70 protein-coding genes are annotated in these 45,143 nt (G+C 67.9%); 2 read left to right on the top strand and 68 right to left on the bottom strand.

Features of this window, described 5'->3' with window-relative positions; genetic code table 11:
* Positions 1 to 153: 153 nt before the first annotated feature.
* From VIU94_RS42460 to VIU94_RS42305, 32 genes are all read right to left on the bottom strand, one after another.
* Entirely contained in the window at positions 154 to 699 is a 546-nt protein-coding gene (locus VIU94_RS42460) for a hypothetical protein (RefSeq protein ID WP_331920677.1), read from the bottom strand.
* Positions 700 to 956: 257 nt separating this feature from the next.
* Positions 957 to 1,805 (bottom strand): N-acetylmuramoyl-L-alanine amidase, encoded by an 849-nt coding sequence (locus VIU94_RS42455; RefSeq protein WP_331920675.1) that lies wholly within the window; start codon positions 1,803 to 1,805, stop codon positions 957 to 959.
* An 11-nt stretch (positions 1,806 to 1,816) separates the two neighbouring features.
* Entirely contained in the window at positions 1,817 to 2,455 is a 639-nt protein-coding gene (locus VIU94_RS42450) for a collagen-like domain-containing protein (RefSeq protein ID WP_331920673.1), read from the bottom strand.
* Between the two features lie 2 nt (positions 2,456 to 2,457).
* Positions 2,458 to 2,778: a hypothetical protein gene (locus VIU94_RS42445; RefSeq protein ID WP_331920671.1), complete on the bottom strand. Its 321-nt coding sequence runs from the start codon at positions 2,776 to 2,778 to the stop codon at positions 2,458 to 2,460.
* A gap of 85 nt (positions 2,779 to 2,863) precedes the next feature.
* On the bottom strand, positions 2,864 to 3,361 hold the full coding sequence (locus VIU94_RS42440; RefSeq protein ID WP_331920669.1) for a C1q-like domain-containing protein: 498 nt from the start codon (positions 3,359 to 3,361) through the stop codon (positions 2,864 to 2,866).
* A 50-nt stretch (positions 3,362 to 3,411) separates the two neighbouring features.
* Positions 3,412 to 3,948 (bottom strand): hypothetical protein, encoded by a 537-nt coding sequence (locus VIU94_RS42435; RefSeq protein ID WP_331920667.1) that lies wholly within the window; start codon positions 3,946 to 3,948, stop codon positions 3,412 to 3,414.
* Positions 3,949 to 4,488, bottom strand: coding sequence for a hypothetical protein (locus VIU94_RS42430; protein WP_331920665.1), 540 nt, complete (start codon positions 4,486 to 4,488; stop codon positions 3,949 to 3,951).
* 8 nt (positions 4,489 to 4,496) lie between these two features.
* Positions 4,497 to 6,344: a hypothetical protein gene (locus VIU94_RS42425; protein WP_331920663.1), complete on the bottom strand. Its 1,848-nt coding sequence runs from the start codon at positions 6,342 to 6,344 to the stop codon at positions 4,497 to 4,499.
* Positions 6,345 to 6,370: 26 nt separating this feature from the next.
* Positions 6,371 to 9,880, bottom strand: coding sequence for a coiled-coil domain-containing protein (locus VIU94_RS42420; RefSeq protein ID WP_331920661.1), 3,510 nt, complete (start codon positions 9,878 to 9,880; stop codon positions 6,371 to 6,373).
* The gene (locus VIU94_RS42415; RefSeq protein ID WP_331920659.1) at positions 9,867 to 10,202 is read right to left on the bottom strand and encodes a hypothetical protein; all 336 of its coding nucleotides are present in this window, start codon (positions 10,200 to 10,202) and stop codon (positions 9,867 to 9,869) included. Before VIU94_RS42415 ends, VIU94_RS42420 begins: the two co-directional genes overlap by 14 nt.
* Positions 10,181 to 10,678: a hypothetical protein gene (locus VIU94_RS42410; RefSeq protein WP_331920658.1), complete on the bottom strand. Its 498-nt coding sequence runs from the start codon at positions 10,676 to 10,678 to the stop codon at positions 10,181 to 10,183. Before VIU94_RS42410 ends, VIU94_RS42415 begins: the two co-directional genes overlap by 22 nt.
* The gene (locus tag VIU94_RS42405) at positions 10,675 to 11,103 is read right to left on the bottom strand and encodes a phage tail tube protein (RefSeq protein ID WP_331920656.1); all 429 of its coding nucleotides are present in this window, start codon (positions 11,101 to 11,103) and stop codon (positions 10,675 to 10,677) included. The genes VIU94_RS42410 and VIU94_RS42405 overlap by 4 nt, the downstream gene beginning before the upstream one ends.
* Positions 11,104 to 11,159: 56 nt before the next feature.
* On the bottom strand, positions 11,160 to 11,474 hold the full coding sequence (locus tag VIU94_RS42400) for a hypothetical protein (protein ID WP_331920654.1): 315 nt from the start codon (positions 11,472 to 11,474) through the stop codon (positions 11,160 to 11,162).
* Between the two features lie 8 nt (positions 11,475 to 11,482).
* A complete protein-coding gene (locus VIU94_RS42395) occupies positions 11,483 to 11,986 on the bottom strand; it encodes a hypothetical protein (RefSeq protein ID WP_331920652.1) in 504 nt (167 codons plus the stop codon).
* A 16-nt stretch (positions 11,987 to 12,002) separates the two neighbouring features.
* Positions 12,003 to 12,434 carry a hypothetical protein gene (locus VIU94_RS42390; protein ID WP_331920650.1) on the bottom strand — a complete coding sequence of 144 codons (432 nt, stop codon included), beginning with the start codon at positions 12,432 to 12,434 and terminating at the stop codon, positions 12,003 to 12,005.
* Positions 12,434 to 12,895 carry a hypothetical protein gene (locus tag VIU94_RS42385; protein WP_331920648.1) on the bottom strand — a complete coding sequence of 154 codons (462 nt, stop codon included), beginning with the start codon at positions 12,893 to 12,895 and terminating at the stop codon, positions 12,434 to 12,436. Before VIU94_RS42385 ends, VIU94_RS42390 begins: the two co-directional genes overlap by 1 nt.
* A gap of 77 nt (positions 12,896 to 12,972) precedes the next feature.
* A complete protein-coding gene (locus tag VIU94_RS42380; RefSeq protein ID WP_331920646.1) occupies positions 12,973 to 13,815 on the bottom strand; it encodes a hypothetical protein in 843 nt (280 codons plus the stop codon).
* A 1,081-nt stretch (positions 13,816 to 14,896) separates the two neighbouring features.
* Complete coding sequence (locus VIU94_RS42375) at positions 14,897 to 15,217, bottom strand: hypothetical protein (protein WP_331920644.1); 321 nt, start codon at positions 15,215 to 15,217, stop codon at positions 14,897 to 14,899.
* 2 nt (positions 15,218 to 15,219) lie between these two features.
* A complete protein-coding gene (locus VIU94_RS42370) occupies positions 15,220 to 15,687 on the bottom strand; it encodes a hypothetical protein (protein WP_331920642.1) in 468 nt (155 codons plus the stop codon).
* Between the two features lie 13 nt (positions 15,688 to 15,700).
* Positions 15,701 to 16,375: a hypothetical protein gene (locus VIU94_RS42365; RefSeq protein WP_331920640.1), complete on the bottom strand. Its 675-nt coding sequence runs from the start codon at positions 16,373 to 16,375 to the stop codon at positions 15,701 to 15,703.
* 56 nt (positions 16,376 to 16,431) lie between these two features.
* A complete protein-coding gene (locus VIU94_RS42360; RefSeq protein WP_331920638.1) occupies positions 16,432 to 17,322 on the bottom strand; it encodes an NAD-dependent epimerase/dehydratase family protein in 891 nt (296 codons plus the stop codon).
* Positions 17,319 to 17,774 carry a class I SAM-dependent methyltransferase gene (locus VIU94_RS42355; RefSeq protein ID WP_331920636.1) on the bottom strand — a complete coding sequence of 152 codons (456 nt, stop codon included), beginning with the start codon at positions 17,772 to 17,774 and terminating at the stop codon, positions 17,319 to 17,321. The genes VIU94_RS42360 and VIU94_RS42355 overlap by 4 nt, the downstream gene beginning before the upstream one ends.
* Before the next feature lie 98 nt (positions 17,775 to 17,872).
* Entirely contained in the window at positions 17,873 to 18,556 is a 684-nt protein-coding gene (locus VIU94_RS42350) for a hypothetical protein (protein WP_331920634.1), read from the bottom strand.
* Between the two features lie 17 nt (positions 18,557 to 18,573).
* Positions 18,574 to 19,341 carry a hypothetical protein gene (locus tag VIU94_RS42345; RefSeq protein WP_331920632.1) on the bottom strand — a complete coding sequence of 256 codons (768 nt, stop codon included), beginning with the start codon at positions 19,339 to 19,341 and terminating at the stop codon, positions 18,574 to 18,576.
* Positions 19,338 to 19,592, bottom strand: coding sequence for a hypothetical protein (locus VIU94_RS42340; protein ID WP_331920630.1), 255 nt, complete (start codon positions 19,590 to 19,592; stop codon positions 19,338 to 19,340). Before VIU94_RS42340 ends, VIU94_RS42345 begins: the two co-directional genes overlap by 4 nt.
* Before the next feature lie 75 nt (positions 19,593 to 19,667).
* Positions 19,668 to 21,131 carry a phage major capsid protein gene (locus VIU94_RS42335; protein ID WP_331920628.1) on the bottom strand — a complete coding sequence of 488 codons (1,464 nt, stop codon included), beginning with the start codon at positions 21,129 to 21,131 and terminating at the stop codon, positions 19,668 to 19,670.
* On the bottom strand, positions 21,131 to 21,988 hold the full coding sequence (locus VIU94_RS42330; protein ID WP_331920626.1) for an HK97 family phage prohead protease: 858 nt from the start codon (positions 21,986 to 21,988) through the stop codon (positions 21,131 to 21,133). Before VIU94_RS42330 ends, VIU94_RS42335 begins: the two co-directional genes overlap by 1 nt.
* A gap of 38 nt (positions 21,989 to 22,026) precedes the next feature.
* Positions 22,027 to 23,457, bottom strand: coding sequence for a phage portal protein (locus VIU94_RS42325; protein WP_331920624.1), 1,431 nt, complete (start codon positions 23,455 to 23,457; stop codon positions 22,027 to 22,029).
* Positions 23,457 to 23,684, bottom strand: coding sequence for a hypothetical protein (locus VIU94_RS42320; protein ID WP_331920622.1), 228 nt, complete (start codon positions 23,682 to 23,684; stop codon positions 23,457 to 23,459). Before VIU94_RS42320 ends, VIU94_RS42325 begins: the two co-directional genes overlap by 1 nt.
* Positions 23,681 to 23,908: a hypothetical protein gene (locus VIU94_RS42315; protein WP_331920620.1), complete on the bottom strand. Its 228-nt coding sequence runs from the start codon at positions 23,906 to 23,908 to the stop codon at positions 23,681 to 23,683. The genes VIU94_RS42320 and VIU94_RS42315 overlap by 4 nt, the downstream gene beginning before the upstream one ends.
* A gap of 8 nt (positions 23,909 to 23,916) precedes the next feature.
* Entirely contained in the window at positions 23,917 to 25,428 is a 1,512-nt protein-coding gene (locus VIU94_RS42310) for a terminase large subunit domain-containing protein (protein ID WP_331920618.1), read from the bottom strand.
* On the bottom strand, positions 25,425 to 25,673 hold the full coding sequence (locus tag VIU94_RS42305; RefSeq protein ID WP_331920616.1) for a hypothetical protein: 249 nt from the start codon (positions 25,671 to 25,673) through the stop codon (positions 25,425 to 25,427). Before VIU94_RS42305 ends, VIU94_RS42310 begins: the two co-directional genes overlap by 4 nt.
* A gap of 1,163 nt (positions 25,674 to 26,836) precedes the next feature.
* Here VIU94_RS42305 and VIU94_RS42300 point away from each other — a divergent pair.
* Positions 26,837 to 27,331 carry a hypothetical protein gene (locus VIU94_RS42300; RefSeq protein WP_331920614.1) on the top strand — a complete coding sequence of 165 codons (495 nt, stop codon included), beginning with the start codon at positions 26,837 to 26,839 and terminating at the stop codon, positions 27,329 to 27,331.
* Here VIU94_RS42300 and VIU94_RS42295 read toward each other — a convergent pair.
* From VIU94_RS42295 to VIU94_RS42175, 25 genes are all read right to left on the bottom strand, one after another.
* Positions 27,322 to 27,561, bottom strand: a complete 240-nt coding sequence (locus VIU94_RS42295) for a hypothetical protein (protein ID WP_331920612.1) — start codon at positions 27,559 to 27,561, stop codon at positions 27,322 to 27,324. The genes VIU94_RS42300 and VIU94_RS42295 overlap by 10 nt on opposite strands.
* 369 nt (positions 27,562 to 27,930) lie before the next feature.
* A complete protein-coding gene (locus tag VIU94_RS42290) occupies positions 27,931 to 28,455 on the bottom strand; it encodes a hypothetical protein (RefSeq protein WP_331920610.1) in 525 nt (174 codons plus the stop codon).
* Between the two features lie 81 nt (positions 28,456 to 28,536).
* A complete protein-coding gene (locus tag VIU94_RS42285) occupies positions 28,537 to 28,698 on the bottom strand; it encodes a hypothetical protein (protein ID WP_331920608.1) in 162 nt (53 codons plus the stop codon).
* A 29-nt stretch (positions 28,699 to 28,727) separates the two neighbouring features.
* On the bottom strand, positions 28,728 to 29,429 hold the full coding sequence (locus VIU94_RS42280; RefSeq protein WP_331920606.1) for a hypothetical protein: 702 nt from the start codon (positions 29,427 to 29,429) through the stop codon (positions 28,728 to 28,730).
* A gap of 154 nt (positions 29,430 to 29,583) precedes the next feature.
* Entirely contained in the window at positions 29,584 to 29,820 is a 237-nt protein-coding gene (locus VIU94_RS42275) for a hypothetical protein (protein ID WP_331920604.1), read from the bottom strand.
* Entirely contained in the window at positions 29,817 to 30,014 is a 198-nt protein-coding gene (locus tag VIU94_RS42270; protein ID WP_331920602.1) for a hypothetical protein, read from the bottom strand. Before VIU94_RS42270 ends, VIU94_RS42275 begins: the two co-directional genes overlap by 4 nt.
* Positions 30,011 to 30,178 carry a hypothetical protein gene (locus tag VIU94_RS42265; protein WP_331920600.1) on the bottom strand — a complete coding sequence of 56 codons (168 nt, stop codon included), beginning with the start codon at positions 30,176 to 30,178 and terminating at the stop codon, positions 30,011 to 30,013. Before VIU94_RS42265 ends, VIU94_RS42270 begins: the two co-directional genes overlap by 4 nt.
* On the bottom strand, positions 30,171 to 30,641 hold the full coding sequence (locus VIU94_RS42260) for a hypothetical protein (protein ID WP_331920598.1): 471 nt from the start codon (positions 30,639 to 30,641) through the stop codon (positions 30,171 to 30,173). Before VIU94_RS42260 ends, VIU94_RS42265 begins: the two co-directional genes overlap by 8 nt.
* Entirely contained in the window at positions 30,641 to 30,970 is a 330-nt protein-coding gene (locus tag VIU94_RS42255; RefSeq protein WP_331920596.1) for a hypothetical protein, read from the bottom strand. Before VIU94_RS42255 ends, VIU94_RS42260 begins: the two co-directional genes overlap by 1 nt.
* Complete coding sequence (locus VIU94_RS42250) at positions 30,967 to 31,269, bottom strand: hypothetical protein (protein ID WP_331920594.1); 303 nt, start codon at positions 31,267 to 31,269, stop codon at positions 30,967 to 30,969. The genes VIU94_RS42255 and VIU94_RS42250 overlap by 4 nt, the downstream gene beginning before the upstream one ends.
* Before the next feature lie 74 nt (positions 31,270 to 31,343).
* Positions 31,344 to 31,583, bottom strand: a complete 240-nt coding sequence (locus tag VIU94_RS42245) for a hypothetical protein (RefSeq protein WP_331920592.1) — start codon at positions 31,581 to 31,583, stop codon at positions 31,344 to 31,346.
* A gap of 3 nt (positions 31,584 to 31,586) precedes the next feature.
* Positions 31,587 to 31,892, bottom strand: coding sequence for a hypothetical protein (locus VIU94_RS42240; protein WP_331920590.1), 306 nt, complete (start codon positions 31,890 to 31,892; stop codon positions 31,587 to 31,589).
* Positions 31,893 to 31,997: 105 nt separating this feature from the next.
* The gene (locus VIU94_RS42235) at positions 31,998 to 32,321 is read right to left on the bottom strand and encodes a helix-turn-helix domain-containing protein (RefSeq protein ID WP_331920588.1); all 324 of its coding nucleotides are present in this window, start codon (positions 32,319 to 32,321) and stop codon (positions 31,998 to 32,000) included.
* On the bottom strand, positions 32,318 to 32,632 hold the full coding sequence (locus VIU94_RS42230; RefSeq protein ID WP_331920586.1) for a hypothetical protein: 315 nt from the start codon (positions 32,630 to 32,632) through the stop codon (positions 32,318 to 32,320). The genes VIU94_RS42235 and VIU94_RS42230 overlap by 4 nt, the downstream gene beginning before the upstream one ends.
* Positions 32,633 to 32,753: 121 nt before the next feature.
* Complete coding sequence (locus VIU94_RS42225; protein ID WP_331920584.1) at positions 32,754 to 33,260, bottom strand: DUF397 domain-containing protein; 507 nt, start codon at positions 33,258 to 33,260, stop codon at positions 32,754 to 32,756.
* Positions 33,257 to 33,514, bottom strand: coding sequence for a hypothetical protein (locus tag VIU94_RS42220; RefSeq protein ID WP_331920582.1), 258 nt, complete (start codon positions 33,512 to 33,514; stop codon positions 33,257 to 33,259). Before VIU94_RS42220 ends, VIU94_RS42225 begins: the two co-directional genes overlap by 4 nt.
* Positions 33,511 to 33,996 carry a hypothetical protein gene (locus VIU94_RS42215; RefSeq protein ID WP_331920580.1) on the bottom strand — a complete coding sequence of 162 codons (486 nt, stop codon included), beginning with the start codon at positions 33,994 to 33,996 and terminating at the stop codon, positions 33,511 to 33,513. Before VIU94_RS42215 ends, VIU94_RS42220 begins: the two co-directional genes overlap by 4 nt.
* Complete coding sequence (locus VIU94_RS42210; RefSeq protein WP_331920578.1) at positions 33,993 to 34,265, bottom strand: hypothetical protein; 273 nt, start codon at positions 34,263 to 34,265, stop codon at positions 33,993 to 33,995. The genes VIU94_RS42215 and VIU94_RS42210 overlap by 4 nt, the downstream gene beginning before the upstream one ends.
* Positions 34,258 to 35,220 carry a helix-turn-helix domain-containing protein gene (locus tag VIU94_RS42205; RefSeq protein ID WP_331920576.1) on the bottom strand — a complete coding sequence of 321 codons (963 nt, stop codon included), beginning with the start codon at positions 35,218 to 35,220 and terminating at the stop codon, positions 34,258 to 34,260. The genes VIU94_RS42210 and VIU94_RS42205 overlap by 8 nt, the downstream gene beginning before the upstream one ends.
* Entirely contained in the window at positions 35,213 to 35,431 is a 219-nt protein-coding gene (locus VIU94_RS42200; RefSeq protein WP_331920574.1) for a helix-turn-helix domain-containing protein, read from the bottom strand. Before VIU94_RS42200 ends, VIU94_RS42205 begins: the two co-directional genes overlap by 8 nt.
* Positions 35,432 to 35,469: 38 nt before the next feature.
* A complete protein-coding gene (locus VIU94_RS42195; protein WP_331920572.1) occupies positions 35,470 to 35,607 on the bottom strand; it encodes a hypothetical protein in 138 nt (45 codons plus the stop codon).
* A gap of 31 nt (positions 35,608 to 35,638) precedes the next feature.
* Complete coding sequence (locus VIU94_RS42190) at positions 35,639 to 36,046, bottom strand: single-stranded DNA-binding protein (RefSeq protein WP_331920570.1); 408 nt, start codon at positions 36,044 to 36,046, stop codon at positions 35,639 to 35,641.
* 3 nt (positions 36,047 to 36,049) lie between these two features.
* Positions 36,050 to 37,735: an AAA family ATPase gene (locus tag VIU94_RS42185; RefSeq protein ID WP_331920568.1), complete on the bottom strand. Its 1,686-nt coding sequence runs from the start codon at positions 37,733 to 37,735 to the stop codon at positions 36,050 to 36,052.
* The gene (locus VIU94_RS42180) at positions 37,648 to 38,661 is read right to left on the bottom strand and encodes an LvrA C-terminal domain-related protein (RefSeq protein WP_331920566.1); all 1,014 of its coding nucleotides are present in this window, start codon (positions 38,659 to 38,661) and stop codon (positions 37,648 to 37,650) included. The genes VIU94_RS42185 and VIU94_RS42180 overlap by 88 nt, the downstream gene beginning before the upstream one ends.
* On the bottom strand, positions 38,661 to 39,278 hold the full coding sequence (locus tag VIU94_RS42175; RefSeq protein ID WP_331920564.1) for a PDDEXK family nuclease: 618 nt from the start codon (positions 39,276 to 39,278) through the stop codon (positions 38,661 to 38,663). Before VIU94_RS42175 ends, VIU94_RS42180 begins: the two co-directional genes overlap by 1 nt.
* 142 nt (positions 39,279 to 39,420) lie before the next feature.
* Between VIU94_RS42175 and VIU94_RS42170 the strand changes: the two genes are divergently transcribed.
* Positions 39,421 to 39,702: a hypothetical protein gene (locus VIU94_RS42170; protein WP_331920562.1), complete on the top strand. Its 282-nt coding sequence runs from the start codon at positions 39,421 to 39,423 to the stop codon at positions 39,700 to 39,702.
* Between the two features lie 23 nt (positions 39,703 to 39,725).
* Here VIU94_RS42170 and VIU94_RS42165 read toward each other — a convergent pair whose 3' ends face one another.
* The 11 genes from VIU94_RS42165 to VIU94_RS42115 form a co-directional block, all read right to left on the bottom strand.
* A complete protein-coding gene (locus tag VIU94_RS42165) occupies positions 39,726 to 39,956 on the bottom strand; it encodes a helix-turn-helix domain-containing protein (RefSeq protein WP_331920560.1) in 231 nt (76 codons plus the stop codon).
* Positions 39,953 to 40,312, bottom strand: coding sequence for a hypothetical protein (locus tag VIU94_RS42160; RefSeq protein WP_331920558.1), 360 nt, complete (start codon positions 40,310 to 40,312; stop codon positions 39,953 to 39,955). The genes VIU94_RS42165 and VIU94_RS42160 overlap by 4 nt, the downstream gene beginning before the upstream one ends.
* A complete protein-coding gene (locus VIU94_RS42155; protein ID WP_331920556.1) occupies positions 40,312 to 40,761 on the bottom strand; it encodes a WhiB family transcriptional regulator in 450 nt (149 codons plus the stop codon). The genes VIU94_RS42160 and VIU94_RS42155 overlap by 1 nt, the downstream gene beginning before the upstream one ends.
* Complete coding sequence (locus VIU94_RS42150; RefSeq protein WP_331920554.1) at positions 40,754 to 41,092, bottom strand: hypothetical protein; 339 nt, start codon at positions 41,090 to 41,092, stop codon at positions 40,754 to 40,756. The genes VIU94_RS42155 and VIU94_RS42150 overlap by 8 nt, the downstream gene beginning before the upstream one ends.
* Positions 41,082 to 41,513 (bottom strand): winged helix-turn-helix domain-containing protein, encoded by a 432-nt coding sequence (locus VIU94_RS42145; RefSeq protein ID WP_331920552.1) that lies wholly within the window; start codon positions 41,511 to 41,513, stop codon positions 41,082 to 41,084. Before VIU94_RS42145 ends, VIU94_RS42150 begins: the two co-directional genes overlap by 11 nt.
* Positions 41,506 to 42,636 carry a hypothetical protein gene (locus tag VIU94_RS42140; protein ID WP_331920550.1) on the bottom strand — a complete coding sequence of 377 codons (1,131 nt, stop codon included), beginning with the start codon at positions 42,634 to 42,636 and terminating at the stop codon, positions 41,506 to 41,508. The genes VIU94_RS42145 and VIU94_RS42140 overlap by 8 nt, the downstream gene beginning before the upstream one ends.
* Positions 42,633 to 43,289, bottom strand: a complete 657-nt coding sequence (locus tag VIU94_RS42135; protein WP_331920548.1) for a hypothetical protein — start codon at positions 43,287 to 43,289, stop codon at positions 42,633 to 42,635. Before VIU94_RS42135 ends, VIU94_RS42140 begins: the two co-directional genes overlap by 4 nt.
* Complete coding sequence (locus VIU94_RS42130; RefSeq protein WP_331920546.1) at positions 43,282 to 43,725, bottom strand: hypothetical protein; 444 nt, start codon at positions 43,723 to 43,725, stop codon at positions 43,282 to 43,284. The genes VIU94_RS42135 and VIU94_RS42130 overlap by 8 nt, the downstream gene beginning before the upstream one ends.
* A 184-nt stretch (positions 43,726 to 43,909) precedes the next feature.
* On the bottom strand, positions 43,910 to 44,338 hold the full coding sequence (locus VIU94_RS42125; protein WP_331920544.1) for an XF1762 family protein: 429 nt from the start codon (positions 44,336 to 44,338) through the stop codon (positions 43,910 to 43,912).
* Between the two features lie 38 nt (positions 44,339 to 44,376).
* Positions 44,377 to 44,535 (bottom strand): hypothetical protein, encoded by a 159-nt coding sequence (locus tag VIU94_RS42120; protein ID WP_331920542.1) that lies wholly within the window; start codon positions 44,533 to 44,535, stop codon positions 44,377 to 44,379.
* Positions 44,535 to 45,143: DNA cytosine methyltransferase (locus VIU94_RS42115; RefSeq protein ID WP_331920540.1), on the bottom strand; the 609-nt coding region annotated here is incomplete at its 5' end. The genes VIU94_RS42115 and VIU94_RS42120, both read right to left, overlap by 1 nt.

Genomic DNA, 45,143 nt, shown 5'->3' with positions numbered 1-45,143 from the left:
CAGCGCCATCACGCCGTTCGCGATCGTCATCGTGTAATCGGCAGCGTCACCCGTGATCACGCCGAACGCGACCACCACAGCCAGCAGCGACTGAAGGCCGTACAGGATGGCCGCAGGGTCACGGCCGAACAGCTTGAACTGCATGAGAGCCTCCTACGGCTTGACCGTGTAGCCGTTGTCGAAGTCGTAGGCGAACGACTCCGAGTCGGATCCCTTGGTGATCCACGCTGTGTCGCCGCCGTTGCCCCAGATGTGGCCGTGATAGCCGCAGAGGCTGTTCATGAACAGCGCGTGGACGTTGCCGCCAGCCGACACCGCGGCGACGCCCCGGCCGCTGTAGACGCGCACCGTGTGGCCTGCGGCCAGCATGACGCTGCCGTCCGCGCCCGTGGTGACGCCGGGAAGGGCGGTCACCTTGAGGGTGTTGCAGCCGCGGTCGTTGTCGTCGACGTGGCTCTTGGCCCACTGGTCAGCGACGACCAAGCCCGCGACGTTGACGTCCACGGCCGGGCTGCTGACGTTCTTGACGTCGACGAACTCCTGGTTCCGGTTGTAGATCGTGTCGCTGCCGTAGGCGTTGTAGCCGACCTGCGTGATAGCCAGGCCCGGCACGTCCGCAGAAGCGGTGGCCGAGGCTGGAGCGCCGGTCAGGCCCGCGGCGGCGATGACGGCGGCGAATAGGACAGCGCTCTTGCGCATGAGGGATGCTCCTCGAATGGGGGAAATGCGAAGAGCGCGCCGCATCTGGCAGCGCGCCCGAGGAAGGCCAGGTCAGGGCCTAAAGAATCGGCGCGATAAAATCACGCGGATTGTTAAGGATCTGAACGGCGTTCAGTTCGCCTCGTCTACGAGGCCAGAGATACGCCCGTCGTCGGGCTGGTGCTCCTCCGCGGGCTCGGGATGCCGCGGCAGGAACGTCTGGTGCGGCCAGTAGCGCAGCCACAGGCCGTCGCCCATCAGGCCACGCGCAGCACGGCGCCCCAGGTCTTGGGCCCGCACACGCCGTCCTGGTCGAGTTTCTTCAGCCCCTGGAAGTGCTTCACGTCAGCGGTGAGGGCGGCATCGAATGCCGTCTCCTCCAGCCAGGCGCGCAGCCCCGCCGCGGCGTACCGGTCCTCGCTCACAGTGCCGCGTGCGAACAGGTTCGCCCGGAGCGTCTTGACGTCGTAGTTGTCGGCCCCGGCCTTCAGGGTGGGCAGCTGCTTCACGATCTCCTCCGTCCAATCCGCTTCCGGCTCCGGCCTGGGCAGCGCCGACTCCCGGTTGACCAGGTGCATGAACTCGTCCCACGGGAAGTGCTGGCCGGGATCGCTGTGGTCGGTCTGGTGGAAGGCGTTGCTGACGTCGACGTGGCCGCACACGCCCTCGGCGCCAGCCTTGACCTGGGCGACCGTCAGCTTGCGCATCGGCAGCCCGTAGCGGACGCACAGGTCTCTCGTCCTGGCCGCAGCTTCCTCGACCGCCGGCCACACCTCGGGCGACAGCCACTGGGCGCGCGTGTACGAGGCTTCTCCGCAGATCTCGATGCCGATCGAGTGCGGGTTCGGGGGCGCGTGCCAGGCTGTCACGCTTTCGGCGACGCAGTGTTCCTCGTGCCGGCTGGAGTCGTAGATGTAGTGCGCCGACCCGCCCGACGACTTCATCTGGAAGTACTTCGCTGTCCCCGACGCGGCGCCCTTCTTGCTCGCGACCGGATAGCCGACACCCGGGCAGGTGGCGTGGATGACCACCCGCCGGACCGGCAAGTTCCCGGCGCCAGAGTTGTGCACGGCACGCCGGCTGATCGGCGGTTCTCCCGGCTTCATTGAGGGTCCTCCTATGTCGCCTTGCACGTGTAGCTGGTGGATCCGGCCTCGTCAGGCGTGCACTGGTAGGTGACGCCGAGGTAGGTGAACGTCCAGCTGGCCGGGGCGGGTCCGGTCTCCCCGCGGGGGCCAGGCTCGCCTTGCTTGCCCTCGGGGCCGGCGCTGCCGTCTTTCCCGTCCTTGCCGTCGGCTCCCGCATCCCCCTTGACTCCTGGAGGGCCGGTGACCGTTGCTCCGGGATCGCCCTTTAGGCCGGGAACACCTTGTAGCCCGACCGCGCCATCTTTGCCCGGCTTCCCATCTCGGCCAGCAGGCCCAGGCGGACCGCTCGGGCCGGGCAGACCGCGAGGCCCGACCACCGTCTGGCCGGCAGGACCGGTCGGCCCTCGCTCCCCTTGACGGCCAGCAGAGGGCGACACGAGCGGCACCCCGCCGAGCCGCTGCACCTGGTCGTACAGCACGGCGTTGTCGCGCTCCGCGTCCCGCACCTGGTCGCGGACCGAGGCGACCTGCACCATCAGGGCGGCGACCAGGCCGGCGAACACGACGGCGACCGCCATCGGGAGGATCCACATCCGCCGCGGAGCCGACTCCGCCACACTGTCGTCCGGCTCGAACACGGGGTTGACGCTGTCGTCGTGGCGGCCCATCGTCACGTTCCTTTGCCGGTCAACCAGAGCTGGATGAGCAGGATGACCAGCGGCGACACGAACGCAGTGAATACCGCCAAGCCGATCAGCCGGCGGTCGGCGGAGCGCTGGTTTTTCTCGGCGTCGCGGGCCGCGTTCAGCGCGGCGATCTCGCGTTCGTGCTCGTCGAACTGCCTCTGCACGGCCTGCTGGTATGCCTGGAACAAGTCGACGGGCACGAGCTTGTCGAGGCGGGCGTTGAGGCTGTTGAACCCGGTTTCGACGGACCGCCGCAGCGCCTCCATGGAGCGGTGAAGCTCCCACGGCGTGGGTTCATCGGCCACATCGCTCCTCGTCATGTTGAGGGGTGTGCCGCCCAGCCCGTGCACCCTCTGACGGGGTGGGCGGCACGTCAGGGGGCCTGATCTTCTAGAGCGTGCTCAGCCAGCGCGCGGAGACTTGGCATCCGTACTGGTTCTGCGAAGGCTCGTAGCCGACGATCTGATGGCTTGGATTATCCCAATTAACGCAGTGAAACATCACATAATCAGATGCGTTGAGGCCCACGACGCTTGACCCGGCGTACGACTCATCAGACTGCTGCACTTGAACGTTAGATATCTCCAGCTTATCTATCAAGGCGGCGTTTGCGTTGTACTGCCTCAACTCAAGCTTTCGCAGGCCGCCGCCAGAAGGCGTTAGAATGTAGAACTGGAGTTGCCAGCTAAACACATAGTAGCCAGGCGTCTTGCAGGTGAATCTATTTCCGTCTACACCGAACATGCCGTCATTGTCATACACCACCGTATCCCACGAGGCGACCACGGTAGCCTGTCCTGGCACCGTTTGCGCACTCCCGTCCTTTCGGACGATACACATGGGCGGCCTGAGAAAATAGCCGAGGACGTCGCGCATCTCGACATTCATTTCGGCAGCAGACCAAAGACCGGCCGACCACGTCTTTGGCGAGGGAAGAGTCACAGGTTGGACACCCACTCAATCTCAAACCGCGAGTCTTGATTAGAAACTGAAACGTCTAGCGATCCGCCCGTGTTCTGGTACCCCCAAACCTCGACGTAGTCCCCAGCTTGCAGGCCGAGCACAACGGACGTGCTCATGCAGATCTGCGCGCCACCAATCCCCCGCACGAACGTGTAGATCATCCCGTAGCGGGATGTCGTGACACCATTCTTTGCAAAGAAGATCTGCCGATACCCGTTACTATTGGTGCCCCAAACGACGACCGCAGAGAGCTGGTAGTAGCCAGCAGTCGCTACGGTGTACCGAGACGGGTTGGTGACGTTGCTGTGGCCGCCATCCGTATCGAGGTCCTCGCCGTTCCAGAAGATCGGAGTGTTCGTGTTGCTGGACACGGCCTGGTTGCTGGTGATGCGCCGGAGTACCGCATGGGGGCGGTTCTTCATGAAGTTTATGGCGTCTCGAATGCGGGCATTGAGAATCGCTGAAGTCGGATTGACGCCAACGTCCCACGACGACAGAGGGGGCGCGGCCATCTATGCTGACACCCATTCGACTTGCAGCCTAGTTGTATACCATGGCTGACCGGACGCCACATTGCCGTTATTGCCGCTGCCGCTCAACATAATGACCGTGGCTTCGATGTAGTCATTGACGGCAAGCTGCACATAGCCTTCCGTAAGGAGCGGGGCGAGGCTACCGAATCCCAGGCTTGGGATCTGTGTGGCTCTGCTCTGCTGCGTAGTGCCGTTCTTGCGGATTGTCAGGTCTGCCCACGTAAAACTAAAGGGAATGAGAAATGCGGTGCAGCGCACGTTGTACCATCCAGCCGTCTGCGCGGTGTACCTGGAGTTGTTGGTTACGTTGCTGTGCCCGCCGTCGCTGTCCTTCAGTTCGACGTCCCACGTAATCGCCGTAAGGGAGCTTACGTTTATCGACTGGTCGGCAGACTTGGCCAGCAGGCAGAACGGCTTGGCCTTGAAGTAGTTCCAGCTATCGCGGATGTCGGTATTCAGCTTCGCCGCTGTGACCTGCTCAGACGACGTCCACGTCCTGGGGTTGGGTACGGTGGCCATTGATCCCCCTAGAACGCCATCGGAACGCCATTGCCCAACAGCCCGTTGACGGCGTCGTCCAAGGTGAAGAACGCGCCGAACGCACGAGCTGACTGGAGCTGGAACGTGGTGATCCACCTCTCGGTGGTCACCTCGTGGGAGATGCCGCGGATGAACGCGTCACGCGTGATCGTGCCGCCGCCCGGCGGCCGCCGAACGATCTGAATCCGGTCGCCGATCTCCCGCGCCAGCACGGCAGGGAAGAGCACGCTCGGGTTAGCGTGGCAGTGGATGCGCAGCTCGTCGAACCGAGTCTCGGGATCTTTCGACAGGTATACGACCCACTGGGCCCAACTCAGCGCCTCGCCGTCCGTCTGAAGTTGCAGGTTCGAGCCACTGAACGTTCTGGTCAGGTATTCGAGCTGGCTCGCGCTGTCGCCGGTCGTCTGCTGAACGCCGCCCTCGCGCTGGGCAATGACCTCGTTATAGAGGGTGGCGTCGTCGGTGTTCAGCTTCGTCTCGAACGGTGCGATCGACGTGCTCGGGTTGCCGAACGTCGCCTGCACCGTCGTGCTGCGGCTGTCGGTGAAGATCGCGCGCCGATTGCGGAAAACGAGGCGGCCCTGGCCGTCGATGTACAGCTCCCCCACTTCGGAGTCCGTGACGCTCTGCAGCTCCGAAAGGGCGTCACCTTCGAGCGTCGTCGCCTGCATCGGGCTGTTGCCGGTAGCAATTGACCGGTCCGCGGCCGACCATCCCGCCGAGTCGAGGATCCGGGTGACGCGCGCCCCCGAGTCCTCACCCTCGCCGTACGTCTGCGGCACCTGCTGGCCGTTGACGGTGATCAGGGTGGGCGCACGCTTTTTGTTGGCCAACACCTTGAAGCCATCGGTCGCGACAACGGTCACCTCGGAGTAGACGTTGGCGACCCAGTCCACGTCCCATTGATCAACGAACCCGCGGAACAGGTGGTAGGTCACGCCCGCCCAGGTGCAGCGGATGCGGATCGGCCGCATCGGGGTGACCCGGCTGACGCCGCCGGTCACGTACGGGCCCGACGTGTTGGTCGGATCGAAGCGCCTATCGCTGTTGTTCAGGTGGACGGTGGCGGTGGCTGCCTCGTAGTGGATGATCGGACTCTGGACGCGCCCCGAGCCTCGCTTGGTGGTGATGCCGCGCTTGGCGTACGGCGTCAGGTCCGTCCACGTGCCCGCTGGCCCGATCTTCGCGGCGGCGAGGGCAGCGCCGTCCATGTACCAGTAGCCGCCGGCGTCTCGCTGCAGGTGGAACTCCACGTTCGTCGGCTTCGGCCCGTTCGGCCAGGCCAGCGTGCTGGAGATGGCGTAGTCAGTATGCGTGGAACTGTTCGGGTCGGTGTACAGCCAGACCTCTCCGGTGCCATTCCCGGACCCGTTGATCGTGTAGCGGAGCTCAACCCGCACCCACTGGCCGGTCGGCACCGGCGTGGTGAGCTGTGCGGCCAGCGTGGTGCTGAAACCGAGATACAGCCGCAAGATCCTGTCGTTAAAGAGCCACAGCGCCGAGATCACGCCAGAGGACGGGCCGAGCGCGACGAAGACGCGCTGCGAGCCGCTGGTCGCCGACACCAGGTACATGTAGAGCCGGACACAGAACACGTCGCCCGCCTGGGCGACGCTCGACCAGTCCATGTGGGTGTCCACGCCGGAGCTGGGGTTGAATGCTGCCAGGCCGCTGCCGTATGCCTGCGCGTTCGTGAACTGCGGCGAGCCCGCGATGCTGTTGAACGCATTGCCGCTGCTCCCGCCGGAGTTGGCAGTGGAGATCGTCACGCCGTTCGTGCCGCCGTCGAAGGTGTTGGTGCGGACGACGCCGGACAACGCGGTGTTGTCGAACATCGACTCAACCGTGATAAATGGCAGGGTCACTTGCGCCACCCCGGCCCGGAACGCCGCTCGTACTCCTGGATCGCCTTCACCGTCGCCGCCCCCGCCGCGGCCATGTCGGCGCCTGGCGCGACCTGGACGGTGATGCTGTAGCTGTTGCTGCCCTGCCCGATCACCATCGTCGGCAGACCGCCAGCCCCGGCCGGGGGTCGCTTGGTGAAGGCGCCACCGAACCGGTTGGCCACCTCCGACAGGATGTCCTCCGAGCGCCCCCGCTTGGAGGCCGCGAGCGGGATGTAGGCTTCGCCGCCCGTCTCCGGCTCGGCCCACAGTCGCATCGTGCCGGGGCGGGCGATCTGCGCGACGTGGTGCTCGCCACCGCCCGCGAACGCCGCGATCCCGCCCATCGCGTAAGTCAGGATGCCGCCGTCCGCCTGCTGGCTGATCTTCGCGGCGAATTCTTGCACTTCGGTTCTGATGGTCACCACGCGGTCGCCCTGGATGCCCTCATTGATCGCGACGCCGATCCGGCGGGCCGCCTCGGCAACCCCCACACGGCCGCTGTCCATCGCTTCGCGTACCCGGTCGGCGACGTTCTTGCCATGCGTGCGGGCGATTTCGGCCAGCGCCGGGCCGGCGTCCTGCAGATTCTTGGCGAACGTGTCACCAGCGGACTTTCCTGACCGGCCGTACAAGCTGATGAACTTGGACAGCTCCGCGTCGCTCATCGACGCCGCCGACGCCACGAGTCCGGCCGCCCCAGGGCCAAGCTTGGCCAGCTCGTCGAGCATCTCCGGCGGCACCCGCCCGGCCAAGGTGACCAGGTTCGCGCGCCACGTCTCCTGGTCGCGGACCTGCTTCTCCAGCTCCGCGAGCAGTTGCTCACTGGTGAGCTTGGAGTCGCCGCGCAGCTTCGCCCATGACTCCAGTACCGAGTCGGTGGCGGACCGGTTGTCGGCAGCGGCCTCGCGGCGGGCGTCACGGACCGCCTTCTCGGCGTCCATGATTTCCCGGGATGCGTCCCGCACGGCGCGGGCGGCCTCGGCCTGGGCGTCGGCGACCGAACGGGCCGACTCCTTCGCGACCTGCGCGGCGTCGGCCTGGGCGCGGGCCACGTCCTTCTGTGCGTCCCGCACAGCGCGGGCGCTCTCGACCCGGGTCTTGTCCAGCTCCGATTCGGCGTCGGCCAGCTGCCGGGCGGCGTCCGCCTGCTGCCGCGAGGCCTCCGTCTGCGCGTCCGCCAGGGCGCGCTCGGCGTCGGCGACCGAGCGTGCGGACTCCTGGCGTGTGCGTGCCGCCTCCGCCGCTGCCTCCGACTCCGCCCGCCGGGCATCCTCGATCCGGCCGAGCGCATCCACCACCTCGGTCGAGCCGTCGATCCCAGCCCGCTGCGCGTCGGCCAGGTCGCCGCGTAGCTCGGCGTTGCGCCGCCGGACCTCCTCCAGCCGCTGCAGCGCCTGCCGCAGAGCCAGGTCCGCCTCGCGCCGGTCCAAGTCCGACGACTTGGGGTCGGAGTTGACCTCATTCAGCCGCTCGCGGGCCCGATCGATGGCGAGCTGGGCGCCCTCCTCGTCGAGGGCCGCGCCGGACTCGGCGGCAATCAGGTCTTCGAGCCGTTCCTGCGCCCGCTCGCGGGCGGCTGTCAGGTCCTCAACCGCGTCCTGCGTACGCCGGTGGGCATCGGCCACGCGCCGGTCGGCGTCCACCTGCCGCGCCGCCGCATCAGCCTGCGCGTCGGCCAGGCGCCGGGCAGCATCCTCGATCCGGCGGCCGGACTCCTCCGCGACCTGCGCCATCCGCTCGCGCGCATCCTCCACACGCCGCTGGGCGTCGGCCTCCCGCTGCGCGCCCTCCTCGACCGCCGCGGTGAGTGCCTCCTCGGCGTTGCGCACCCGCTCCTTAGCCGCCTCGACCGCCTCGGCCGCCTGCCGGTGCGCGTCCGCCACGCGCCGTTTGGCGGCCTTCACCCGCTCGGCGCTCTGCTCCTGGACGTCGGCCAGCTCCCGCTCGGCCCGCGCGATCCGCTCCGCGCCGGCGCGCTGCACCTCGGCCGCGCGCGCCTGCGCCTGCGCCAGCTCATCCTGGGCCGAGACGCGGCTGCGGGCGGAATCCAGCAGGGAGCCCAACTTGGCGAACTCGGTGTAAGCGCTGGCCCAGGCCTCGCGCATCTTCACGCTGGCCTCGTCAGTGGCCGTACCGATCGCCTTGACGTCGCCGGTCGTCTTCTGCACGGCCTGGCCCATGTTGAGGCTCTCGCGCCCGGCCTTGCCCGCCTCGACCGTGAAATGGCCGAAGACGCCGGCCGCGGGGTTGATCACGGCCGTCATCGCCTGGATCGCCGTCGCATTCTCCTGCGCCCACTTCACGAACCTGGTGAGCGCCGCGACCGCGTTGCCCGCCCATTCGGCGATCTTGGCCAGGTTGGTCGCGAAATCCGCCAAGATCTGCGGGTTCTCTTTCACCGCCTCGGTGATCGCGGTGATCGCGGCCGCCAGGTGACGCATGATCTCCGGCATCCGCGGCCCAAGCTCGGCCAGCACGGCGGAGAACGCCTCCTCGATCGCGGAGATGGCCGGCGTCAGCTCCTCAAGGCTGGCGCCGGCCTGGTCGACGAAATCCGAAACGTCGGGAGCCAGCTTGGCCAAGTTGTCGCGGATCACCGGCGAGATCTTGAGCAGCTCCCGCTCGGCGACTTGCGCGATCCGGGTCCAGACAGCCTCGAACGGCTGCCCGATCTTGGCGGCCTCCTGCTTGGCGGCTTCTCGCAGCTGGCCGATCGCATCCTGCGCGGCATCTGAGCCCTGCGCCGCCGCCAGGCCGAGCCCGGCCAGCGCGCCGCCAAGCCCCACCGTGAGCGCGCTGGAAGCCAGCGCCGCGGCGGCAGGCAGCGCGCCGATCGCGGCGGCCACCGCCGCCCCGGCCATCGGACCCGAACCGCGGATCGCGGTGAGCGCCGTCTGGATCAGGCCGATCGCCGCCGCGGCCGCCGACGCGCCGTCCACGTCGACCTTAACGTTCACCCGCCGGTCGAGGTCGCGCGCCTCCCGCTCGACCTTGTCCAGGTCGCGGATGGCCCGCTCGACGTTGGCGCCCACGAAGATCTCGGGGTTCATCGCGGCCAGCTGCGTGAGCTCGCGGCGGAGCTTCTCGGCCTCGTCCGCCGCCTGGCGGGCGTCGAGGTCGATCCCGATCCGCTTCCCGGACAGGTCCTGCAGTCGCCTGGAGAGGCCCGCCACCTGGCGCTCGGCATCGCTCGTGTCCGCCGTGATCTCAATCTTCGGCAGCCGCTTGGTCGCGTCCTCCAGCAGCTTGCGGGTCTTGATCGAAGTGCGGCCGACGTCGTCGAGCTCCCGCTGGAACCGGTCGGCCTGGGCGGCACTCTGCGTCATCGCCGCACCCTGCTGGCGCGCCTGCTTCTCCAGCTGCTCCAGCTCGCGAGAGAACTTCCGGGTCGCGTCCTCCGCCTGCTTCAGGCCCTTGGCCGCGTCCGAGGTGCCGCGGTCGTCCCACTTCGACTTCAGGGCGATGATCAGGTCACGAGTCGGCACGATGGAGCACCTCCTCGTTGCGGATCATCACGATGTGGACCCCGCGGCCGTCCTCGGCCGTCCTCGTCTCTTCAGCCGCCTCGCGCACCTCACAGCCGCGACACCGGCGCTTCTCCGCCACGTACGCCCAGCGGTGGCCGCCGCGGGACTCGTCCCACTCCTCCTCGCGGGTGCCGCACGTCCCGCACTCCTGGCGCTTCCAGATCCAGTGCCAGATCGCCTTGTCCCGGTCGTCCTGATCCCAGGCCAGGAAGGCGGAGTGCGGGATGCGGTACTCGGCGCAGACGTCCAGCTCCAGGGCTAGGGTTCGATCTGCGCCCAACCTTTTGGGAGCGACTCGTCCGGCGTCCGAGCGTTGACCCGGATCGCCGTGTTGCACAGCTGGAGCTGTTCCGGTCCCGACAGAACGTTCTTGAAGATGTGCTCCCAGTCAGCCTCGCTCCGGCCGCTTTCGTCACACGCCAGCAGGCACGCCTTCGGGAATGTCTCGCCGTTCCAAATCTCGTCCTTGGTGTCCGGCCTCGGCTTGTGCTGACCGATCAGCGCCTCGAAGTCATCGGCTGGTAGGGCCCGCAGCGGGATGAACTCGTAGCAGTCCCGCACCTGCTTCTCGGCTCGCTTTAGAGCGGCCTTGGCCCTCCGGACGGCCGCATCGTCCGCAACCTCGCCCTGCGTCTGCAGCAAAGCCATTGCGAACTGCGCCTGCTCAACGGCCTTGCGCGCCTCGGTGTCGTCGTCAATCCGAATCGGATGCTCGGCCGACAGGCGCCCGCGGTTGAGCAGGCGGTCCTCGCTCATGCCGGGATGGTCACGTTCTCGGACGGCTCGCTGGTGACGGCGTACTGGATCGTGAGCCGGGCCGCCTCAGCGCCCATCGAACGGACCTTGCCAACGCTGAGCACACGAACGGGGAAAACATCCATTTTCCGACCCGCGATGTCACCGCCATCCAGCCACACGATGTAGCCCGCAGTGTCGCGCGGCATCAGCGTCCTGACATCGGAGCCGGTGTCGCTCGCATAGAACGTGATCGCGCTCTCGTCCGCCGAGGTCAGGCCGGGGATGTTCGACACGAACCTGGAGTTCAGGTCCGGCGTGTCGATCTTCGCGCCACTGACCATCCACCCGTTGATGTCGGCGACGTCCTTGGACAGGTCCGAGCCCGCGTTCAACTCGGCCCGCGACGGAGCCGCGATGTTCGCGATGCTGACGATCCACGACACCTTCGTGATGCCGGGCCTAAAAAATCTTGAAGCCGGAGTGATCGGCGTTGCGGGCATTAGCTATCCCCCCTGGTTGAGCGCCGAGCACGCGGCGTTTCGGGCAAAGAAGAAGCCCCGGAGGTGTCCTCCGGGGCTTGGCTGGTCTGGCCGGTATCTGGTGGTGAGCCGGGCGGGTCGGGCATCGCCGCCTCGACGGCGGCCTTGGCCTGCTCCGGGTCCCAGCCGCCGTCGATCAGAGCCTGGATCGTCTCCGGCCGCCGATCGGGTGCGGCCACGAGCTCCCAGCCGGCGCGCTGGTGATGCGACAGGGAGGAGGCGGGCACCTCGACCTTGCCCTCCAGCCGCGGGTGCGAGATCCACACGGTTTCCATGCGCCCCCCTACGCGCTCGCGCCAACGACGACGACATCGCACGTAACCGTGGTGCCGCCGGCGGAGTTGACCAGGTTGATCAAATCTGCGGTGCTGGGCGTGATCACGGTTCCCGCCGCCGATGGGTCGAACGACACGAACATGCCGCCGGGCTTGACCGGGATACCGTCGCCCTTCGCCAGGAACAGCAGCGGGCCGTTGGTGGCATCCGAGACGACGTTGACGTTGTTGGTGTTGCCGAGGGCAGCGGCGACGATCACCATCTTGATCCGCGCGAACGTCAGCGTCGTCCCGAACGGGCCCTGCAGCGTGCCAGCCAGGTCAACGGCCTGGGTGCCCGACGCTGAGATCGTGAACTGATCGGACCAGATCATGTCCGCCTGGCCGGCGCCCGTCCCCTGCGCAAGGATCAGCTGGCGGGCCATCGCTAGAGGCGCCGACACCGTGGTCAGGTCCAGCGGATTGGTGATCTCCGCTTCGAGCTCGAAAAACGACTGCAGCCTGAAGGCCATCAGCACTCCTCTTTGATCATCGGAAGCCTTGCTCCCGGGCCACCTGCTCCACGACCCCGGCCGCCGTCGCCAGTACGTTGTCCGCCGCCGCCCGCACCGCAGGCTCCAGGTATGGCCGCGTCCCCTCGGCCACCTCCCGGTCCCGGTGGCCGAAGACCGGGTGCACGAAGTCGCTCGCTCCCGTGATGCCCTCGTAGGCGCGGCCGTGCGGCGCCACCGACCTGCGCACCCGGATGAGCACGCCTGGATCGCGACTGAACCTGACGGACATCGAGATCGCACGTGGGATCCGCGTCGACCAGCTGGCCCGGCTCCGAGCGTCCTGAACGACCGGCTCAGCAGCCGCCCTCAGCGCGGGCCGCAGCTTCTGGCGCAGCTCCTTCGGGATACCGTCCAGCTCCTTGGCCAGTGCGCGGATCGCCTGCGACGGATCTGCGGGCTCTGCCATCACGCCACCGCGAACGCGTCGATGTGCACCTGGAAACGCACCGTGCAGACTGGCCCCGACTTCGTCTGGTCGAGCACCACATCGAGGGTGGACAGGCGGGCCATCATCACCGTCCCGCCGAGGCGGGAGTCCCGGGCCAGCTCGTCGCGGAGCCCAGCCAACAATTCGAATGCCCGGGCGCGGACGGTGTGGGAGTCCGGCTTGCCACCGCGGTGCGCGTCCCCGCGCCAGGCGCTGGCCATGCACATCACGTCGTACGCCTCGTGATCCGGCTCCATGTCCAGCTGGTCGCGGGTCAGCGTCGAGCGGACATCCGGCTCGGCGGTGCTGCCGCTGTACCCGATGGCGATCACGTCGTCGCGCACCTCGATCGTCGGACCGCCGTCGAGCACTTGCACATCGGGGTGAGCGCGCTCAGCGAGCGCCACGAGCGCGTCGAGCGCCGCAGGGATAGTGGACACGAGGGAAGTCCTCCCAGGTCATTGGAGGTCAGGTTCAACCTGACCCTGGAATCGTGAGCACGGACGACCCGGGATAGTCAGCCGACGAGCGGCTCATCGCGCTCCTGGTGCCGCTTCAGGCCCAGCAGCTCCGACACGCGATACGGCAAGGCGTAGGGCCTCATCGACGCGGCCGCGATCGCGTCCGAGTCGCCCAGGGCCGGACGGCCGCCCGCCTGGTTGTGCTGCGAGCCCTGCCACAGGTGCTTGATCAGGTCGAGCCCGGCGAGCCTGAAATTCTGCGGCAACGGCGAGCGCCCGACCCTGTACGTGATCCGCACATCACCCCACCAGGCCGGCACCCGCAACACGCCCTCGGCGTGCTCCAGCATCCAGCCGTCCGTGCCCGCGAGCGGGTCGGCCTGAGGTACGACCTCACCGCCGGGCAGCCGCACGACGCTGATGATCGAGATGACCGGCCGCTCCGGCAGCACCACGACGCCCCGGCGGGCCGATCGGTCGGCCACCACGGTTAGCGGCGACACATGCCCCATCCGGTCGGTGATGATCTGGCACCCGGCACCGATGAACCAGCGCAGAGCCTCGTCGTCCTCCGACAGCTGCGGGTCCTTCTTGAGGTGGCGCTTCGTGTCGGCCAGCGAGATGAACGGCGCGCCCTCGGCGGGCTCCACGTCGAACACGTCGGCGTACGCGCTCGCGTTGGCGCCGGTGGCCAGCCACCGCACCCGATGCACCCCGGCCTGGACCGTCGGGTAGTCGAAGTTGTAGGCGCCGTCCGTGCCAGGCACCGACGCTTCGATGTGCGTCGTGCCGTCCGGCAGGGTGATGGTCAGCGCCACGTTGCCCGCGTTCTCCGGCGCGCCGGATGCGTTCGTGATCGTGATCGACAGCGGGACAGGGTCGCCAAGGTCGAAGCTCACGCGCCCTCCATCTCTGCCGCCCGCCGTACGCGATTCGCCATCGAAGTCCCACGCCTCTCTGCGCCGACCGCCCTGGCCGCGAGTCGATCGCGAGCGGACATCGTTCCGGCCGACGACTCGGGGGCGAGCGACTCGGTGAGCTCCATCCAGCCCGGCCACATGCGGCCGTGGATGCGGATCATGGGTGGTGCCGCTCGGCCACGCCGGACCGTAGGCACCGGGACGGGAGGCGGCGGCGGTACGGCCTGCGGCCACGTCAGCTCGAAGAGCTGGCCGCGCCGCGGCGCGGAGCTCGGCCGACGCGCACGGATCGGCTGAGGAATCCAGGCCAGTGGCTGCGGGCACGCGGTGAAGCGGCCGCGACGAGAAGATGCCCCCGGGCGGCCGCTCGACATGTGCGGCGGCGGAATTGGCGCGGCGGCCGGAGAGCCGGCGAACCTGCCGCGCCTCGCCGTCAGCGCCCGACGGCGGCCGGCCACCGGTGATGGAACCCACGGCGGAGGCGCGACGGCCGGTGCCGACCACGGCGGGCACGTGAACGCGCCGCCTCGGACGGGGGCGGGCCGGGCACGACCTCGTACCGTCCGAGGCGGGCACGACGGAGGCGGCTGAACGACCACCGACAGCGGCGGAGATGCGAAGCGGCCATCGCGGAGGGCGGCCAGCCGAACCCGGCCGCGCACAAGTCGAGGCGAGAAGAACGGAGCCGCCGGTGCTGCCACCTGAACAGGAGGCGACACGAAGCGGCCGGACCGAACCCGCAGAGCGCGAGCGCGAACCGCGCCGCGTTGGACGACCGGCAGCACCGTGGCCACCAGAGGAACGGCCAGGAACTCGCCTCGGCGCGCCCTCGCCCCCAGGCGATACTCGCCGGCCTGCCTCGTCGGCAGCGGAAGGAACGCAACCGAGCCAGCGGCCGTGAAGAAGCGACCACGACGGGCTGTCAGACCGAACCGTGACCTCGCCCGCAGCATCTGCGGCGCGAGAGAGGGCGGCTGCGGTGCGGCGGTAGAGCGAGGCGGCTGGAAGAACTCGCCGCGACGGACGGAGGGGTGGCGCCAGCGCCGCGACATTCAGCCCCCTAATCGAGCACGGTCACGCCAGCGCAGTCGCTCCAGATGCTATTGACGGTGAACTGGATGTCACTGTCGAGGCTGGCCGCGCTGATCGCGCCGTTTTGCGAGACTGCCCAGACGAACATGTCGAGGATCTCGGAATGCTCGCCATGTCCGGCAGCCGCCAGCACCCGCGTGGCCAGCCCTTGCCGCTTGAGGTAGGCGGTCGTGGATAGGGCGCTCTGCGCCTCCCCCGCGACCAGGACGGCAGCGGTGACTGCCGCCATCCGAACCCGATCCCTGAAGGCGGAATCCTTGGTGAGAGCGACCTGGTCGGCGAACGCCAAGATCACTCCTCCCATTCGACGCTGAGGACATATTTATGCGAGGCGGGCAACGCGTTGTCCCTGTTGATGAAGGCCAAGCCATTGCTCGTACCCAGGGCGACCGCCCACTCCTCGAGCAGTTCCCACGGAAGATCCGCCGAGCTCTGGGTGTTGAACGGGATCCGCCACTGATCATTCGACGAGTTCGTCGGCGCCGCCGAGTAGGCGCTGTTCCACACAGCACCCGCGGCCGCCGAGTTCGGGTCCAGCTTCGCCGGGGTCATGCCCGCGGTCGGAGTCGTCCCCGCCGAGGTCACACGGTTGATGCCGACGACCACCTGCTGCGAGGTCGGCACACCAGCGCCAGCCACGCAACCGATCGTGACACGGCGCAGCTTGTAGCCAGTGTTGGCCGAGGACATGAGCCAGGCGAAACCGGTGTCCACGGCGAGCGCGGCCGAGCTTTCGACCTGCGCGGCGTATCGAGCCATCATGATCCTTTCATCAGAAGAAGCCGCCGTACTGCGACAAGGCCTTAGGCGCGCGCCCAGCCGTACTCACCGCAGGCGCGACCACCAAGCTGAGTGAGGTGTACGCGTTGGCGCCGGAGATCGAGCAGGTCGCCGTACGGGTGCCAGTCGCCACCCCGCCGCCGCCGACCAATACCTCACTTGCGACGCTCGCGAAGGCAAACCCCGCGTAAGCGTCGCCGCGTTCCGTCATGCCGCCGGGCGGCGTGTACGAGGCCGACGAACCTGTGGCTGCGAACCCGCAGATCAGCAGGGCGTCATCCACCGACGGTGTCGCGGAGGGCGCGACGTGAGAGGTCTGGTTTGCGCCGCCATCCCCCCATACCGGCACCACGTTGATCGGGGTGGTCGGATTGTGGCCGGTGATACATAACAGCACCACCACAGCCGTGTCCGGATTCCCGAAGCTAAACGACGAGCCCTCGCTGCCGTCCACAGCCCGTTGCCAGACCTTGCCGAAGCAACTACCCGTCCCCGAGTAGGTGGTCCCCGTCTGAGCAAAGCCGGGTGCTGTCATCCCAGCCGTATTGCCGAAAACATCCTCGAAATGGACGGCGACCAGGTGATCGCCTGCCGCCGTTCCGACCGGCTTCGCCACTACGGTCGGGTCGCCAGACGAGCCGGTCGACGCTGACCGAACCGAGATCACAGCAGGCACCTCCAAGCACGTCGAAGAAGTTCGCCCGCGCAGTCCTGTCCGTTGAACTACCGGCCCACCAGCGCCTGCATCGCCCGCTGAACTCCCTCGGCAAGCGACACCCTCGGCCGATAGACGTCGAACATCCGTGCGGGATCGCCAACCCGGTACGCCACTCCGGTGGGGGCGTCCTCGCGCAGGTCGAAAGCGGGCCGGTATCCGGCTTCCGCGCACATCATCGTGGCGAGGTCGAGCATGGACGTGCCGAAGCCAGTGCACAGGTTGACCGGCTCTCGCACGTCGGTCTCGACTACCGCGAGAGCGCCGGCCACCACGTCGTCGATGTGGATCCAGTCGCGCACCTGCGTGCCGTCGCCCCAGATGCGGAACGGGACGGCTCGGCGCTTGGCCCGTGCAACGAACGCCCCGAACGGCCAGTCGACACCCTGGTCTTCGCCGTAGCCGGAGAACGGCCGTACGACGTGCACGGGCAGCCCGGCCTGCGCTGCCGCGGCGGCCACCCGCTCCCCGGTCAGCTTTGTCCAGCCGTAGGAGGCGTCAGGGGTGCCGATGTTGTACCGGTCGAACCGGACCATCGCCTCTGACAGCGGCCTCGCCGTGGCGACATCGCGCTGGCAGTCGATCGGATATGCGGCGCTGCTGGACAGGTAGAGGACACGACGCTGACGGGTGCGCACTGCCCACTCGAACATGGCGGCGTCCAGCGCCAGATCGAGCGCCAGGTTCATCGGCGAGCCGTCGATCGCCGCCCGATGGGGCGCCGTCGCCGCGGCGTGCACCACCAGGTCGTACCGGTTGGTCTCGGTGCGGAAGAAGTCGTGGGCGTTGTGGCCGTTGGCGATGTCTACGCCTTGCACCGTCCAGCCGTGATCGAACAGCTCGGCGGCCATATGCCGGCCCACGAACCCCTCGGCGCCGGTGACGAGAGCGGTCTTCATCGCACACCCCAGATGCCGAAGCAGTACGGCAGCCCCATGGGGCGGAAGTCCGCGGTGGCGTACACGTGCATCTGCCAGCCAGCGGCCGTGAGCATCTCCTCGACGTCCTCACGCGACCAGGCCCAGTAGTGCTCGGGATTGGAGTCGTTCCATGCGTCCACGGGCGTGGACAGCACTAACATGCGGGAGCGTTCGCGGATCCTGCCGAGCACCACGTCGGGGTCGTCCAGGTGCTCCAGTGTCTCGGAGCACACGAACAGGTCCACGTCCGGGATCTGGCCGATCGTCTCCTCGATTGACCCCTGGTGCTGGTAGCCGGGCGCGAAGTCGCCGTAGTACTTCACGGCGGCCGAGATCGAGGTAAGGATGGCGCCGTTGCCGCACGACAGATCCGCCGCGGCGGCCACTCCGTCGCCGGCGAGCCAGCGGGCGACCGCGACGGTCACGTCCACCCGCAGATGGTGATCGTGCCAGCGTCGATGGTCATGGGGTGTTCGGTAGAGGCATTGAAGCTCGTCGTCGGTGTAGGCGGGGCGCAGCCGCTGCCGGGTCACCGCCGTGCCTCTGCGAGCGCCTCGCGCACCGCGAGGACCTCCATAGGGCCGTGCTCGGCCATGTGCGCCCGGAACGCCCCGCGGTCCTGGGCGTACATGTCCGGGGCGTTGACCCGACGGTAGCCGTCGTCCCACTCCGCGGTCCCGGCGACCGGGTGCAGGTGTTCGACGACCACGCTCGGCAAGTAGCTGATGCAACCCGCCGACCGGCCCAAGGTAAGCCAGTAGTTGTCGACGTACAGGTGGTGCAGGGTCGGCGGCGCCATGTGCCCGAGCGTGGCCACCACCGGCGTGCTGATGGCGATCTGTGTGGGCAGGCGTGCGCCCTGGATGCGGTCGTTGCCGTAGACGAACCCGGGCCGCTTGGCCAAGGCGTCCAGATAGTCGCCGTCCCAGCCGACCGTGACCGGCCTGTGGTCGTCGCCCATGAATCCGATTGCTTGCGGAGGCGTTTGCCGATGAAGTATCTCGGCGGCGGTCCGGTTCAACGCATCCACCATCGACCTGTTCGGCCTGATCAGAGTGAGCACGCCGAGCAGACTGCGGTAGCCCGGTAATTCTGGATCGTCCTCGTCTACCGCGAACACCAGCTCGGTGTCGGCGGTGCAGGTCCGATGGAACGTCTGGGCCAAATCGCGGGCGGCATCCGGGCGTCCGCGCGACGGCACGATGACGACCAAGCCGGTTGATGTCCCGATCACCCGGTCACCTCGGAGCCGTCCGCCGGGCAGGCGTCTTCCGCGCCGAGCCATACCTGCTTGAGGTGTGTCGTCTTCACCCGCGTGTCCACGAAAATCGGGTATCCGCAGGCGACCGCCCGCGCGCAGAACGACAGGTCCTCAGAAAGCACTTGGCCTGTGGTCGGGTTGGCCATCCGGCCGTACCAGTTCGGCCCGTACTGTTCGGCCACCTTGCCCAGGACGTCGCGGTGGATGAGGATGCACGCCGAGCCGGTCGCGGCCACCTCAACGAGTTGCTCGCGCGGGTAGTCCAGCCACGCCGTGAACCCCTGGCAACCATCGCCAACCTCCACCCAGCGGAACAGCGTGGGACGTGGCCTGGTGCGGTGCCCGCCCATGCCGTCCAAGGCGTATTCCTGCTGGGAGAAGCACAGCGCGCCGACGATTGGCCGCTCAACCGGATCGGCGGCGTCCAGGAGCCGGTCCAGCGTGTCCGGCGCGAACCCCATGTCGGTGTCCGTCCAGAACAACCACTCGCCTTCGCCTCGCAGGAACTCCTCCACGGTGGCGTTGCGGGCGTCCACGATGCCGCCGGTGCCGTAGCGCATGCCGAGGTAGCCGCCGCGCAGCACCCGCTGCTGGCTGGCCAGATCGTATCCGAGGAGGCCCACCACGCTCAGATGCCACGAGTAGGCGACCTCGTGGCCGTGCACGTACGCGAGGCAGACGCTGCCGTCCATCGGCGCGGGCCCCACTTCGGATGGCGCTTCAGCCGGTGCGGTCACTTCGCGGTCCGCGTGCGGCGTGCCTGGCTCCGCTCCCCGGGCGCTCGGGTGGCCCGCTCTACTGGCTGCTCGTCCGCGACGGGTTGCTCATGCGGGACGGTCCGGTTGACGAACCGGTTGTCGGCCGAGAACAGGTCCGGAAACTGCTTTACGAGGGGGTCTCCCGCATCCCAGGCGGTGCCGCGCGGGATGTGCAGGCGCCTGCCCTGCCAGGTGACGTTGACGGTGTCGGTCGCGATGACGACGTCCATGATCTGCACCTCTCTGGGTGGCGTGGGTGGTTGAGTTCCCGCCAGCCGACCACCCAGGCGGCTGGCGGGAAGTGATTACTGGTTCTGTAGGAGGCGGAAGCCCAGGTCGTTGATCGAGTTGCCGCCGTGCCGGGCCCACGCGAACCAGCCGCGCTGGCCGGTCGGGCGGTTGTTCGTCACGTCGAACAGGTGCGGCACCAGTTCGACGCTCATGCCGGCCCTGTCGGCGATCAGGTAGTTGCGGAAGTCGCCGACGACCAGGATGTTCGACGCGCCCGTGGTGCCGGTGAAGTCCGGGAAGTACGACGCGAACGCGATCGGCCGCATCCGGATCGTCTCGATCACGCCGGTCAGGTCGACGGTGACGAACGACAGGTTGTTGCCGTTGCCGAACGTGGCTACCTCGTTGCCGACGTCGTGGTTCATCACCCAGGTGGCGTTCTGCTTCCACCGGTCAGGCAGGGAACTCCACACCTTGTTGATGTCGGCGCCGCCGAACGCGCCGTCGGTAGTGACGACGACTTCGACGTTGGTGTTCGCGTCCAGGGCGGTGATGATGCCGCGCGGCTGGCCGGAGCCGGAGCCGGTCGCGAAAGACTGCGCCTGCAGTTCGTCGTAGCCCTCGCTGAGGAGACGGGACATCTCCTCAGCGAAGCCCGGGTAGTCCATCCCGACCTCGATCGAGTAAGGGATGAAACCGCGAGCGGTGTTGATCGGCACGTTCGGCTGGGCGAGCGTCGGCGAGTCGTCCGAAACCGCGGAAGCCTCAGCATCGTACGACCAGGTCACACCGGCCGAGCTGACGCCCTTCCACTCGTCCGTGGTGATCGTCACCTGGCGGGCGAGCCCGCGGAACGGGTTCAGCGAACCCTGAGCCGTCAGGATGATCGTCGGGTCGATCAGGACCGGAACGCCGTACCCGCCCGCGTTGTCGGTGCCGCCGGCCATCGCCCGGAACTCAGCGACCGCCCGCGCCTCCTCATCAGTGAAGCCCGGCTGGGCGTAGTGCATGGCCTTGACGAACGCACTACGGTACGCCTCGTTCTCCGAGGCGAGCAGGCGCCGCCCGATCATGCCACCGTCGGTGTCCTCGGTCCGCGTCCGCAGCAGACGCTCCACCTTGTCGAGCTGGTCGCTACGCAGATGGCGGCCGTTCTCTCGGCCCTCCAGGACCTTCATCGACCGGTCACGAACCTCCGCGCGTGACAGCGCCCGAAGTTCCGAGCCGTCCCACGGGTCCACGCGGCGCATCACCTGCACGCCACGGACGTCGAGGTTACCGTCGCCAGCCTCGGTGTTGCCGCGGGCCGCGAAGCCAGCCACGAGGTTGCGGCGGCGCTCCTGCTCCGCCCGCTGAGCCTGCGCCTGCTCCTGGCGGCCGCGCTCTTCGTCCTGCAGGCGCACCTGCTCGGCGCGCTGCTCCTCCAGATCGCCCCAGCGGGCCTGCTGCTCGTCGGTGAATGCCTGGTCGGCCGCGGCCTCGTGCAGTTCGCGCATCTCGGTTTCGATCTCACCGAGCCTGCGCAGAATCTCGTCCATCAGGACGCCTCCTTGCTCAGGAATGGGTAGCGCTGCACCCTCATGCGGGCGTCACGCTGCGGATGGGTGAGACCTGTCGCGTGGTGCACTTCCGGGGTGTCCGGCGCGTCGGTCGGATTGGTTGCGGCCTCCTGCGGTGCGGTGCCCGACAGCGCGCCGAGAACCGGGTCCTCGGCGGCTCGGGCGGCCTCGCCGCTGGCGGTGCGGAGTCCGTGCTGGGCACGGAAGTCTGTGAACGACCGGACGATCGCTTCGTGCCGGTCAGGGTCGCGGGAGCGGAGTTGCTCGCCGTACCAGTCGGTCATGCCGACGGAGCGGAGGCCCGCCGTGGCGGCCTGGCTGGCCGGCCAAGTGACCGGCCCTGCCTCGAACAGCCGCACCTGCAGGATTGATCTCTCAGGCAGGCCCTCGGGGTTGTGACTGCTCGCCTCGGGCTCGTGATTCCACAGCTCGTCGGTGACGTTGAACATGAAGGAGCTGCCGTAGCCGCGGGCCGACAACCCGGGGATCAGGTCCCGGTTGTAGGAGGTGTCCAGCAGCGGCACCTCCGCATAGGCTCCGTCGCCACGCTCTTGCAGCGTCTCGGGCACGCCAAGGATCTTGTCGCCGACGAAGAAGTCCATCCCGTGGTTGAACAGGATCTTCACCTTGTCGCCGCGCTCGGTGATCGTCTTGGAAAACGCGCCTGGCAGGACCCGCTCAAGGAACCGGCCCTCGTAGTAGCTGTTGATCTCGTACCAGGCGCCGAACGCGGAGAACCGCAGCACCATGACCGGGTTACCGGACTCGGCGCGAACCTCGGCGCGTTCGTCACCTTCGGGAGGCTGGTGGTCGGCGCTCTTCGGCAGAAGGTCCACGGGCGCGGTGAACGCCCGGACGGTGATCAGGTCACGCTTCACGGCTGCTCTTCCTCCTCATCAAGGACGGCGCCGTCGGGCCCTTCCTCGTCAGCGGGATCGTCTTCGTTCTCGTCTTGCGGCTCGGCCTCGCCAGCACCCTGCGAAAGCTGAGAGCCGGGCGGCTGAAGCTGCACCGACAGAAGGCCGGTGTGCACGAGCAGGCCAGAGTCCTGGGCGGCGGTTGCGGCCTGAGCCGACTCCGCGGTGAAGCCCTCACGTACCAGGCTTGCGATCGTGGACGCCTCCACCTGGAAGATCTCTGCAGCGTCCTTCTTGTCCTCGCGCAAGAACGAGACGTCGCGATCGTCGTACCAGAGCTGGGCGTTCGGCCTGGGCGGCAGCAAGTTCGCCAACGACCCCGCCGCGTTCCGCCACAGCGGCCTCAACGTCCCGTCGCCGAACCGGCGGCGCGCCTGCGCATAGTTCGAGTACGTCGCCGACGCGAGACCCTCCGACAGGCCCACGATGACCGGCGGCACGCCCAAGGCCGCAGCTATCCGGGTCTCCCCCAGCGCCTGAATCGCCTTGTAGGACATCTGCTCGAACGAGTTGCCGACCGTCTTCACGTCGGCGCCGCCGCCCAGATACAAGGTGCGGTAGGCGTTGACGGCGCCGCGGTGGCTGGTCTCCATCTTCGCCTTGAAGCGCTCGAACACCTCGGGCGTCACGCTGGCGTCCATGGTGACGACCATGTTGGGGCTGGCGCCGTTCTCGAAAAACTTCAGCTTGTGAGTCGTGGCAGCCTGATCACCCTCGATGTCCCGGATGACCGCCTGCAGCAGCGACATGCCGCGGAAGGACGCCACCGGGTCGGGGATCGGCGCATAGTGACACACCTCCTCCGGCAGCAGCACCTCGGTGCGGCCAGTCGGCGGCTGGTAGATGTAGCCGATCAACTCGGCGTCCAGGTCGAACGCCTGCAAGTCCGGGTCCTCATACGAGCCCAGCACGATCGTCACCCAGTCCGGCCTCAGCCGTACGATCCGCTCCCGGCCGTCCCGAGACCGTCGCCGCGTCGCGAAGAACGCGCCCGCCAGGGCGCTGTCCTGCTCCATCCGCGCCAGCAGGTCACCCGTCGTCGCGCCCGGCCATGGCCGCTCCAGCAAGGCGAGATCCTGCCCGCCGAACAGTTTCCCAGGCCGCCCGCTATTGAAGCCGCGCCACTGAAACCGCGCCTCCGAGAACACAAGCAGCCGCGACAGCAGACACGCGAACACGACGCCCGACCGCTTGTAGACGCCGTTGACGATGCCGTCGAAGTTGCCTTCGACCCGCTCCCGGGATCCTGTGATCGTCTGGTAGAAGCCTGATCCGAACGGATCGCCAGAGAACAGGTTGAGGTAGTCGTCCCATCCGAACCGCGACAGCCCACCCGGTCGCCGATACCGCTCGACATGCGCCGCCGAGACCTTCTCCAGCAGGCCCATCAGATACGGGCCTGCACCCTCTGGTCGTACGCCGCGGGTGGGGTAGGCAACCCGACGACGAACGACGCACAAAGTTTGCGCTCGGCACCGTGCCACCGGCTCACGAATTCGCCGATCTCGTCAGTGTGCGAGCCATCCGTCTGGGCCGTCCACGGCCCGAACGCCTCGGACTCCCGCCGGTCAGCGCCGTCCCATTCGATCGTCACGAAAACGAGCTGCTCACTCACCGGCGCCGCCCACCCGCAGACATGCGCGCGTCACGCCAGCCCTCGCCGACTGCGACCCACGCGATCGTCAGCCCCAGCCACACCTTGCTCGCCGACCAGCCGAGCACGTATGGGATGCCGATCAGGATCGTCGCCAGCAGTCGCAGCACCGCGAGCACACCCTTGCGCACATCCGCCTTGTGAGCCTCGCTGGAGATCCGATCCAGCGGCACTGTCAACGCCATCGCTCCCCCTACGCCCACACCGCGAACGGCTCGACCGGCTCTTCCTCGTCATGACCCTTCGTCGCGAAGCCCCAGGCGGCGAAGGTGGCCGCCACCAACGGGCAGATGTCCACGCCAGCCGCCTTGGAGTCCCACGCCTTCGCGTCGCCGAGCGGCCGCGTCACTGCGCCGGCCACCGCGGCGTCGAGCGCCGGGTGCGGCATCACACGAACGGTCGACTCGCCCTCTTCGGGCATTACGCCGTCGACCAGCTGGCCCCACGCGTGCCCCACCTCGCGATGGGTCGGTTTCGTGATCTCCAGCCTGCCGACCTCGCCGTCCAGCTGCTCGATCTTCACGGCCTCAAGGTCGGCGATCAGCGACCCGGCTGGGCTCCCAGCGTCCACCACCCACGCGCACGGATCCCACCGCTCCTGCAGCTGCTTCGCGCGATCCGGGACCCACTTCGTGCCAGGCCGATGGTCGACAACCTCGACGTGGAGCAGGCCATCATCGCGCCGGCCCGCCGTAGCGATCGCCGCCCAGCTCCGGTCCGGCGAGACGTGGATCGCGAATGCGACCTTGCCTACCGGCTCGGAGCTCGCGTCGGCGACATCTCGCCATTTCACCTCGGGGATGACCGCCCACTGATCCGCGGCGTCCGTCGGCCAGTTCCCCACACCGAGACGCTCCCGCAAGAAGCCCTTCGTCCCCATGCTGGCGTGCTCGCGCGCCACGTGCTCAACGGAGATGCGGATGCCCAGCGCCGGGTTGGCCTTCGCCCAACTGTCCGGGCTGGCCGGGTTGTCATGCTCCGTGCAGCCTTCGCCGCACTCCGGTGTGCATGCCTCGATCGACCACTCGGCGTAGAACAGCGATGGATCGTCGCCCGCGATTCCGCGCCGGCGTACCCGGCCCAGCTGCTCACACGGCGCGATCGTCTTGTCCGCCGCGCTGGAGCCGTACCAAAGCTGCGGGTTCGGCCGAGCGGACATCGTCGGCATCAGCGCGTCCACCGCGGCGTCCGGCAAATTGAACGCTTCATCCATGATGTTCAGGTCACCCGAGAAGCCACGACCCGAGCCGGTCGAGCGGGCCACGAACCGCAACCGGGCCCCGTCCAGTAGCTCGATGCCCTCATCGCCGTGCGAGGTCCGGATCCGCTTCACGCGACGGCGGAAGGCGTCGGTGTTCTCCACCAGCGCCTGCATCCGCAGGAACATCTCCTGCGCTGTCTTAAACTCATGCGCCGAGTACAGGATCAGGCGCTCGCCGAAAAGGAACAGGCCGGCCAGACATCTCGCCTCGAAAACGCTGCCCTTGCCGTTCTGCCGGCTCACCACCACGCCGACCTCGAACGCCGACCAGCGGCCGTCCGCACGCTCCCCCAAGCCGTGCCGCAGGCAGTACTCCTGCCAGGGGTCGAGGATCAGCCCCGCCGACGCGGCCAAGTCGATGACGTCCTGGCCGGAGGAGGCGACGTACGGCGGGATTGAGGAGATCCTCGGCTCCTGGACGCCGACGAGCGCGGTGGCGGTCACGCGCCTTTCCGCCGCTCATCTCGGCGGGCGCGTAACTCGTCCACCGGGTCGCCCTGCTTCGCCTCGGGTACGGCCAGTTTCGCCAGCTCGGTCAGCGTCGCCCGCAGCTGCGCGTGCAGCATCGATGCTGCCGCCGGCCGGATACCGGACTCGCTCAGCCTGTTGGCCAGGTCCAGCGCGCTGGCCGCGAGGGCGGTCTCCTCCGCGATCCCCCATCGCTCCAAGTCCGCCCGAACCGCAGCCACGAGAGGCTCCGCAACCCGACTACGAGGAGTCACTGCCGCCTCCTCACGATGCGTTACCAGAGTGGAATCACGGAACGTAACGATCTCGCAAGGATTACTTTTTGCAGTGGGGAGAGAAAACGGCGATCGGGCGCGGATCTCCTCGTGATCGTTGATCTTGCGTGGTCGAGGCGCCCCCCTACCCCTCGGACCTGCATGAACGTGATTAGTGTCCGTTTCTGTCCGATATCACGATGAGTTATGTGATTGATCTTCGTTACAGAACGCAATCATTCTTGTTGTCACGTATCGTCACCATGACCGTGAGGACCTGGGTGGTGGGGTGCACGGTGGGTGAGGGGTGCCTGCACCCTGGGGGCGGGGGCCCTGCCCTACCTGCCCTGTCCCGTTGCCCCGGTTGTTGTACCAGCGTGTGGCTACGGCTCTGGCTGTGGCTGGTCTCTGCTCGGCGATGCGCTGCATGACCACGTCTCGACCAGGGTCGATGGTGATGATCTCTGCACCATGCTCGGCGTACGTCGCCAGCCATTCGGGCTTGGGCATGGAGTGGATCACGTACACGTCCACCGTGCACACGTGCCGCAGTGCCTCCCGGATAGCGGCGGTGCGTGCTCGGAATGCGACCTGGCGCACGGCCTCAGGGTGGTCGTAGGGGTCGCCTTGATGCGGCCCCGATAGAGCCCCCGCCAGGAGGTCGTAGTCCACCACCACGTCCCCTGGTTTCGCCTGGCCCCGGACCCATGTTGACTTCCCCCCTGCAGGTGGGCCGGTCACCACGTACAGCACCCTGTCTCCGATGGGCAGATCACCAGGCTCGGGATGAGCGAGGGGCGGGGGGTAGTTCCCGGGCCCCCTTCTCTTGATTGCACCGTCGCCGACAGACTGGGCAGGGTGCCCATGTGCCGTGTGCTCGGCGTAGGTATCGCAGGTCGCATGGGTCGAGGCCGAGGCGTTCGAGCTCCACGAGGGCGGGCACGTGGTCGGCTTCATTCGCTCCGCCGGAGTGGCCGCAGATGTGGCAGACGTCGGGCGCTTCGAGCATCAGGGTGGCGCGCGCCTTGCGCCAGCGGTAGCCGGTGCGGCCGTGGCTGCGGGGCATGCCGCTCCCGAATCGTTGTGGGTTGGGCCTGGTGCCGGCGTGTGGAGCGTTGCAGGATGCCCGCATGAAGCTGGTGCTGGCCGTGGCCGGGGTGGCGCTCGTGGTGTTAGCGGCGGTTGCTGCCGTGCTCATCGTCATCTCGCCTGGTACCGAGGCGGACCCGCCAGCAGCGACGCCATCTCAAGCGGCCGCATCTCAGGCGTCCACGCCCCAGGCGTTGCCGTCTTTGTTCTCCGCAACCGGGATGGTGATCCTGGAGTTCACGCCGGACTCTGTCCAGCTGGGCGATCATCCTGCCTGCTCTGGCAAGGGCGAGTACGCAGACATTGGCCAAGGCACGCAGGTCGTGGTGACCGACGCGGCCGGCAAGACGGTCGGGCTCGGCAAGCTCGGCACCGGGTTGCACGAGGAACGCGGGTGCACGTTCCGGTTCGCGATCACGGTTCCGCCCGGCCAGCAGTTCTACGGGATCGAGGTAGCACACCGCGGCCGGAACCAGTACGCGGCGTACCAGCTCGGCTCGATCGAGCTGAAGATAGGCGCCGCGGGTCAGGGCTGAGGCTCGGCCGGATCGTCGGCGATGGGAATAGCGATGCAGTGGGTGGCCAACCGCTCTTCTGGGCCGCCGTCCCAATAGCGGTTGCCGTCCTTCAGCGCCCGCACCTCGGCGTGGATTGCGTGCGGCTCGAAGCGGAGGCTCAGCGTTTCCTTGGGGTCGATGCCGAGGCTCTTGATGAGTTCGAGGATGCGGGCCCGCGGGATGCTCTCGGGAATGCCTGCGATGTCCACGCGACGACCCTTCAAGGGTTGGTGGTGCGGCCCGGTCCTCAACCCCCCAGCAAAAGACTCGGGCCGCACGTCTCAAGGGAGTGCGGCCTGGCCTCCGACCCGCGGACGTTGTGCCCTTCGGAGGCCAGGCCGGCACCTTGGGTGGGGCTCCGTGCAGCCACGGGGGAGGCTGTGGAGCCGGGCGCGCACTCCGCCTGGATGCGCGCGTCTAAGGGTTTCTTGCAGTGCCGCGGCCGCGTTGGGGACTCCGCAGAAACGCGAAAGCCCCGCTCTGTGGCGGGGCATGCTTCGCGTGGCTCGATGATCGCACCTGTGGATAACCCTCGTCAAGCGACGTTACGGCCCACTCAGGGCGCGTCATTGGTCCCCTTACTCATCGCCACCGCCTGCGAGAATCCGGCCAGCCCGCTCAATCCGGCTCACCTTCTCCTCAAGTGTGGCCACCTTCCGGCAGAGTTGTTCGTTCTCCTCACGCAGCCCGGCAACCGCCCGTTCGGCGTTGACGGCGGCGTCGGCCAGGGCCACGAGGTCCATGACGGCCACCTCGCCGTTCGGGCGGAGGACCTCGACGGCGTCGGCGAGGAACCGCGCTGGCTCGCCCCGGTCAGGCTCGGGAGGCTTGCCGTAGATCGGGTTGGACACGATGCTCTCTCTTCTGGTCCGGGCCTGCTGGTCGGCGTCACGCTCATCGATGAGGCAGCGGAGGTCGGTAGCAGCGTGCTGGAGGAACGCGACGACCTCGTCCTCGTCGGCCCGGTCCGCGATGAGGTGCATCCTGAGCGGTCCGATCTTCACCCAATCGCTGTAGTACTCCTGCTGGGTCTCGTGCTCAACGCGGCTCCAGTTGAGCTCCTCGACGGCGGCCAGGCGCTGCCGGATGTCGTCGTGGCTCATGAGACCTCCGCTTCAGGCATGTCGTCGCCGTTGAACCCCCGCTTGGAGAGCAGGCCATCCGAGTACAGAGTGAGCATCGGCTCATCCATCCGCATTCTCCTCATCCAGTCCTAGCAAGTCCGCCGCGAGTGCACGCCGCTGCTCGGGCGACAACCTGATCGTCAACTGGCCGCGCGGCACGATGATGACGTCGCCACCGAGGCAGCGCAGCACGTCGCAGGGCAATGGAGGGGAGGCGGTCATGATGCCCCCATCATCCCAGATCAGTGCTGCTATGCGGAGATCTTCATGCTGTTTTCGGCTCGTTCGACGCGCTTGGCGAGCCAATCCCATTCCGCTAGCGGCCATACCGGGCAGCCCTTCCACCAGGTGCCGATGTCTTTGCTCGGGGGCTCGCACACGTTCTCGCAGACGATCGCGATCAGGTTTCCAGGGAGTTCCCGTACCCGCCACGTACGGGTGCCGCCGGCAGGGGTGTCGGGGGTGACGCCGCGGCACCACGGGCATTCGACGTCGAGGCGCTGCCCGTCGAAGGTGAGGGCGAGGGCGTGCGCCACCTGAACGACCATCGTGCGGGCAATCGGGGCAGCGACGTATGTGAAGTCTTCGGTGAGATGCTTGGCCGCGAACTGCAGGTACGGCCGGGCGTCGGTGTCGCCCAGGCGGGGCGGGGAGAGCGGATGAACGCCTACATGTTGGGCTATCTCCGCGGCGAGGTCGTCGGCTCGGACGAGGACGTCGTACATGGTGTCGAGGACGCCGAGGTCTAACGGTGCAGGATGTTCGCCAGGGGCGATGTTGCTGCGTTCGAACCGCTCTTCCCAAGCCTGCCTGTCACGTTCGGCCCGCTGGTCGACGGTGAGGGTTTGGTGCCGCCAAGGTCGGGGCGTGCCCGGCAAGCGGCTTTCGACTAGGTCCTCCCAGTAGGCGCATACCCATTGAAGGTCATCTGTGACGAGTTGGACGAAACTCACAAGGCCTCCCCGAGGTCGTACTCTTGCGGGAAGGCGGTTGAGGGGCCGTTGGGGTTGTTGTGTCGGGGGCGGCTCTCCTTGGGCGAGGAGGGCCGCTTCTGCGTCTGCTGAGAGTCTCGCGTATTTCGGGCCGGTGGGAATCGCTATAAGCGTCTCACGGCGTGGCGTCTGCTGGCGGCGCGAGCAGGTCGGTTTGCCCGTCGCAGTCCCCGCCCGGCCGGGTCCTGGCGAGGCGTACTCGCTGCCTGCCGGTGATGCCGTGCTTCTTCCGGCAGCCGCTCCCCATCTCGTAGAGGAGCGAGACGGGATCCCAGATTTTGCGACCACAGACGCAACGGCCAACCGTGGGGCTCTCCCCCACAGTTGGCTCGTCGAGGTCGAGGAGGTTCATTCGTAGTGTTCGTAGTCGGCCGGGTCCACGTATTGGAGCAGGTAGCAGGTGCAGTAGGTGTCCATCGTGTGCCCGCACGTCTTTCGTGGCGTGTCAGGGCCGACCGGGTCGGGGCAGTGGCATTCGTCCTCGGGGTCTCCGGTTCGGCCGTACGCGCACTGGCGGGAGTGCCAGCGGTCCTCAGCGGTGGTCATGTCGTCTCCTCCTCGGTTGTCGCCAGCCTCTCAGCCAGTACAGGGATCGCGAGCGGCAGCGTCGGGACCGGCTCTTCTGGTGCCCACCTCATCGCGTCCGGGCTGACGGAGTAGTCCCGTACAGCGGCGCCGATAGAGGCCAGCACACCGTCAGCATCAGACATGAGGCTCCTCCCCCTCGGATCCGCGTGTGGCGAGCCATTCCGCCAGTGTCGCCTGAAGCGCCCGCACCTGCCCGACTTCCAGGATGAGCGTCGCCTGGCCGGGCTGCATGCCGTGGTAGGTGGTTTCGTCTTCGCCGGCGGTGAGGCGCAGGAATCCGACCGGCTGGCCGACGTCTCCGCTTCCTCTGGCGTCGGGGTGGCAGTGGTCGGGGATGCCGCACACGAGCAGCCATCCGCCGCGGGCGTTCTGAAGGGCCGGGTTTATGTGGGAGCCCTGGTAGATGATGGGCGGCCGGTTGCCGCAAGTGCAGTCCGCGGTGGCGTCCCACCGGTAGTAGGCGTCGCCTGAGACGACCATGCGGCCGGAGTCTTCCGCCTCTTCCCGCGAGGTCTTCGCGTAGTGGGCGCAGGTGAGCTCGTGGCCGTCGTCGTCGATGGAGAACAGCGTGGCGTAGATCGACATCATGCCTCCCCTGTTTCGTCGAGGGCGGTTCGCGTCGGGCAGGGGGCAGGGACGGCACACTCCACGCAGAGGACCTGCCTGGCCGTGTCGGCTTCTTCGCGGCTGGGGTGGAGCGCGCGGGTGCGGGCGTTCGCGGCCTCGGCCTTCTCGGCGCGTTCCTGCCACGCTTGGAGGTCTTCAGCGGAGACGACGGCCAGGCGCCCGCCTCGCTCGACAGCGGCCACGTCCTTCGCGGCCCTGAACAGGCACACCTCGCACGGCTGCCCTTCCACCACTCTGGAGCAGCCCTGTAGGGCGAGGATCGCCACGGCGCGCGGGTTGGCGGTCACTGGCCTTCTCCGAGCTGGCGGGCGATGCGGGCCGCGTCCTCGCCTGCATGCTGGCCCGCGAGAGCCCACTCCATGGGATCAACGGCGAGGATGGCGGCGGCGATCTCCTCGGTCACCTCGCGCCGCACCCGCGCTTCGATGTAGGGCTGGGACTCCCCCACATGCCCGCCGAGAGGCCCATCCCAGGAGGGGCAGCAAGCCCGTACATGCTCCAGGCCGGGGTGGTCGGAGTGGCAGACGCACGGGCAGACTTGTACGGCTTCTTCAGGGATGGCGTCGTCCTTTGAGGGAGCTGACACCGTGTCGGCTCCCTCAAAGGGAGTCTCAAAGGGAGCGGCTTCTGCCGGGATGGGGTCAGGCTGCTCTGGTCCGGTCACTTGGTCACCTCCCGAACCCGATACAGCCACGAGCAGACCGTGGCCACCGTGGACATGTCTCCGTACATCGCCAGCCAGTCGACGATGCGGCGGTCGTATGCGCCCAGTTCCACGCCCTCCAGCGCGGCGTACAGCGCCTCCCGTCCTACGCCGGACAGCGTCTCGGGCCGTTCCACTCGTATCGCCCGCATCGGCTCTTGCTCGATCGGGCCGGTAGGGATGTTGATCTCAGCCACGGGTCAGCCCTCCTCTCCGAGCGCCAGGAAGGCGCACCTGAGCGCGTACTTGTCGGCGTAGTCGATGTGGCCGCATGCGGACCGCTCAACGCGAAGCACCTGCTCCAGCGTGGCGGGCTCCAGTTCGTTCTCGGTGCGGAGTTCGTTGACGAGGGACAGCATCTGCTCGGCCTCGTACACGACCCAGCCGGGCGCTGGTCCGTGCGGGCCGGCGACCTTGTCCCAGCGTTCGTCACGGTGCTGGGCTGCCTCTCGGAGCTTCGCCAGGAAGGCGTCACGAGCAGCTAAGCGGACCTTGAGGTTCGCCATCAGGTCAGCCCTCCTCTTCGCCTGTCGGGTGAGCGGGGCAGTCGAGGTCGTGGTCCTCAGGCTCAGCGTCTTCGGGGGCGTAGCAGGTGCATTCGGGCATCGGTCTCAGCCCTTCTCGGACGGGTGGGGCGCGTACCTGAGGAACTCGGCGAAGCGGTGCACCTCGTACGCGTCCTCAGCCGTGACGCGCTTCGACGCCAGCAGCTGCTCGATGCGCGGGTCCGCTCGCAGGTCCTCCCCGCGCAGACGGTCCGGCGTTGTGCCGTACAGGCGGGCGATGTTGGTGAGCTGGTTGTCAGTCGGCTCGACGTCGCCCGTCTCGAACGCGGCGTACTCCTCGCGGGTGAGGCCCAGCTTCTTGGCTGCCACGCCGGGCGGGTAGCCGACCCAGTTGCGCTCCTCCTGGATGCGCTCGGACAGGATGCTCATCGAGCTGCCGCCTCTCCGGACTGCTGAGCGAGCTCCTTGAGCGCGGAGCGGATGAGCGCGTCGCCCTTCTCGGTGTCGGCGTCCTCGATGCATCCGTCCTCATCGAACGTGCCCTCGATCAGGCCCGCCTTGGCCAGGGCCGTGAACACGTCCCACGCCCAGCCGGAGTTGCCGAACGGGCGCTTGCCGCTGAACCCGTCGCCTTCGCGCCAGACGGCTTCGGCGAGGGCGCATAGGTAGCCCCGGATGGTGGTCGCTCCGGAGTCGTCGTCCTCGATGGCGACGTCAAGGACCTGCTTGCCGATGCTCATTTCGTTCGATTCCTCTCTCGAATCTTGCTCTAGTCGATGCCTTCTTGATCGTTTTTCCGTACTGGTGATCTATCTACGGAGCCGCAGAATCCACGGAGCCCCGCGATCCGGGGGGTGGGTCCTAGCGAGAGACCTGAGGCGGCTCTACGAACGCGAGAGGCGGCTTCTGGGGCGCGCCAGAGGCATGCCCGCCCGAAGCGACCGTCGCAGAATCGGAGGAAGACGCCTTCAGGGCTTCCAGATCGAACTCCCCGGCGCGAACCCCGGCGACGAACGCGGCAACCTCCGCCCGGTCGAACGACAGCGTCACGTCCGGCTCGTCCCGCAGCCAAAGCAGCCACCCGGCGTCGAGCTCCCCCACCCAGAGCACGCCCCTGTAGGTGAGCACCTGGCCCGTCTTCACGGCAGCCAGGAACGACCACCAGCTGGAGACCGGAACCCGAAGCACGGGCGACGCGTCGCCGAGCTTGGAGTCCCGCACCCACACCTCATCGGCGTTTGCGCAGGCTACGGCGACGCAGTGGCCGTTGTTGCACCTGGAAGCGGTGACCCACCTCAACTCCACGCAACTGCTCGCGCCGTTGCAGAAGCTCGACTTCTGCCAGGTCGCCACTACGGGGTCGATCATCTGCAGTCTCCTCCGTCGATCGCGTTGAACCTGAGGTTCGCCGCCTCCCACGGACCATGGACCGAGGTCAGCGCTGCCAGGTCATCCAGCACGCACGCCTCCACCGCGACGTCGGCGTCTCCGAACGGCCACGACCCGACCGCCTCGACTACGACCGGCTCGGGCGCCGCCGGAGCCTCATCGGTGACCGCGGCCGCATCCCAGAAGTCGGCCGAGCGGAACGGCCACGGGTACGGGCGGACCTGCCAGGTCACGGAGCGCCCTCGCTGAACGCCACACCAGCGGCGGCCACCTCCTGCGGGGTGGTGCCGTTGAGGACCCGAGCCACAGCCAGGGCGGGAGTGATGCACCTGCACGGCGTCGGCTCCTCGCAGCCCTGGCAGAACTCGGCCTCAGCAGGATGAGTGCACGCACCGGCCTCGCCACAGGCCGTGCACTCGATCTCTTCCATCGCCGTCTCGTATCGGCGCTCGGCGTCCTCCAGCCAGGAGGCGAGAGGCTCACGAGCGTTGAGCAGCGTGACGACCAGCCGCGCCAGGACGCGGTCCTTCACGTCGAACATCACGCAGTTCCGGCACATGACGGCCGACTCTTCGTGGATGCTGCCGCACAACGCCACGATCGCCGTCTCCGGTAGCACCTCGGCGATCACGTGCGGGAGCAGATGCTCGCGGGCGCGCGCTGCCGCCTCTCGCAGCTCGTCGCTGACGGTCTTCGCGGTCTTGGCGTCGCTCATCGGGCGCCTCCCATGGACACAGGCAGGAACCCGCCCTGCTTGCTCAACTCGCCCGCGACCGGAACCCCGGTCACCTCGGACAGAACCCGGCACATGTCCGTGGCCCGGTCGGCGGGAAGCGGCTCCCCGAGCCGGTAGGCCCAGCGTCGGCCGTCGATCCGCCGGACAATGGCGGCCTGCCAGCCCGCCTCGTAGTGGTTGAGCCAGCCCAGGTACGGCTGGTCGAGGTCGATGACCGTCGCGTTCGCTGGTGTAGTGGTGTCAGCCATGGTTCGGGGCCTCCTTCGCGTTGTGGCCTTGATCGTTGATGTCTGTCCGGTTAACGGCTGATGCGCCGTCATCCCCAGGCGTTTGCACAGGTTGGGGATGGTCGGACGGTCCAGGGAGGGTGGAGGCGAGCGCCTTTCGTCGCAGCCGTTGACGCCGGTTGTCCTCCGATCCGGCCGCCTTGCACACCGGGCACCGGCAGCGCCAGTTCTTGTAGCCCGTCTCGCCATGAGGAACCTGGGACGGGTCAGCGCTCGCGACCTCGGCCGCCTTGGCCTTCCACTCCTTCATCCGGCGGCTCTGGGCCGCCCGGCAGGCGGAACACCTGCATCCCCTGTTGTAGACAGTCGATGTCCCATGGGCTGGCTGCCGGGGCGGAGGTGCCGAGCAGATCTCATCGAGAGCTCGAACGATGGCCAGGGTCTCCCGGTAGTGCCGGGAGTTCGGGGCTTCCGCGATGCTTTGGATGCAGCCTCGCGATACACCTGCTCTGGCCGCAAGATCCTTACGGGCTATCTGGTAGCGGTCGAGGACCTTGAGCATGCGGCTTCGCAGGGCTTCCGGGGACGGCAAGTCCGCCTCTCCCACTTCACACTCGGCCTCGTCCAAGAACTCGACGATGCCGATGATGCGCTGGTCGCTGATGGCGAACAGGTTGTCCCGCTCCCAGTGCGACACCGCCTGGCGAGTTACGCCCGCATGCTGCGCTAAATCGCGGGTTGGGATGCCGAGCCGCTGGCGCCGACGGATGACGTCTGCCCGGATCGAGCGGCGGTCAGCCTCGCTGAGCGGCAGCGACCAGACGCGTTCGACCTTCTTGGCGGGCCGCACCTGTTCGGACAGGGGGTCCCAGCAGCCCGCGCAGTCGCGTTTGCCGCAGCCAAGGCACATTCCCGTCAAGAGGCGGGTCCGCGATTCCACCTCCGCAAGCTGCGGGCTCAAACCAGGACTAGCCATGTTCGACCTCCTTCGGGTCTTGCGGTCCAGGGGTGCCGAGCCACCGCAGGACAGCCGCCGCAATGTCCACGCGGCAAACCTCACCGGCTTCGATACGGCCCAGCGTCGACCGCGAGTAGCCGATCTGCTCTGCCGCCGAACGCAGGCTCAGGCCGCGGTTCTCACGCGCCTCCTGCAGCAGCTCGGCGAGACGGTCCAGGAGGCCGGCCACAGCCGCGTACGGGGCAGGGCGAGAGGACGGTTGAGGTGTCACAGCGCCTCCTCGAGCGGGTCGGGCGGTCCAGGGTTGGCCAGCAGGCCGGCCAGAGTCGCGATGAGGTGATTCAGATCGGCCTCCCACGCGGTGCCGCAGCGGCAGACCCGAGAGGCCGGACCCTCGAAAGGCATGTAGCCGAGGCACCGCGGGCACAGGTTCCGGCTAGAAGGGAGGCTGCTCACCGGGAGCGCCCCCGTTCGCCCACGGGTCCTCGCCGCCGCCGCTTGAACGGTCCGCGGCCTTCGGGGGCCAGCGCAGGTTCAGGCCGGCGGCCTCGACACGGACCTCGATGCGGGACTGCTTCTGGCCGTCCTTCTCCCAGTTCGACTGGAACGCCTGTCCGGACACGATGACCGCGGCGCCCTTGGCCAGGTTCTCGGTGACGTGCTCGGCGAGTTGGTCCCACGCGGTGCAGGTCCAGAACGTGGTGTCGACGTCTTCCCACTTGTCGTCGATCTTGCGGCGCCGGGCGGTGACGACCGTGAAGCGGGCGATCGGCTTGCCGGTCTGGGTGAACTTCAGCTCGGGGTCTCCGGCCATTCGGCCGGTGAGGGTGATCGGGGCGGACATGGGTCAAGCGCTCCTTCGGTTGATGGAGTCCCAGCCGGGCGCCGGGACGAAATCGGGGGCGATCTTCCAGGGCCAACTGCCTTCGCCGCCGTAGGTCAGGCGGGTTGGCCAGTCGCGGTCATCGCGGGCGCCGCGCCAGGGTTTGACAGCCACGGTTCGGCAGCGCTCGCCGGGCCGCTGGTCGGGGTCGTCAGGTGCGATGCCGAACCCGAACTCGGGCCAGCGCAGCAGCAGGCTGGACCCGACCGGACGAACGGACCGGTTCTTGCCCTGCTCGCCGTGGCCGGCGTGGGCCTCGATGACCATCGCGCAATCGGCGAGAACGCGCGCCTGATCGAGCACGGCGACGGTCTTGCGGGCCGCTTCCTCGTCGTTGATGTTGCCCGCGTGAAGCCGGTAGAACGGGCCGATGAACAGCAGATCCGGCTTGTGCGCCACGACCCGTTCGAGGAGCCAGGCAGCGTCGTCAGGCCGCAGGACGTCGACGCCTTCCGGCCGGTGGATCAGCCGCAGCGCGCCGTCCGGGACGCGGTGCCCGTACTTGATCGAGCAGGCGGCGAGGGGGCGGAACTTACGCCGGGACTGCTGCTCGGAGTTCTCGCAGTCGATCAGCAGGACGCGCATCTTCGGAATGTCCGTCCACTTGAACGGGTGCATGCCCGCGGCGACCATGACGGCCATCTGGCGGATAGCCATCGACTTGCCCAAACCTTCGAAGCCCGTCCAGACGAGCCGGTCGCCGCGCTCCAGCAGGTTCGGGACGACCCAGTCGAAGTCCGTGTCGTCGACGGAGATGAACTCCCACAGGTCGGGCGCAAGGTCGACCTTGGACTCCTTTTCGCTGGTCCAGATCTCCACGAGGTCGGGCAGTCTCTTGCCCGCCTTGAAGTGGTCGGTGGCGTCCTTGCCGACCGCGGGCTCCATGATTCGGACGGATGCGGCGGTTCCAACCAGGGCGTCTCGGACCTGCCGGGCGTGCGCCTCACCCGCGTTGTCGCGGTCACAGATGATCGTGACGTCGGCCTCGCGGAAGATCTCGTTGTACTCGGGCCGCCACTTGCCGGCGCCGCCCGGGTTGCACGTCGCGATGAGTCCCTGGTTTTCCAGCGTGTGGACGTCTTTCTCGCCCTCGGTGATGAAGATGACGTGGCCGTCGCGGATGCCGTTGATGACCTTCGGCAGGCGGTAGAGGGGACGCCGGGTGTCGCCGAGTCGCCAACTCCAGCCCTTCGGCCGGGACGCGTCCGGGACGCGGCACGGGAACTGCTTGTCGGCGGTGCGCATCACCTGGAAGAGCAGCTTGCCGGCCTCGTCGACGTAGTCGTACACGGCGACGGCCGGACCGCGGGGCGTCCATTCGCCGCGCTCCTCCCGCTGGTCGCGGGGCTTGCACAAGTCGGCCCACGTGAGACCGATCGCGGCGAGGATGTCGTCCCGTTCGCACATGGCGTGGCAGTGGAAGACCACGGGGTGCTCTTTGCCGCGGGTGACGGACAGGCTAGCTGTGCGGTCCGGGTGTGCCGGGCACAGCGCCATGTAGCCGCCGGGCTGGGCGCGGACGCCTTCGAGCTTGGGCAGAACGAGATCGTTGAGGATGTCCATCAGTTCTTCCAAAATTCGTCGGACGTGGGTCGGCGAGCGGGTTGCTGCTCCTTGTAGCGGCGGCTGTTGAGCCAGCCCTGAGCCCACTTGGTGGCGTCAGGGTTGCGCTTGGGGTCATCGCGATACCAGGCCGCGGCGCGGATGATCAGTTCAGGGTTGTCACCGCGGGCGACTGCGGATTGCCACGCTTTGAAGGCGTCGAACTTGCCGCCCTTTTCCGGGTAGGCGTTCCAGAAGCGGACGAAGTCAGGGTCGGAGTCGTAGTCCTCCGCACCGACGCGCCGCTTGCGGCGCTTCCCCCCTTGGGGGGTAGGGGGGTTCTTTTGTTCTTCTGTCTCTGTCTCTGTCTCTGTCTCTGAGGATCGCTCCCGATTCGGACCCTGATCGGTGGTCCGATCGGTATCCGAGATGTCGAGTTTCAGCAGGTCATCCGCTTGGCCGATGTCGGCCTGCTCGTGGACGCTCGCGTGGATGGCGCTCTGTGGTCCCTCGCTACGCGCCCCAACAGCCGCATTTGCGGTTGCCGCCGCACTCGCTCCGGATCGGGGCGATTCGCTATCCGATTCGCTGGTGCCATCGGTAGTCCGATCGGTATCCGATCGGCAGAAGCGACAGCCCTCCTTGACGACACCGTTCTGATGCCAGCGCCGATGATTACCCAGAACCCCGCCGACCGACTTCTCCGCAGTCCGCTGGAGCACCTCGGCCTTCGTACGGTTCCGCTTGCCGTATGCGAGCACCACGTAGCCGTTCTCTACGCGATCAATCAGGCGGGCCAGGATCAGCCGCTCCGCGTCACGCTGGCCGTTCTCCCACGTGTCCGGGTAGACGAGGATGCCGATCTCTTCCTCGGGCACGAAGCCGTCAGAGAGGTTGCGCTTGGCGTACAGCGCCATCTGGACGTACAGGTCACGCAACCCGCGAGCGTCCGCCCCGTAGCGCAGCAGGCTGCGCACCTTCGGGTCCTCCGGGAAGTTGACGACGAGCTCGATGTAGATCTCGGCGGGCGGCATCAGGCGCTCCTCAGGCGGGCAGGCCGCGGCGCCTTGACGAAGGGCAACCGGCCGTGCTCTGGACACAACTCCTTCACGTAGTCGCGGCTGGTATCGCCGATCCGTAAGGCCATCTCCTGCTGGACGCTCTTCGCGTGAACGGCCGACATGTACTGGCGTTCGGCGATCAGCCCGTCAGGGGCTTGGCAGTGGCGGCAGAACCAGCCGTCCACTGCGTACTGGGTGAAGCACCACTGCTCGCAGATCCCGCACTGGTTGATCGTGATGCTGCGATAGGCGCCCGTGACGCACTGCCAGTTCGCCGACCGGCCAGGTTCGCCGGCCGCCCGCAGGAGAACCACGAGTTCCCCGCCAGGCTGGTCAGGATCGGCGACCGCGCGGCGGAACTTGCGGGTCTTGTCGAGGCGCTCATTGTGGCCGCCCTTGACCTCGCACCACACGTTCTGTGCGGGCAGGTGGAAGTCGGCCAGGTACCTGTCGCCATCGCCCAAGTCGACGGCCCAGGGCTCGTACTCGAAGTACCAGCCTAGGCTGTTGAACGTGGCCGCCCAGTCTGCTTCGAGTGTTGAGCGGTAGGTGGTCCCGCTGTACTTCAGCGGAACAGCTCGGATGTTCAAGTGCGGGAGGACCTTCCGTGCTGATGGTGCTGGTGGGACTGATCGGGGCCTTTACACCCCCGCGCTCTCCCTTCCGGGACCTACTCTATGCCATTACCCATGGCATTGCCTAATGGCCAACACGCTTGGCTATACTGGGAGCATGGGACACAGCCATGCCTTGATGCCTCACCCCATGTGCGAACATGGAGCCGTGGATCAAGACCGCCAGCAGCGGCTTCGCCGTCTCTCCGCCGCTTACAAGCGCCGCGTCAAGGCCGCCGAAGAAGCTCACGATGAGCTGGTGGCCGAAGTCCTTGGCGCGCTCGACGACGGCGAACAGCAGGTGGACATCGTTCGCGAAATCGGCTTCACGCGTGAGTGGGTCCGCCGCAAGGTCGTGGACGCCCGCAAGCGTCCGCCGGCCGATCCCGCCGACTCCTGACCGCGCCTCAACGCCCCCGAAGATCACGACGCCTCCTCAAGCTGCTCGGCGTCGTCCTCGATGGGGACCAACGCCAGACGCAGACCCAGGCCGCGGGCGACTTCCTCAACCAGCAGAAGTTGACGACCGCCCGGGTCGCTCTCGAAATGGCTCACGGCTCGGGCTGACTTGTAGATGCGGCGGGCTAGGGCGGACTGGGACAGACCGGCTTCGATCCGGCGGGATGCCAGCGCCTCGATCAGCGGATGCCTCACGACGCCGCCCCGATCCACTGCTCGGCGCGGATGGCCAGCAGCTTGTCGGCGTTGACGGCCCGCATCTTCCTTGTCGGCGGAACGCCTTGGGGTGGCCTGCCGTGCAGCAGCGTGGAGACGGTGCTCCTGTTGAGGTCCGCCAACGCGGCGATCTGCGGCAGCGGCAGGCCAGCCTCGCGGAGCTTCCGGACGTGGCGGCGTACAGGTTCGGCGTCGACGTCAGGTCGGTAGCGTCCGTAGGCCTTGTCGCGGCGGCGCTGCCGGGCAGCAGCAGCATGTGCGGCCCGGCATAGGTCGCAGTGGCAGGGGCCGTGCCGGTAGCGCCTCGGGGTGCCGTGCGGCGCTGGTTCGGCCATCACGCCACCGCCTCGCGCGCGTCACGGCGCCCCTGCCGCTCCCTCGCGTGCTGGCAGCCCTTACAGGCAGACGTCAGCCCGTCCGTGGCCCGGTTGTCGGCGTAGAACAGCTCAGCCGACAGCAGCTCCTGGCAGCGGCAGCACCGCTTCTCGGACACGGTGACTCGCGGCCGGGGCCGGGCGACAGTGGACAGCGCGCCGGTTCGCTGGAGGCGCCGGCGAACGGATACGCGCTCGTCGGGTGTGAGTCCTCCCCACACGCCGTGCTTGTCGTTGCGGTCCAGCGCCTCTTCTAGGCAGCTCCTCCACACAGGGCAGGTGTGGCAGACGGCCTTCGCCTGGAGCTCGCGGCGGTCACGCTCGGCCGGGCGCTCGCCCTCCAGCGGGAAGAACAGCAGGGTCGGCAGATCCCTGCACGCCGCCTGGTGGTGCCAGTCGAGGTCAGTCATGGGGGTTCGTCTCCGTTCGAGGGTCTGAGGTGACGGCCGGATCCGTCCGGTCTTGTCCGATGAGGTCCGCTACCGCGAGGTAGGCGGCGCGGGCGATCGTGCGCGGGTCCGCGTACACCGCCCCGGCTACTTCGTCGCGGTGGCAGGCGTTCCAGATGGCGTCAGCCAGCGGGTCGGGCGCCTGCCCGTGGGAGGAGCGGATCAGCTCGGCGCGGGCCCGTAGGTCGGCCGCTACCTTGTCGAGGGTGTGCTGCTGGTGCGTCAGGCACTCCGCCTCGACGAGGGTGACGACGTCGGCGTACGACAGCGGGAAACGAGTCTCAGGCGCCATCACGCACCGCCTCGCGGGCGTGCACAGTGAACGTGACGGTCGCGCCCCGGCACGGGCCCTTCTCCCACCCCAGGACGTCGTAGCGGCGGCCATCAACCTCAACGGTCTTCGTCTCGGCGGGGGCGACCATCGCCTTCTCGAAGCGGTAGCCGCGGCCCCGCACGGTCGTGATGTAGGTCGGGTTGTCGTGGGCGTCGCCGAGCGCGTCACGCAGGCGGCTCATCGTCACGGTGGCGGTGGTGATGTTGCTCCACTGGGAGACCTTCCACACCTCCCGCATGATCTGGTCGGGCGAGACGACCTGGCCGGCGTGCGCCACCAGGTAGGCGAGCAGGTCGAACGCCAGCGGCTCCAGAGTGAGGAGCCGGTCGCCTTGCCACGCCTGGTAGGCGGGGGCGTCGATACGGATGAGGTCAGGCATGGGCCACCTCGTCGAAGAGGTCGAGTTGGGCAGGGAATGTGATCGCAACCGGGGCGGGGCCTTGCGGTTTCGGCGCTTCGGCCGGAACGTCGTCGGGGATGCCGAGGTTCTGGATGGCCGCCAGCTTCGGGTGGATGCGGGCGTACTCCGCGGCACTCACCTTCCAGGCGAGCAGCGAGTCGCCGACGACGATGCGCGGCTGGAAGGGTGGGATGGTGTCGAGCCGCAGCGTGGGCAGCAGACCCGAGCGGTGCATGAGGTCGCCGATCGCGACGACGAAGCGGAGCCGGGCTACGGCCGCGGTGAGCGGGTCGATCTCGCACCCGTCGACTCCAGCGATGATCCGGCGGATCGCCTCCTCGGGCGTGAGTGGCGTGCCTCCCGTGGCGGGTTTCATGGTCTTGCCGGGCTTCACCTGCCGCTGGTGCAGGCTGCCGGTGGTGTACCACTCCCACAGGTAGTCGATCTTCCGGATGAGGAAGTGGCCTGTCCCGCACGCGGGGTCGATCGTCTTCAGCGTCTCGCCGCGGAACTGCTCGGCCGCGGGGATGAGTGTCAGGTCGAGGATGCCGTCGGCGATCCACCACGGCGTCTGGGCGTTGCCGCCTCCTCCGCCGCCTGGCCGGGAGTCGCGCAGGTATTGGAGGATGTCTCCGACGATCCAGCCGGAGATCGAGGCGGGGCCGCTGGTCACCTCGTACGCCAGCGACGGCGCGGCGGACGACCACCACTCGACCAGGCCCCTGCACGCCTCCTCCGATGGCGTGTACGCCCTCAGAGCGCTGTATCTGGGGTCCAGCAGGCACCACGTGGCCGGGTGCACGCACAGCGCCGCGTACGCGCGGGCGAGCCAGCCGCACATTCCGCCGGCCTGCGGCGGCGCATACTCCTCGCGCCGGGCCTTGGCGTCGGCGTGCAGCCACGGATCGACGAGCTTGTGGTCTTCAGCCCACGCCACGAGTGCGGAGTAGTAGACCCAGGCCGCCGCGGACGGGCGGACCTTCTCCAGCGCAGCGAGGCTCGGCTTCGGCCCGGCCATCGACTCGGCGAACACATCGACGTGACCGCGCAGCGCCTTCACAAGCGGGCTCGTGAAGCTCCCATCATCGGCAAGGTTCGTCATGACGCCTCCCGCTTGGCAGTTCGGCGCTTACGCTGCAGAACCCGCTCGTGGAAGACCTGCGCGGTGGTGCGACGCTCCGAGCGGCGCCGGTCCGCTTTGCCCCAGATGCGCGACGGCGTCTCCCCCTCGTGCCAGGCGGCGAGGAACTGACGGCGGGCGTTCTTCAGGTGGGAGTTGAACGTGCCGTAGGTCTTACCGACCGACTCGGCCGCGGCCACGTTGTCTGCGTGGACGGCCATCGCGGTCAACACCATGCGGTGGGTGTCGGACAGGTGCGGCCAGATCTGGTGCAGTGCCAGCCGCTCCACGACGCCGGTCTCGGGCGAGCCGGTGGCCCTACGCGACAGCTCCCAGTACCGCAGGAAGTTGCGGGCGCTCTCGAACCCGGCGCCCGCGTTGTTGCGGTCCAGGCCCCAGTGCCGGCCGTGGTCTTGGGCGAGCCGGTTGACGGCGTTGCAGCCGACCAGCTTCAGTTCCCGCTCTGTTGTCTCCTCGTCGCTGGCGCACAGGTGCTCGGCGATCGACGACCAGGCCGTCTCGTACCGTTCGCGGTAGTCCATGGCGCGCGGCCACGCCATTTGCACTGCGGCGCGGGCCATCCTGTCCAGGTCGCCCAGCGTGTAACCATGGCGGATGTCGATCGCCTCAATCATCGGTCGCCTCCGGTACGGCTGGCGCCGGCGAGAGACGAGCGAACGCGACCTCTCGATCAGCTCGCTCCCACCGCCGCAGGAGCGTCCCGCGCTGCTTGTGGGTGAGGCGGACGTACCGGTCGTAGACGCCGACCACGCGAGCCGATGCGACGGTCCAGGACGGGAAGTGGTCCTCATCGGAGACGGCCATCTCGCCGACCGGCTCCACGCTGTACAGGTCGCCCTTCGGGAACTTCGAGGCGTAAAACCTGGCGTACTCGCGGTCCGTGGTGACGTAGACGCGGTCCTGGTGCTTCGTCAGCGGGTCCAGCTCGTGGCCCTGCCCGGCCTTGTGGGCGTCGCAGATCTTGCAGCCGTCCACGAAGTTCGGGAAGCCAGGCAGGACCAGGTCTCCCGGCGCCAGGCCGGGCATGCCGCCGTGGAAGAAGATGGTCACAGCAGCGTCCCTCCTTCGTGGGTCTGGTCAGGGGCAGGGAGCCGGCGATCGGCGGGCGCGAACGCGGGGCATCCGCAAGGGACTGCCTTCGGGCCGGTAGAGATGGAGCAGGCGCCGCGCGTGCCGTTGCTGCGGATCGCGTGGAGCACTTCGACGTGAGTACAGGTGCAAGACGCGGAGAGGGTCACGACGCCTCCCACAGGGTGCGAGGGATGCCTTCGGAGCCGTTGATGCCGCGAGGGCGGGACGGACGGTCCCAGCCGGGATGCGCGGGACGTTCAGCGACGACGCGGAAGCCCGCCCCGCGAAGCGATGCCCCAGACTCGCCTTCCTGGTTGTAGGTGATCAGGCGCGTGTAACCGAGCGCTTTCGTAGCCCGCCACGCGGCGCCGTACAACATCGAGTTCGCGTTGAACGAGCCGTCCGTCGCCGTCCTGGTGACCTCCAGTGTCTGGCCATCCTGGTTGTTGCGTGCGGTCGGACGTCCCACGATGGCGACGCCTCGCAGTACTCGGTCGGCGTCGGCCACGCCAATGCAGAACTTCATGCCCCTCGGCGGCTTCAGGTGGCGATGCCACATCTGCACGAAACCGCGAGCGTGCTTCCAGTCCATGGGCACGATATGGAGGTCCCTGTCAGCGGATCTGGTGGTCACGGGTGCGCACCTCCTGTCTCGGGCTCGTCGGGAAGGTCGAACAGGGCGCCGGTCTCGGGGTCCTCGCGGCGGGCGTCGCACCGCTCGTAGTGCTGCTCTGGTGTCTCTCCGTCCAGGAGGGAGCGCTGGCAGCAGTCGCGGAGATCGGGGGCCATCACGCGGCCACCTCCAGCGGCTCGCCGGTGATCGCCTCGACCAGAGCCGAGACGAGCAGCTCGGCGACGGGCGGAGTGACGGCGTTGCCGTACTGGCGGACCTTCTCCCGCTTGCTGCCGATCACGGTGTAGGCGTCGGCGAACGCCATGGCGCGGCCGATCTCGTGCGGTTCGAGCATCCGGAACAGCACGTCGTTGATGTCGATGTCGTCCAGGGTGTTGATAACGGCGTACTTGTCCCGCGTGGTGAGGGTGCCGATCGGCTCGCCTACCGGGCGGGCGTTGCCCTTGCCGTAGTAGGGGACGAGCAGGGTCTCCCATGTGATGAGCGACTGGTGTCCTGCCGTGGTGAGGGCTCGCATCGGCTCGTCGAACGGAGTACACAGGTGCGCGGCTCCACCGCGCGGGGTGTTGTTCCGCATCACGAAGCCGGGCGGGGTGACCAGGCCGTGGTGGTTGCCGGAGGCCGTGACCGTGGCCAGCGAGTCGCCGACAGAGCGGGCGTCGCTGGATCCGCCGCGCAGTTCGGCGATAAACGGCAGCCAGGCGAGCCCGGTCTCGTTACGCGCCGTCTGCGTGCGCAGGGGCATGGTCGCAGGGCTCGGCTC

Source organism: Streptomyces sp., from assembly GCF_036566765.1.
Lineage (GTDB): Bacteria > Actinomycetota > Actinomycetes > Streptomycetales > Streptomycetaceae > Streptomyces.
This window is presented reverse-complemented; position numbering and strand designations above follow the sequence as displayed.

Excerpts from the sequence above, each read along its gene's own strand:
- VIU94_RS42460 (WP_331920677.1), bottom strand. The coding sequence starts at position 699 with ATGCGCAAGAGCGCTGTCCTATTCGCCGCCGTCATCGCCGCCGCGGGC.
- VIU94_RS42455 (WP_331920675.1), bottom strand. The coding sequence starts at position 1,805 with ATGAAGCCGGGAGAACCGCCGATCAGCCGGCGTGCCGTGCACAACTCT.
- VIU94_RS42450 (WP_331920673.1), bottom strand. The coding sequence starts at position 2,455 with ATGGGCCGCCACGACGACAGCGTCAACCCCGTGTTCGAGCCGGACGAC.
- VIU94_RS42440 (WP_331920669.1), bottom strand. The coding sequence starts at position 3,361 with ATGAATGTCGAGATGCGCGACGTCCTCGGCTATTTTCTCAGGCCGCCC.
- VIU94_RS42435 (WP_331920667.1), bottom strand. The coding sequence starts at position 3,948 with ATGGCCGCGCCCCCTCTGTCGTCGTGGGACGTTGGCGTCAATCCGACT.
- VIU94_RS42430 (WP_331920665.1), bottom strand. The coding sequence starts at position 4,488 with ATGGCCACCGTACCCAACCCCAGGACGTGGACGTCGTCTGAGCAGGTC.
- VIU94_RS42425 (WP_331920663.1), bottom strand. The coding sequence starts at position 6,344 with ATGTTCGACAACACCGCGTTGTCCGGCGTCGTCCGCACCAACACCTTC.
- VIU94_RS42410 (WP_331920658.1), bottom strand. The coding sequence starts at position 10,678 with ATGAGCGAGGACCGCCTGCTCAACCGCGGGCGCCTGTCGGCCGAGCAT.
- VIU94_RS42400 (WP_331920654.1), bottom strand. The coding sequence starts at position 11,474 with ATGGAAACCGTGTGGATCTCGCACCCGCGGCTGGAGGGCAAGGTCGAG.
- VIU94_RS42395 (WP_331920652.1), bottom strand. The coding sequence starts at position 11,986 with ATGGCCTTCAGGCTGCAGTCGTTTTTCGAGCTCGAAGCGGAGATCACC.
- VIU94_RS42390 (WP_331920650.1), bottom strand. The coding sequence starts at position 12,434 with ATGGCAGAGCCCGCAGATCCGTCGCAGGCGATCCGCGCACTGGCCAAG.
- VIU94_RS42370 (WP_331920642.1), bottom strand. The coding sequence starts at position 15,687 with ATGGCTCGATACGCCGCGCAGGTCGAAAGCTCGGCCGCGCTCGCCGTG.
- VIU94_RS42360 (WP_331920638.1), bottom strand. The coding sequence starts at position 17,322 with ATGAAGACCGCTCTCGTCACCGGCGCCGAGGGGTTCGTGGGCCGGCAT.
- VIU94_RS42340 (WP_331920630.1), bottom strand. The coding sequence starts at position 19,592 with ATGGACGTCGTCATCGCGACCGACACCGTCAACGTCACCTGGCAGGGC.
- VIU94_RS42335 (WP_331920628.1), bottom strand. The coding sequence starts at position 21,131 with ATGGACGAGATTCTGCGCAGGCTCGGTGAGATCGAAACCGAGATGCGC.
- VIU94_RS42325 (WP_331920624.1), bottom strand. The coding sequence starts at position 23,457 with ATGGGCCTGCTGGAGAAGGTCTCGGCGGCGCATGTCGAGCGGTATCGG.
- VIU94_RS42315 (WP_331920620.1), bottom strand. The coding sequence starts at position 23,908 with ATGGCGTTGACAGTGCCGCTGGATCGGATCTCCAGCGAGGCTCACAAG.
- VIU94_RS42300 (WP_331920614.1), top strand. The coding sequence starts at position 26,837 with ATGAAGCTGGTGCTGGCCGTGGCCGGGGTGGCGCTCGTGGTGTTAGCG.
- VIU94_RS42290 (WP_331920610.1), bottom strand. The coding sequence starts at position 28,455 with ATGAGCCACGACGACATCCGGCAGCGCCTGGCCGCCGTCGAGGAGCTC.
- VIU94_RS42285 (WP_331920608.1), bottom strand. The coding sequence starts at position 28,698 with ATGACCGCCTCCCCTCCATTGCCCTGCGACGTGCTGCGCTGCCTCGGT.
- VIU94_RS42275 (WP_331920604.1), bottom strand. The coding sequence starts at position 29,820 with ATGAACCTCCTCGACCTCGACGAGCCAACTGTGGGGGAGAGCCCCACG.
- VIU94_RS42270 (WP_331920602.1), bottom strand. The coding sequence starts at position 30,014 with ATGACCACCGCTGAGGACCGCTGGCACTCCCGCCAGTGCGCGTACGGC.
- VIU94_RS42265 (WP_331920600.1), bottom strand. The coding sequence starts at position 30,178 with ATGTCTGATGCTGACGGTGTGCTGGCCTCTATCGGCGCCGCTGTACGG.
- VIU94_RS42260 (WP_331920598.1), bottom strand. The coding sequence starts at position 30,641 with ATGTCGATCTACGCCACGCTGTTCTCCATCGACGACGACGGCCACGAG.
- VIU94_RS42240 (WP_331920590.1), bottom strand. The coding sequence starts at position 31,892 with ATGGCGAACCTCAAGGTCCGCTTAGCTGCTCGTGACGCCTTCCTGGCG.
- VIU94_RS42235 (WP_331920588.1), bottom strand. The coding sequence starts at position 32,321 with ATGAGCATCCTGTCCGAGCGCATCCAGGAGGAGCGCAACTGGGTCGGC.
- VIU94_RS42230 (WP_331920586.1), bottom strand. The coding sequence starts at position 32,632 with ATGAGCATCGGCAAGCAGGTCCTTGACGTCGCCATCGAGGACGACGAC.
- VIU94_RS42225 (WP_331920584.1), bottom strand. The coding sequence starts at position 33,260 with ATGATCGACCCCGTAGTGGCGACCTGGCAGAAGTCGAGCTTCTGCAAC.
- VIU94_RS42215 (WP_331920580.1), bottom strand. The coding sequence starts at position 33,996 with ATGAGCGACGCCAAGACCGCGAAGACCGTCAGCGACGAGCTGCGAGAG.
- VIU94_RS42210 (WP_331920578.1), bottom strand. The coding sequence starts at position 34,265 with ATGGCTGACACCACTACACCAGCGAACGCGACGGTCATCGACCTCGAC.
- VIU94_RS42205 (WP_331920576.1), bottom strand. The coding sequence starts at position 35,220 with ATGGCTAGTCCTGGTTTGAGCCCGCAGCTTGCGGAGGTGGAATCGCGG.
- VIU94_RS42195 (WP_331920572.1), bottom strand. The coding sequence starts at position 35,607 with ATGCCTTTCGAGGGTCCGGCCTCTCGGGTCTGCCGCTGCGGCACCGCG.
- VIU94_RS42190 (WP_331920570.1), bottom strand. The coding sequence starts at position 36,046 with ATGTCCGCCCCGATCACCCTCACCGGCCGAATGGCCGGAGACCCCGAG.
- VIU94_RS42180 (WP_331920566.1), bottom strand. The coding sequence starts at position 38,661 with ATGCCGCCCGCCGAGATCTACATCGAGCTCGTCGTCAACTTCCCGGAG.
- VIU94_RS42170 (WP_331920562.1), top strand. The coding sequence starts at position 39,421 with ATGGGACACAGCCATGCCTTGATGCCTCACCCCATGTGCGAACATGGA.
- VIU94_RS42160 (WP_331920558.1), bottom strand. The coding sequence starts at position 40,312 with ATGGCCGAACCAGCGCCGCACGGCACCCCGAGGCGCTACCGGCACGGC.
- VIU94_RS42155 (WP_331920556.1), bottom strand. The coding sequence starts at position 40,761 with ATGACTGACCTCGACTGGCACCACCAGGCGGCGTGCAGGGATCTGCCG.
- VIU94_RS42150 (WP_331920554.1), bottom strand. The coding sequence starts at position 41,092 with ATGGCGCCTGAGACTCGTTTCCCGCTGTCGTACGCCGACGTCGTCACC.
- VIU94_RS42145 (WP_331920552.1), bottom strand. The coding sequence starts at position 41,513 with ATGCCTGACCTCATCCGTATCGACGCCCCCGCCTACCAGGCGTGGCAA.
- VIU94_RS42140 (WP_331920550.1), bottom strand. The coding sequence starts at position 42,636 with ATGACGAACCTTGCCGATGATGGGAGCTTCACGAGCCCGCTTGTGAAG.
- VIU94_RS42135 (WP_331920548.1), bottom strand. The coding sequence starts at position 43,289 with ATGATTGAGGCGATCGACATCCGCCATGGTTACACGCTGGGCGACCTG.
- VIU94_RS42125 (WP_331920544.1), bottom strand. The coding sequence starts at position 44,338 with ATGGACTGGAAGCACGCTCGCGGTTTCGTGCAGATGTGGCATCGCCAC.
- VIU94_RS42120 (WP_331920542.1), bottom strand. The coding sequence starts at position 44,535 with ATGGCCCCCGATCTCCGCGACTGCTGCCAGCGCTCCCTCCTGGACGGA.